Annotated in this window: 69 protein-coding genes (2 of these 69 cut by a window edge); 7 read left to right on the forward strand and 62 right to left on the reverse strand. The window is 38.2% G+C overall.

Annotated elements, in window-relative coordinates; genetic code table 11:
- The 4 genes from AC6UDF_RS05110 to AC6UDF_RS05125 all read left to right on the forward strand — a co-directional run.
- Positions 1-441 carry the 3' portion of a YueI family protein gene (locus AC6UDF_RS05110; RefSeq protein WP_500694368.1) on the forward strand. 18 nt of this gene lie to the left of the window's left edge, so the window shows 441 of its 459 coding nt (coding positions 19-459); its start codon lies off the left edge, out of view; its stop codon occupies positions 439-441.
- A 14-nt stretch (positions 442-455) separates the two neighbouring features.
- Positions 456-1,739: a replication-associated recombination protein A gene (locus AC6UDF_RS05115; protein ID WP_500701335.1), complete on the forward strand. Its 1,284-nt coding sequence runs from the start codon at positions 456-458 to the stop codon at positions 1,737-1,739.
- 6 nt (positions 1,740-1,745) lie between these two features.
- On the forward strand, positions 1,746-2,030 hold the full coding sequence (locus AC6UDF_RS05120; RefSeq protein ID WP_500696067.1) for a hypothetical protein: 285 nt from the start codon (positions 1,746-1,748) through the stop codon (positions 2,028-2,030).
- Positions 2,031-2,098: 68 nt separating this feature from the next.
- Complete coding sequence (locus AC6UDF_RS05125) at positions 2,099-2,590, forward strand: universal stress protein (protein WP_500694366.1); 492 nt, start codon at positions 2,099-2,101, stop codon at positions 2,588-2,590.
- Positions 2,591-2,610: 20 nt separating this feature from the next.
- Here the strand turns inward: AC6UDF_RS05125 and AC6UDF_RS05130 are convergent, their stop codons facing one another.
- The 23 genes from AC6UDF_RS05130 to AC6UDF_RS05240 form a co-directional block, all read right to left on the reverse strand.
- Positions 2,611-3,480 (reverse strand): helix-turn-helix domain-containing protein, encoded by an 870-nt coding sequence (locus AC6UDF_RS05130; RefSeq protein ID WP_500696065.1) that lies wholly within the window; start codon positions 3,478-3,480, stop codon positions 2,611-2,613.
- A 37-nt stretch (positions 3,481-3,517) separates the two neighbouring features.
- The gene (locus AC6UDF_RS05135) at positions 3,518-4,096 is read right to left on the reverse strand and encodes a DNA-3-methyladenine glycosylase I (RefSeq protein WP_500708201.1); all 579 of its coding nucleotides are present in this window, start codon (positions 4,094-4,096) and stop codon (positions 3,518-3,520) included.
- Positions 4,097-4,176: 80 nt separating this feature from the next.
- Positions 4,177-5,313, reverse strand: coding sequence for a D-alanine--D-alanine ligase family protein (locus tag AC6UDF_RS05140; RefSeq protein WP_500694363.1), 1,137 nt, complete (start codon positions 5,311-5,313; stop codon positions 4,177-4,179).
- 94 nt (positions 5,314-5,407) lie between these two features.
- Positions 5,408-6,604 carry an FtsW/RodA/SpoVE family cell cycle protein gene (locus AC6UDF_RS05145; RefSeq protein WP_500694362.1) on the reverse strand — a complete coding sequence of 399 codons (1,197 nt, stop codon included), beginning with the start codon at positions 6,602-6,604 and terminating at the stop codon, positions 5,408-5,410.
- A 31-nt stretch (positions 6,605-6,635) separates the two neighbouring features.
- Positions 6,636-6,851 carry a DUF2969 family protein gene (locus tag AC6UDF_RS05150; RefSeq protein WP_500723996.1) on the reverse strand — a complete coding sequence of 72 codons (216 nt, stop codon included), beginning with the start codon at positions 6,849-6,851 and terminating at the stop codon, positions 6,636-6,638.
- Between the two features lie 42 nt (positions 6,852-6,893).
- Positions 6,894-7,169, reverse strand: a complete 276-nt coding sequence (yidD, locus tag AC6UDF_RS05155) for a membrane protein insertion efficiency factor YidD (protein ID WP_500694360.1) — start codon at positions 7,167-7,169, stop codon at positions 6,894-6,896.
- Positions 7,170-7,182: 13 nt separating this feature from the next.
- On the reverse strand, positions 7,183-8,196 hold the full coding sequence (locus AC6UDF_RS05160; protein ID WP_500694359.1) for a rod shape-determining protein: 1,014 nt from the start codon (positions 8,194-8,196) through the stop codon (positions 7,183-7,185).
- A 106-nt stretch (positions 8,197-8,302) separates the two neighbouring features.
- Positions 8,303-9,595 (reverse strand): UDP-N-acetylglucosamine 1-carboxyvinyltransferase, encoded by a 1,293-nt coding sequence (gene murA / locus AC6UDF_RS05165; protein ID WP_500694358.1) that lies wholly within the window; start codon positions 9,593-9,595, stop codon positions 8,303-8,305.
- A 21-nt stretch (positions 9,596-9,616) separates the two neighbouring features.
- Entirely contained in the window at positions 9,617-9,847 is a 231-nt protein-coding gene (locus tag AC6UDF_RS05170; RefSeq protein WP_500694357.1) for a DUF1146 family protein, read from the reverse strand.
- Between the two features lie 125 nt (positions 9,848-9,972).
- Complete coding sequence (locus AC6UDF_RS05175; RefSeq protein WP_500694356.1) at positions 9,973-10,401, reverse strand: F0F1 ATP synthase subunit epsilon; 429 nt, start codon at positions 10,399-10,401, stop codon at positions 9,973-9,975.
- A 13-nt stretch (positions 10,402-10,414) separates the two neighbouring features.
- Positions 10,415-11,839 (reverse strand): F0F1 ATP synthase subunit beta, encoded by a 1,425-nt coding sequence (gene atpD, locus AC6UDF_RS05180; RefSeq protein WP_500694355.1) that lies wholly within the window; start codon positions 11,837-11,839, stop codon positions 10,415-10,417.
- 23 nt (positions 11,840-11,862) lie between these two features.
- Positions 11,863-12,789: a F0F1 ATP synthase subunit gamma gene (locus AC6UDF_RS05185; protein WP_500723998.1), complete on the reverse strand. Its 927-nt coding sequence runs from the start codon at positions 12,787-12,789 to the stop codon at positions 11,863-11,865.
- A 22-nt stretch (positions 12,790-12,811) separates the two neighbouring features.
- Positions 12,812-14,347, reverse strand: coding sequence for a F0F1 ATP synthase subunit alpha (gene atpA, locus AC6UDF_RS05190; protein ID WP_500694353.1), 1,536 nt, complete (start codon positions 14,345-14,347; stop codon positions 12,812-12,814).
- 36 nt (positions 14,348-14,383) lie between these two features.
- Positions 14,384-14,926, reverse strand: coding sequence for an ATP synthase F1 subunit delta (gene atpH / locus AC6UDF_RS05195; RefSeq protein WP_500708207.1), 543 nt, complete (start codon positions 14,924-14,926; stop codon positions 14,384-14,386).
- Positions 14,913-15,431 (reverse strand): F0F1 ATP synthase subunit B, encoded by a 519-nt coding sequence (gene atpF / locus AC6UDF_RS05200; protein WP_500724000.1) that lies wholly within the window; start codon positions 15,429-15,431, stop codon positions 14,913-14,915. Before atpF ends, atpH begins: the two co-directional genes overlap by 14 nt.
- Positions 15,432-15,472: 41 nt before the next feature.
- A complete protein-coding gene (gene atpE / locus AC6UDF_RS05205; RefSeq protein WP_010021947.1) occupies positions 15,473-15,685 on the reverse strand; it encodes a F0F1 ATP synthase subunit C in 213 nt (70 codons plus the stop codon).
- 20 nt (positions 15,686-15,705) lie between these two features.
- A complete protein-coding gene (gene atpB, locus AC6UDF_RS05210) occupies positions 15,706-16,416 on the reverse strand; it encodes a F0F1 ATP synthase subunit A (RefSeq protein WP_500694350.1) in 711 nt (236 codons plus the stop codon).
- Between the two features lie 298 nt (positions 16,417-16,714).
- Positions 16,715-17,347, reverse strand: coding sequence for a uracil phosphoribosyltransferase (gene upp / locus AC6UDF_RS05215; protein ID WP_500694349.1), 633 nt, complete (start codon positions 17,345-17,347; stop codon positions 16,715-16,717).
- 71 nt (positions 17,348-17,418) lie between these two features.
- Positions 17,419-18,663: a serine hydroxymethyltransferase gene (gene glyA, locus AC6UDF_RS05220; RefSeq protein ID WP_500708209.1), complete on the reverse strand. Its 1,245-nt coding sequence runs from the start codon at positions 18,661-18,663 to the stop codon at positions 17,419-17,421.
- A gap of 36 nt (positions 18,664-18,699) precedes the next feature.
- Positions 18,700-19,713, reverse strand: coding sequence for an L-threonylcarbamoyladenylate synthase (locus AC6UDF_RS05225; protein ID WP_500699806.1), 1,014 nt, complete (start codon positions 19,711-19,713; stop codon positions 18,700-18,702).
- Between the two features lie 15 nt (positions 19,714-19,728).
- Positions 19,729-20,580, reverse strand: coding sequence for a peptide chain release factor N(5)-glutamine methyltransferase (prmC, locus tag AC6UDF_RS05230; protein WP_500694346.1), 852 nt, complete (start codon positions 20,578-20,580; stop codon positions 19,729-19,731).
- Positions 20,564-21,652: a peptide chain release factor 1 gene (gene prfA, locus AC6UDF_RS05235; protein WP_500694425.1), complete on the reverse strand. Its 1,089-nt coding sequence runs from the start codon at positions 21,650-21,652 to the stop codon at positions 20,564-20,566. Before prfA ends, prmC begins: the two co-directional genes overlap by 17 nt.
- Positions 21,653-21,672: 20 nt before the next feature.
- Positions 21,673-22,245 (reverse strand): thymidine kinase, encoded by a 573-nt coding sequence (locus AC6UDF_RS05240; protein ID WP_500694424.1) that lies wholly within the window; start codon positions 22,243-22,245, stop codon positions 21,673-21,675.
- 230 nt (positions 22,246-22,475) lie between these two features.
- Here AC6UDF_RS05240 and AC6UDF_RS05245 point away from each other — a divergent pair, with 230 nt between their 5' ends.
- Positions 22,476-23,828: a MurT ligase domain-containing protein gene (locus AC6UDF_RS05245; RefSeq protein ID WP_500708212.1), complete on the forward strand. Its 1,353-nt coding sequence runs from the start codon at positions 22,476-22,478 to the stop codon at positions 23,826-23,828.
- The gene (locus AC6UDF_RS05250; protein WP_500694344.1) at positions 23,828-24,532 is read left to right on the forward strand and encodes a type 1 glutamine amidotransferase; all 705 of its coding nucleotides are present in this window, start codon (positions 23,828-23,830) and stop codon (positions 24,530-24,532) included. The genes AC6UDF_RS05245 and AC6UDF_RS05250 overlap by 1 nt, the downstream gene beginning before the upstream one ends.
- Positions 24,533-24,572: 40 nt before the next feature.
- Here the strand turns inward: AC6UDF_RS05250 and AC6UDF_RS05255 are convergent, their stop codons facing one another.
- Positions 24,573-24,929 carry a DUF1516 family protein gene (locus AC6UDF_RS05255; RefSeq protein ID WP_500694343.1) on the reverse strand — a complete coding sequence of 119 codons (357 nt, stop codon included), beginning with the start codon at positions 24,927-24,929 and terminating at the stop codon, positions 24,573-24,575.
- Between the two features lie 123 nt (positions 24,930-25,052).
- On the opposite strand from AC6UDF_RS05255, the gene AC6UDF_RS05260 reads away from it, so the two are divergent.
- Entirely contained in the window at positions 25,053-27,443 is a 2,391-nt protein-coding gene (locus AC6UDF_RS05260; protein WP_500694423.1) for a Xaa-Pro dipeptidyl-peptidase, read from the forward strand.
- A 43-nt stretch (positions 27,444-27,486) separates the two neighbouring features.
- Here AC6UDF_RS05260 and AC6UDF_RS05265 read toward each other — a convergent pair whose 3' ends face one another.
- From AC6UDF_RS05265 to AC6UDF_RS05450, 38 genes are all read right to left on the reverse strand, one after another.
- Entirely contained in the window at positions 27,487-28,491 is a 1,005-nt protein-coding gene (locus tag AC6UDF_RS05265; RefSeq protein ID WP_500694342.1) for a serine hydrolase domain-containing protein, read from the reverse strand.
- 74 nt (positions 28,492-28,565) lie between these two features.
- Positions 28,566-29,588, reverse strand: a complete 1,023-nt coding sequence (locus AC6UDF_RS05270; protein ID WP_500694341.1) for a linear amide C-N hydrolase — start codon at positions 29,586-29,588, stop codon at positions 28,566-28,568.
- Positions 29,589-29,901: 313 nt separating this feature from the next.
- Complete coding sequence (locus AC6UDF_RS05275) at positions 29,902-30,081, reverse strand: hypothetical protein (RefSeq protein ID WP_500706865.1); 180 nt, start codon at positions 30,079-30,081, stop codon at positions 29,902-29,904.
- The gene (locus tag AC6UDF_RS05280) at positions 30,062-30,253 is read right to left on the reverse strand and encodes a hypothetical protein (RefSeq protein ID WP_500706866.1); all 192 of its coding nucleotides are present in this window, start codon (positions 30,251-30,253) and stop codon (positions 30,062-30,064) included. The genes AC6UDF_RS05275 and AC6UDF_RS05280 overlap by 20 nt, the downstream gene beginning before the upstream one ends.
- Positions 30,254-30,876: 623 nt before the next feature.
- The gene (locus AC6UDF_RS05285; RefSeq protein WP_500706867.1) at positions 30,877-31,584 is read right to left on the reverse strand and encodes a Panacea domain-containing protein; all 708 of its coding nucleotides are present in this window, start codon (positions 31,582-31,584) and stop codon (positions 30,877-30,879) included.
- 60 nt (positions 31,585-31,644) lie between these two features.
- Complete coding sequence (locus tag AC6UDF_RS05290; protein WP_500706868.1) at positions 31,645-32,262, reverse strand: RelA/SpoT-related domain-containing protein; 618 nt, start codon at positions 32,260-32,262, stop codon at positions 31,645-31,647.
- A 113-nt stretch (positions 32,263-32,375) separates the two neighbouring features.
- Positions 32,376-33,317, reverse strand: a complete 942-nt coding sequence (locus AC6UDF_RS05295) for an N-acetylmuramoyl-L-alanine amidase (protein WP_500706869.1) — start codon at positions 33,315-33,317, stop codon at positions 32,376-32,378.
- The gene (locus AC6UDF_RS05300; RefSeq protein WP_500706870.1) at positions 33,304-33,606 is read right to left on the reverse strand and encodes a phage holin; all 303 of its coding nucleotides are present in this window, start codon (positions 33,604-33,606) and stop codon (positions 33,304-33,306) included. The genes AC6UDF_RS05295 and AC6UDF_RS05300 overlap by 14 nt, the downstream gene beginning before the upstream one ends.
- Positions 33,607-33,712: 106 nt before the next feature.
- Positions 33,713-34,054 carry a hypothetical protein gene (locus AC6UDF_RS05305; protein ID WP_500706871.1) on the reverse strand — a complete coding sequence of 114 codons (342 nt, stop codon included), beginning with the start codon at positions 34,052-34,054 and terminating at the stop codon, positions 33,713-33,715.
- Positions 34,054-34,443, reverse strand: coding sequence for a hypothetical protein (locus tag AC6UDF_RS05310; protein WP_500706872.1), 390 nt, complete (start codon positions 34,441-34,443; stop codon positions 34,054-34,056). The genes AC6UDF_RS05305 and AC6UDF_RS05310 overlap by 1 nt, the downstream gene beginning before the upstream one ends.
- Before the next feature lie 37 nt (positions 34,444-34,480).
- The gene (locus AC6UDF_RS05315) at positions 34,481-34,639 is read right to left on the reverse strand and encodes an XkdX family protein (protein WP_500706873.1); all 159 of its coding nucleotides are present in this window, start codon (positions 34,637-34,639) and stop codon (positions 34,481-34,483) included.
- Positions 34,636-34,980: a hypothetical protein gene (locus tag AC6UDF_RS05320; RefSeq protein WP_500706874.1), complete on the reverse strand. Its 345-nt coding sequence runs from the start codon at positions 34,978-34,980 to the stop codon at positions 34,636-34,638. Before AC6UDF_RS05320 ends, AC6UDF_RS05315 begins: the two co-directional genes overlap by 4 nt.
- A gap of 11 nt (positions 34,981-34,991) precedes the next feature.
- Positions 34,992-35,405 (reverse strand): hypothetical protein, encoded by a 414-nt coding sequence (locus AC6UDF_RS05325; protein WP_500724002.1) that lies wholly within the window; start codon positions 35,403-35,405, stop codon positions 34,992-34,994.
- Positions 35,350-36,189 (reverse strand): hypothetical protein, encoded by an 840-nt coding sequence (locus AC6UDF_RS05330; RefSeq protein WP_500724005.1) that lies wholly within the window; start codon positions 36,187-36,189, stop codon positions 35,350-35,352. The genes AC6UDF_RS05325 and AC6UDF_RS05330 overlap by 56 nt, the downstream gene beginning before the upstream one ends.
- A 3-nt stretch (positions 36,190-36,192) precedes the next feature.
- Positions 36,193-36,867 (reverse strand): hypothetical protein, encoded by a 675-nt coding sequence (locus AC6UDF_RS05335; RefSeq protein WP_500706877.1) that lies wholly within the window; start codon positions 36,865-36,867, stop codon positions 36,193-36,195.
- A 3-nt stretch (positions 36,868-36,870) separates the two neighbouring features.
- Positions 36,871-38,106 carry a baseplate J/gp47 family protein gene (locus AC6UDF_RS05340; protein WP_500706878.1) on the reverse strand — a complete coding sequence of 412 codons (1,236 nt, stop codon included), beginning with the start codon at positions 38,104-38,106 and terminating at the stop codon, positions 36,871-36,873.
- Complete coding sequence (locus AC6UDF_RS05345; RefSeq protein WP_500706879.1) at positions 38,106-38,480, reverse strand: contractile injection system sheath initiator; 375 nt, start codon at positions 38,478-38,480, stop codon at positions 38,106-38,108. Before AC6UDF_RS05345 ends, AC6UDF_RS05340 begins: the two co-directional genes overlap by 1 nt.
- On the reverse strand, positions 38,477-38,872 hold the full coding sequence (locus AC6UDF_RS05350; protein WP_500706880.1) for a hypothetical protein: 396 nt from the start codon (positions 38,870-38,872) through the stop codon (positions 38,477-38,479). The genes AC6UDF_RS05345 and AC6UDF_RS05350 overlap by 4 nt, the downstream gene beginning before the upstream one ends.
- Entirely contained in the window at positions 38,865-39,779 is a 915-nt protein-coding gene (locus AC6UDF_RS05355) for a hypothetical protein (RefSeq protein WP_500706881.1), read from the reverse strand. The genes AC6UDF_RS05350 and AC6UDF_RS05355 overlap by 8 nt, the downstream gene beginning before the upstream one ends.
- The gene (locus AC6UDF_RS05360) at positions 39,776-40,111 is read right to left on the reverse strand and encodes a phage baseplate plug family protein (protein ID WP_500694557.1); all 336 of its coding nucleotides are present in this window, start codon (positions 40,109-40,111) and stop codon (positions 39,776-39,778) included. Before AC6UDF_RS05360 ends, AC6UDF_RS05355 begins: the two co-directional genes overlap by 4 nt.
- Positions 40,111-41,064 carry a hypothetical protein gene (locus AC6UDF_RS05365; protein ID WP_500706882.1) on the reverse strand — a complete coding sequence of 318 codons (954 nt, stop codon included), beginning with the start codon at positions 41,062-41,064 and terminating at the stop codon, positions 40,111-40,113. The genes AC6UDF_RS05360 and AC6UDF_RS05365 overlap by 1 nt, the downstream gene beginning before the upstream one ends.
- Positions 41,064-45,371 carry a tape measure protein gene (locus tag AC6UDF_RS05370; protein WP_500706883.1) on the reverse strand — a complete coding sequence of 1,436 codons (4,308 nt, stop codon included), beginning with the start codon at positions 45,369-45,371 and terminating at the stop codon, positions 41,064-41,066. Before AC6UDF_RS05370 ends, AC6UDF_RS05365 begins: the two co-directional genes overlap by 1 nt.
- 17 nt (positions 45,372-45,388) lie before the next feature.
- On the reverse strand, positions 45,389-45,604 hold the full coding sequence (locus tag AC6UDF_RS05375; RefSeq protein WP_500706884.1) for a hypothetical protein: 216 nt from the start codon (positions 45,602-45,604) through the stop codon (positions 45,389-45,391).
- 46 nt (positions 45,605-45,650) lie between these two features.
- Complete coding sequence (locus tag AC6UDF_RS05380) at positions 45,651-46,289, reverse strand: hypothetical protein (protein WP_500706885.1); 639 nt, start codon at positions 46,287-46,289, stop codon at positions 45,651-45,653.
- A 76-nt stretch (positions 46,290-46,365) separates the two neighbouring features.
- On the reverse strand, positions 46,366-46,851 hold the full coding sequence (locus tag AC6UDF_RS05385; RefSeq protein ID WP_500694552.1) for a hypothetical protein: 486 nt from the start codon (positions 46,849-46,851) through the stop codon (positions 46,366-46,368).
- A 19-nt stretch (positions 46,852-46,870) separates the two neighbouring features.
- Positions 46,871-47,989 carry a hypothetical protein gene (locus AC6UDF_RS05390; RefSeq protein WP_500706886.1) on the reverse strand — a complete coding sequence of 373 codons (1,119 nt, stop codon included), beginning with the start codon at positions 47,987-47,989 and terminating at the stop codon, positions 46,871-46,873.
- A gap of 21 nt (positions 47,990-48,010) precedes the next feature.
- Positions 48,011-48,454: a phage neck terminator protein gene (locus AC6UDF_RS05395; protein ID WP_500706887.1), complete on the reverse strand. Its 444-nt coding sequence runs from the start codon at positions 48,452-48,454 to the stop codon at positions 48,011-48,013.
- Entirely contained in the window at positions 48,438-48,782 is a 345-nt protein-coding gene (locus tag AC6UDF_RS05400) for a hypothetical protein (RefSeq protein WP_500694549.1), read from the reverse strand. Before AC6UDF_RS05400 ends, AC6UDF_RS05395 begins: the two co-directional genes overlap by 17 nt.
- Positions 48,783-49,406, reverse strand: a complete 624-nt coding sequence (locus tag AC6UDF_RS05405) for a hypothetical protein (protein WP_500706888.1) — start codon at positions 49,404-49,406, stop codon at positions 48,783-48,785.
- Positions 49,407-49,410: 4 nt separating this feature from the next.
- Positions 49,411-49,752 (reverse strand): hypothetical protein, encoded by a 342-nt coding sequence (locus AC6UDF_RS05410; RefSeq protein ID WP_500706889.1) that lies wholly within the window; start codon positions 49,750-49,752, stop codon positions 49,411-49,413.
- Positions 49,753-49,765: 13 nt separating this feature from the next.
- Complete coding sequence (locus AC6UDF_RS05415) at positions 49,766-50,839, reverse strand: phage major capsid protein (RefSeq protein ID WP_500706890.1); 1,074 nt, start codon at positions 50,837-50,839, stop codon at positions 49,766-49,768.
- Between the two features lie 3 nt (positions 50,840-50,842).
- Positions 50,843-51,433, reverse strand: a complete 591-nt coding sequence (locus AC6UDF_RS05420) for a capsid assembly scaffolding protein Gp46 family protein (protein WP_500706891.1) — start codon at positions 51,431-51,433, stop codon at positions 50,843-50,845.
- A 150-nt stretch (positions 51,434-51,583) separates the two neighbouring features.
- Positions 51,584-51,799 carry a hypothetical protein gene (locus AC6UDF_RS05425; protein WP_500694543.1) on the reverse strand — a complete coding sequence of 72 codons (216 nt, stop codon included), beginning with the start codon at positions 51,797-51,799 and terminating at the stop codon, positions 51,584-51,586.
- 13 nt (positions 51,800-51,812) lie between these two features.
- Positions 51,813-52,733: a structural protein gene (locus AC6UDF_RS05430; protein WP_500706892.1), complete on the reverse strand. Its 921-nt coding sequence runs from the start codon at positions 52,731-52,733 to the stop codon at positions 51,813-51,815.
- 13 nt (positions 52,734-52,746) lie between these two features.
- Complete coding sequence (locus AC6UDF_RS05435; RefSeq protein WP_500706893.1) at positions 52,747-54,489, reverse strand: phage portal protein; 1,743 nt, start codon at positions 54,487-54,489, stop codon at positions 52,747-52,749.
- 3 nt (positions 54,490-54,492) lie between these two features.
- Positions 54,493-55,845: a PBSX family phage terminase large subunit gene (locus AC6UDF_RS05440; protein WP_500706894.1), complete on the reverse strand. Its 1,353-nt coding sequence runs from the start codon at positions 55,843-55,845 to the stop codon at positions 54,493-54,495.
- Positions 55,823-56,629: a terminase small subunit gene (locus AC6UDF_RS05445; RefSeq protein ID WP_500706895.1), complete on the reverse strand. Its 807-nt coding sequence runs from the start codon at positions 56,627-56,629 to the stop codon at positions 55,823-55,825. The genes AC6UDF_RS05440 and AC6UDF_RS05445 overlap by 23 nt, the downstream gene beginning before the upstream one ends.
- Positions 56,630-57,157: 528 nt before the next feature.
- Positions 57,158-57,503 carry the 3' portion of an ArpU family phage packaging/lysis transcriptional regulator gene (locus tag AC6UDF_RS05450; RefSeq protein ID WP_500694538.1) on the reverse strand. It continues 98 nt past the right edge of the window, so 346 of the gene's 444 nt are visible here — the last part of the coding sequence; its start codon lies beyond the right edge, outside the window; it ends in the stop codon at positions 57,158-57,160.

The following is a 57,503-nucleotide window of genomic DNA, read 5'->3' on the forward strand; positions in this document are numbered from 1 at the left end:
TCAGTTCAAAATCGACTTGATCAAGCAATGAGTGGAAACTCCCCTCAAATTAACCCAGATGAGCAACGAAAATACTTGGGAACTTTTCGAGAACGGGTCGACTTCGCCATTACGGTTTCTGAAGATAAAAACCAGGATGCAATCGATCAGTTAAGTAAAGAAATGAAACAACATCCCACTTATCAACTCTTCATTAACGGCAATATAGCTGAAGAACAGCAACAACCGTACATGAAGTTGGCTAGCCAAAATAACACTAAGTTCACTTTAAAAAATAACAGCGCTTATGGTACGATGCCTAATCAATACGCTGTGGTCTTAGTTGCACCTGACGCAATTAATAAAGACCATATTGATTTTGATCCTAGTAAGGTTAACGCCAAACATGATGACGATCAACCTAAAAAACATCAATCATGGTTCTCACGGTTATTTAAGTAGAAAGAAGCTATAAAATGCAAAAGCCCCTCGCCTACAGAATGAGGCCCACTAAAATTGAAGATATTGTTGGCCAACAGGATTTGGTTGGCAAGGGCAAGATTATTGATCGCATGGTAAAAGCTAAAATGCTTTCATCAATGATTTTATATGGGCCACCTGGCACCGGAAAAACCAGCATTGCAAGTGCAATTGCGGGTTCGACTAAATATGCTTTTCGGATGTTAAATGCAGCAACTGATACCAAAAAGGACCTCCAGGCGGTAGCTGAAGAAGCTAAAATGAGTGGAACGGTAGTGTTATTACTAGATGAAATCCATCGGTTAGATAAGACCAAGCAGGATTTTTTGTTACCACTACTAGAAAGTGGGCAAATTATCTTAATCGGGGCAACGACAGAAAATCCTTATATCAATATCAGTCCGGCCATTCGTTCTAGAACAGAAATATTTCAAGTTCATCCATTAACCAGTGATGACATAACCAAAGCCGTTAAGCGAGCACTAGCGGACAAGCAAAATGGCTTAGGTAATCTAAAGATCAAACTTGACCATAACGCCATGAGCTTTTTAGTTCACAGTACCAATGGCGATTTGAGAAGTGCTTTAAACGCCCTAGAATTATCCGCCAAGTCCACTAAGCCTGACCAAGATGGCGTCATTCACATTACTCTGGCTGATATTGAAGCTTGTTTACAAAAGAAAGCACTAAGTCAAGATAAAAATGGCGACGCTCACTACAACGTGATGTCAGCACTTCAAAAATCAATTCGTGGCTCCGATGTTAACGCGGCCCTACACTATGCCTCGAGGTTAATTGAATCAGGGGATTTAAACTCCCTAACAAGAAGATTAATGGTAATTGCGTATGAAGACATTGGGTTAGCTAATCCGGCTGCTGCTTCCAGAACAGTATCGGCAGTGCAAGCTGCTGATAAACTCGGTCTCCCTGAAGGACGGATTCCGCTATCTGATGCCATCATTGATCTTTGTCTTTCACCAAAATCAAATTCAGGAATTACAGCGATTGATAAGGCTTTATCTGACGTAAAAACTGGCAATTACGGAGACATTCCTGATCACTTAAAAGATGCCCATTTCAAGGGTGCCAAAAAACTAGGACACGTCGGTTATAAATACCCACATAATTATCCCAATGATTGGGTTAAACAGCAGTATCTTCCTGACAAAATTAAGAATGCCAAGTACTACCAACCAAAGCTGAACGGTAAATACGAAAGAGCTCTAGCTGATCAATATGAAAAAATCAACGAGGCTGAAAGGCATGTCGGAAAGGAATAATTGTCGATGCTCATAAAAGTTTTAATGTTATTTTTCTCCGTAATTTTAATTATTAACGGAATTTATTTTTTGACTCATGCTCATAAAAGTTTCCTACTGTTTCATCCCGAAAAGTTTACCTCATTAAGCATCATCTTACTCATTAGTGGTGTCATTCTAATTGTGGTAGCAATTTTAGGAATTATTTCAATATTTTTCGATAACACTGTTTTTACTCTGTTAGTCTTATGTGCGGGGTGTTTGTGTGCTGTGATTCCAGAACTATTCATCATTCAATACATGGATAAATAGCCTTTATATCTGACTTTTCAATTAAAAAATACTAGAATTAAGTTAAATAAAACATCGAGGTGGTTTTTATGCTACAAGAATACAATAATATTTTAGTTCCCGTTGATGGTTCATACGAATCCGAGTTGGCTTTTAAAAAGGCCGTTGCCGTTGCCAAACGTAATGATGCTCATTTACACATTGTCCACGTTGTAGACACACGAGCATTTCAAAATATCTCTAGTTTTGATACATCAGTAGTTGAAGAAGTAACTCAAAACGCTAAAAAAACACTCGAACAGTACGCCAGAGAGGCTAAGGATGATGGCGTTAACAAAGTCGATTATTCAATCGAATATGGCGCACCGAAAACAATCATCTCAAAGGAAATTCCAGACAAACTCGATATTGATTTAATCATGATCGGTGCAACCGGGTTAAATGGTGTTGAACGGTTACTAATTGGTTCAGTAACTGAATATGTCACTAGGATGGCGGTCTGTGATGTATTAGTTGTAAGAACAAATCTAAATAATCAAAAAGTTGATCCTAAAAAAGGAAAACAAAAAGTTTCTAAGTAAAACAAAAAATCATTCGATGATTATTTCGAATGATTTTTTGTTTTGGCAATTTTTAATAATTTATCAATCCGCCCGCTATCTCTTACTCCTTTCAAAAGATTGATTTTAATTTGGGTGCTTTCTGCCTTTTCAAACAGTTTTTCTCGTTTATAACTCAAATATTTCAAATTATAAAATGATTTCAAACAATAGAAGGAATACTTGCGTTTTAGGTAAGATATCATAACATTGGATTCAGAAATCACTAGTTGATTATCGTTAGCTACAAATGCGAAAGTGACAATGGCAAGTCCTAACTTAATGACAACATATCGATCAATTGTATTCATTTCTCTTCGATGTAGCAATTGCCCCATCCTCACCAAAGCATCATCCAAATACTTACGAGCCAATTTTTGACATCCCAATCTCCGATATGAGATTGCAATGCCCAAATAACTCCATGCAGTACAAATAAAATTTGTTTTGACGGAACACGAGTCAATCATAGTATGAAAGCATAGGATTACTTCATCTAAAGAAAAACCACAAAATAGTTCCGCAAAACCACGTTCACAATAATATCTTCCTTTGATTTCTCTTGAATCAATATTCTCAACTTTAATTGTTTCAATAATCGTATTAGCTTTCTTGAAATGATAATGAAGTAGAATGCATTCAACTTTCTTCAGTATTTTTTTAGCATAGCAATACTTTTCATCAGAACAAACTTCGTCTAAGTTCAATCCCAATCGGGACACAATTTCTGGAATAATCACCCATTGATTAAAACACCCATCATTTTCAAGCGCACTGATGGTTGACTGAGTACATAGTCCTTTGGCAAGCTCCGACTGCGTCATATGAATATCAATTCGGCGTTTTTTAATTCTCGCTCCAATCTTTTTCAATAGCGCTTTTGAGGGCATTATGACTTCCAATTGCACGTCATCTCCCTTGACGATTCAAAATTTCATCGTGTCTAAAACAATTAACGTTATGATCATTAATAATCCCCGAAGCTTGTAAAAACGAATAGAGTGTTGTGGGCCCAACTCTTTTAAAATGATACATTTGAAAAACCGGATTAAATTTTTTAATCATTGGTCTCATTTCCGAAATATCGATTTGATCATCAATAATTAAATGGTCAACGGGAGTATAATTCACCTGCTGCCATAATTGGTCAAAAAAATGAATCCCCTTTCCCTCTAACTCAAAAACAATCTTGGCATTGGTTAAAATGGCATCAAGTTTCGATCGATTTCTAATTCCACGTTTGTCACTCATTGCAGTGTCTTTGATGGTTTCTGCGTGAGTAGACAAATAGTTAAAATCAAAATTATGATAAATGCTATCCAGTCCGTCTAACTTCTTCAAAATTAAATTCCACTGAAGTCCTGCCTGCATTATTTCTAGTGACAGTTCTCTAAATAATGCTTTTTCGTCATAATCTGGAACACCCCACACCGTATCATGGTAATTCATTAATCGTGGACTCCTAGTTGCCCAGTTACATCTTTCCATTATTATCACCTCTTATAAGTATATACGAAGAACAATCTTCAAATAAAAAAAGATTATGACTATGTCATAATCTTTTTTTATTATTTATCCTTATATACTTTTTTCTGATCGCCCTTTTGAAGCGGCTTAAAGTCATGCAAAATTTTAGATTGACGGTCAAATTCAGCATAAGCTAGTTCAATCAATTTATCGATTAATTCGGTATAACTAATTCCAGAAGCTTCCCAAAGTTGCGGATACAAAGAAATATTGGTAAAGCCCGGTAATGTGTTAACTTCACTCAAATACGGCTTAAAATCCTTTGAAACAAGAAAATCAATTCGTGCCATTCCCTTTAATCCAAGGGCCTTATAAGCGTCTAATGCCATGTTCGTGATTTGATCATCGACACCATCTGGCAATTCAACTGGAATGGTAAATTGGACCTGACTGGCATCCACGAACTTGTTGTCATAGGTATAGAATTTGTCATCTGCTGGAACTTTAATTGCCCCTAGTTTTGATGCCTTGGGATTTTCATTTCCTAAAATAGAAATTTCGACTTCTTCTGGTCCCTCAATTGCTTCCTCAATCAAAATTTTGTTGTCATAACGAAAAGCATCTTCTAGTCCGCTATCCAATTCCTCTTGATTATGCACCTGATGAATACCGATGGAAGAACCTTGATTGGCTGGTTTGATAAACATTAATGAACCAAGCTTTTTAGATAATTTAGCATAATTCCAATCTTTACGATTATCTGGAGTCAATAAGACGTATTTGGTATTGTTAATGCCTGCTTCATCTAGGATTTTCTTAGTAATATCCTTATCATAAGACATTGCAGAAGCTAAGATTCCACTTCCAACGTAGGGCTTATTCATTAGACGTAATAGCCCCTGAATGGTTCCATCTTCCCCTAAGTTTCCGTGAATAATGGGAAAGAAAACGTCAATATCTTTAGCGCTATCGAAATTAATAATGGGAGCTAGCGGATTATTCATGTCGAGATTTAAAATCTCATCTTTTTCCACATCCGTTTCATCTTCACCATCAAATACACGATGTGAAGCATCATCGCTCAAGACGATTCCATCCTTAGTAATTAGGAATAAGCTGACTTCATACTTATCCTTGTCCATCGCATCATAAATATTATGCGCGGATCTTTTTGAGACGTCGTGTTCTGATGAATTACCACCAAATAATAACGCGACGTGCTTCTTATTTTTAGTCATATTCGCACCTCTGTCGTTCATAATAGAACCTTAATTATAACACAAAAATTAACCGGTAAATAATCCCAAATAAAAAAGCATGAATGAACATGCTTTATGAGAAATTCTTATCTGTACTAAACATTGAACTCTTGTTATGGTATTGCATTGACATTATCAACCCAATCCCTATCATGTTACCAATTAAGGCAGAACCTCCCTGGCTCACAAATGGGAGCGGAATTCCAGTCATTGGCAGCAACCCAATGCTCATTCCAATGTTTTCAAAAACATGGAATAAAATCATCATAATAACTCCACTAGAAATATAGGCATAGAAAACATTCTTAGTTTCAAAAGTAACCTTGATCATTTCATAAATCAATAAGAAATAAAGAAGAATCAATAATACCCCACCAATGAATCCAAAGTTCTCTCCCATCACGGAAAAGATCATATCAGACTCACGAACAGGAACGTAAACTTTGGAAACATTGAATCCCGTTCCAGTAAGACCTCCTGATCCAACTGCTTTCATACTTTGCCATAGTTGAAATCCTTGGTTACTCGTATCTGACTCAGGATGCAACCAAGTATCAATTCGAGCGAATTGATAAGACTTAAAGCCAAAATGACCAAGTAACATCCGACCCTCTTTAGTAATGGCAAGTGTCAGTGCAATGGCACCAAGACCACCTGTAACACCAAAGATTGGCGCCAGTATTTTCCACGTAACCCCGGATACAATCATCATCCCGGCCAGGATGGCAATGAACACAATGGTAGTTCCAAAGTCATTTTGCAACTTTAGTAAAATCACAATTGGAATCGTCCATAGAATCATTTTACCAAGTAACGCCCAATCACTTCGAGTTTCATGAATTGGATGTTCATTATTGTGAGAAGCAATGACTTTAGCCAACATCAAAATATACGCAGGTTTCATGATTTCAGATGGTTGAAATGTCAGTGGCCCTAACTGAAACCAACTTTTAGCACCAGTTTGTGCCGCATAGGAACGACTATACAAGAACAAAACAGCAACTAAAAGAAAGATCCCAAACCAATACGCATAAGGTGCTAATTTCCATAACTGTTCGGAATCAAATTGCATAATCACAACGATGGCAATTGCACCAATTGCGTACCACACTAATTGCGAAACAACCGCCTTTACGACACTTGTTTGACTTGTATCATGACTGGCAGCTACAAAGATCGACCCTATGCCCACCAAAGCAAGCATCAGTACACAAAAAATGATTCCCCAATCGATTCGATTCTCGTCTGTACTTTCCGACCTATTAAACACGATTAGAACTCCTTTTTTTCATAAATCATACTTATCTTTGGTGCAAATTATACTCTCTTATTACCTCAGCAACAGCATCTTCTTCGCTGTTTTCATGGAAAGTTTTGTCACCAACCACACAAATTGACTTCCCGTTCTTTTCTTCAATGGTGCCCACGGTATGACCGCCAATTTGCACCAATTTCAACGCGTTTTCTTCTGGATCATCAATAATATTAATACCGATTCGTTTTTCCTTTCGATTCACGCTTAAAAACCTCCTAGAATAAAAAATAGTTGATAAAATCAACTATTTTAGCTTCATCGAGCGACGATAATCTTCCTCAGCTTTTTTATTTCTTCCCAATGAAAACTTCTTGGGAACTGGATCGTATCCACCCTTAACCAGTGGATTACACCTCAAAATTCGTGTAAACCCCATCAGTGTCCCTTTCAATGCTCCAAAGCGATTGATCGCTTCGAGCGTATAATGCGAACAGGTTGGTGAGTACCGACAACTAGGCGGAAACAATGGTGAAATAAAGCGCTGGTAAAACTTAATTAAAGATATAAATACTCGTTTCAATTTTTTCTCTCAATTATTTTCTACTGAAAAATCCACGACTCTTTTTATTGCTACTCATGTGCTCAAGCATTTCACCAGCACCCTTTGCAACGTTATCTAAAGGATCTTCAGAAATATAAACCGGAACCGTTAATGCATTTGAAATTACAGTATCAATGTCTTTAAGAAGTGCACCACCACCGGTTAACATTACTCCTCGATCAATAATATCAGCTGAAATTTCTGGTGGAATTGTCTCTAAGACTGCCTTTGCACCTGACACAATGGAGTTAATTGAACCACTAATAGCTCTCGCAACTTCTTGACTAGTAATGGTTACCGATTTAGGCATCCCACTAACCGAGTCACGACCTCTAACCTCCATCTCTTTAACATCTTGAGTGGAAACGTCTGCCGTTCCAATCTGCATTTTAATTCGTTCAGCGGTGTGTTCACCGATAATAAGGTTATGTTCTTGTTTCAAGAAGTTAACGATATCAACGTTCATCACATCTCCAGCAATTTTAAGTGATTTACTGGCTACGATATCACCAAGTGAAAGAACCGCAATGTCTGAGGTTCCACCACCCATATCGATTACCATGCTACCATGAGGCTGGTAGATATCCATACCAGCACCTACGGCAGCTACTTTAGGCTCTTCTTCAATGAAAACTTCGCCACCAGCTGCGCGTTCCGCTGCTTGGATAATTGCTTTTCGTTCAATGTTAGTGATGTTTGTAGGAGCACAGATCATCGTCTGTGGTTTAGAAACAACGCCCTTAACGCTTAATTTACTGATAAAATACGAAAGCATTTCTTGAGTAATATCAAAATCAGAAATAACTCCGTCTTTTAAAGGTCTAATGGCTTTAATGTTTCCAGGAGTTCTACCTACCATTTGGTAAGCTTCAGAACCGACCGCCAATACCTTATTTGTTTTAGTATCAACGGCAACTACAGATGGTTCATTAAGAACAATACCCTTCCCCGTAACGTATATAAGAACGTTAGCAGTTCCTAAGTCAATCCCAATATCTTGTGCCATAAAAATACTTCCTTCCGTAACATCGTTTAACTAAATTATAGCATATCCAGAATAGCAAAAGAGAATTATCACATACGAAATTATCTAAATTTTTCTAACGATCAAGTTAGTCATTAGCAATTGCGTCGCTTTCTTTAATTGGGATTCGCTCAACTTCTGCGCCAAGTTTTTGCAGTTTCTTGTGAAATTCGTAGTAGCCACGATCAAGATACTTCAGATTAGTAACTTCCGTATAACCATCAGCAACTAGACCAGCTAAAATCAAGGCAGCTGCGGCTCTAAGATCAGTCGCAGCAACTTTAGCGCCCTCAAAATGGGTTGGTCCATACATGGTGACTGTTTCGCCATTAATGTCGAACTTAGCACCCATTCTGCGTAATTCTTCCATGTGCATAAACCGATTTTCAAAAACAGTTTCCGTTAGCTTGCTGACACCATCGGCCCTTAACTGCAATACTGTCATTTGAGGCTGCATGTCAGTAGGAAAGCCTGGATATGGGGCAGTCTTAACGTTAACTGGTTTTAATTTTGCGGGTCCAATGACACGAACACCATCGCGTTCTTGTTCAACTTTAACCCCCATCTGTTTCATTTTGGAAATTAATGGTAAGTTATGTTCGGTAATCCCGTTTTCAATTAAAAGATTTCCTTCAGTAAGCGCTGCGGCAACCATAAAAGTCCCAGCTTCAATTCGATCTTGAACCACTTCATGACTAGCACCATGAACACTTGGTACTCCGGTAATTGTAATCGTATCAGTGCCTGCTCCAGAAACTTTTGCTCCCATTTTGTTCAATACTTTTTGTAAGTCAACAATCTCAGGTTCACGGGCAACGTTTTGAATCTTGGTAGTTCCCTTTGCAAGGGTAGCGGCCATCATTACATTTTGAGTAGCACCAACACTTGGAAAATCGAAATAAATATCGGTTCCAGTAAGTCCGTTAGGAGCAGATGCTTCTACGTAACCATCATGTTGTTCAATGTGAGCACCTAAGGCTTCAAAGCCACGCAAATGTAAGTCAATGGGACGACTTCCAATTGCACATCCTCCTGGTAAAGCAACTTTTGCTTGACCTAAGCGAGCTAAAAGTGGACCCATCACAACAATTGAGGCTCTCATTTTTGAAACATATTCGTACGGAGCTTCTGGTGAAATTTTTCCAGAAGCATCCACTGTAATTTTATTCTTACTTTTATCAAAATCAACTTGAATACCCAAATGTTTTAAAACTTCATTCATAGTAAACACATCGGACAACATGGGACAGTTGGTTAAAACAGTCTCGCCATCACTTGCAAGAATAGTAGCAGCTAGAATCGGTAAAACGGCATTTTTTGCACCCTCAATGTGAACTCGACCATTAAGTTTGTTTCCGCCATGCACAACAATTTTTTCCATGGTACTCTCTCCTATTACGTATTATTTAAATAGTACTGTTAAATTTTTTAAGTTATCAATGAATGACATAAAGAACGAACTGCATATAAAACCAATTACGATCGAAAGGAGGACAATCAAGACCTTCCCTTGTCGTTCTTGAATTGGTAAAAACCGTTCAAAGTGAATTCCTTGTATAGACCAAAAAGCTAATGCAATAAAGAATAGCTGGCTAATTATTGTTATTAAAGATTCAACTCCAAATGGATTCATTACGCGATACTCCTAATATTCATTCTTACTATATACTATCATAAAATCATTCAATTGTCGTAAATCGGAGGTCCATGTAAAAAATTGTAACAAAAAAGAGGAACTAAAAAGTTCCTCTTTTTTAATTAATGTTGTGCAACATTAATTCTATTAACAGCTCTTTGTAAAGCAACTTGTGCACGTTTCAATGCATCCGTATCGTTCTTAGATTGAGCATCTTTAATCTTCTGTTCTGCACGCTCTCGGGCATGAGTAGCTCTCGATACATCAATGTCACCTTTACGTTCAGCACTATCAGCAACGATGGTTAAAGTATTATTGGAAAATTCGGCAAATCCACCATTGACCGCAACGGTATCCATGTCATTTCCGTTAAACTTAAACCTCGTTTCACCAATTTTTAAAGAAGCAATCACTGGAACATGGTTAGCTAAAATTCCAAGGTCACCCATCATGGTTTCAATGATAGCCATGGTGACTTGATCATTGGAATAAACCTCGCCATCAGGAGTAACGATACTAACGGTTAATACTGACGATTTATTATCAGCCAATTAGATCAGCCTCCTATTTGCTTTGACTTGCTTTTTGTTCTTTCAGTTTGTTGTAGTTTGCAACGACATCATCAATTCCACCACAGTTTCTGAAACAGTCTTCAGGAATATCATCGTACTTACCTTCAAGAATTCCCTTGAAGCCGGCGATAGTATCCTTAACGGATACATACTTACCTGGAAGACCCGTAAACTGTTCGGCAACGGTGAAACTTTGTGATAAGAAGAATTGAATACGACGAGCACGACCAACAATCGTCTTTTCTTCGTCGGATAATTCATCCATTCCTAGAATTGAAATGATATCTTGTAATTCACGATATCGCTGAAGAACGTGTTGAACTTGACTTGCAACGTCAAAGTGTTCTTGTCCAACGATTTCTGGAGAAAGGGCAGATGATGTTGATGCCAATGGATCAACGGCAGGATAAATACCTTGTTGCGTTAATGAACGCTCAAGGTTAGTGGTAGCATCCAAATGGGCAAACGTTGTTGCAGGAGCAGGATCGGTATAATCATCAGCTGGAACGTAAACAGCTTGAATTGAAGTGATCGCACCCTTTTTAGTTGATGTGATTCGTTCTTGAAGTTGTCCCATTTCAGTAGCTAGAGTAGGCTGATAACCTACGGCTGATGGAATACGTCCTAACAGAGCTGAAACTTCCGTACCAGCTTGGGTAAATCTAAAGATGTTATCAATGAATAAAAGAACATCATCACCTTCAGCATCTCTAAAGTACTCAGCAAGTGTAAGACCCGTCAATGCCACACGCATACGAGCACCAGGTGGCTCATTCATCTGACCATACACCATGGCAGTATGCTTTAACACACCCGATCCTTTCATTTCAAAGTACATATCATTACCTTCACGGGTTCTTTCACCAACACCAGTGAAAACGGAAATACCGTTATGACCCTGAGCAATGTTATGAATTAATTCTTGAATCAAAACGGTCTTACCAACACCGGCACCACCGAATAATCCAACTTTACCTCCACGAATATATGGAGCTAATAAATCAATAACTTTAATTCCAGTTTCAAGAACTTCAGTCGATGGGTTTAACTCATCGTACTTAGGTGGTTGTCTGTGAATGGCCCATCTCGTTTGATCAGGACCAAATTCTGGTCCACCATCAATTGGCTGACCTAAAACATTAAATACTCGACCTAGAGTATCATTACCTACTGGCACTTCAATTGGAGCACCAGTATTTTCAACATCCATCCCACGACGTAAACCATCGGTTCCGTCCATAGCGATGGTACGTACCACTCCGTCACCTAACTCAAGAGCAACTTCAACAACTAATTGCTTGTTGTCACCCTTTTTAACGTTCAAAGCAGTATTAATTTCTGGTAAATCACCGTCTAGGGGAAATTTAACATCAACAACTGGCCCGATAACTTGTTGTACTTTACCAGTAGTATTCATTATGCTTTAATTCCTCCCATCTATTAATGGTTCAATGCTTCTTGACCACCAGTAATTTCTGTAATTTCAGTAGTGATAGCTGCCTGTCGTGCCCGGTTATACTTGAGTTCAAGTGATGAAATCAAATCATCGGCATTATCAGTGGCTGATTTCATTGCGGTTGAACTGGAAGCATGTTCAGCTGTCTTGGCATCCAAGATCGCTCCATACATTAAACTTTCAGCATATTGAGGAATTACAACACCAAGCACAGCCTTAGCAGATGGCTCAATATCATAATCTTCAATCAAGTTTTTAACTTTGACATCAGATCCAGCTTGACCACTATTCTTATCATCCATAGATGATTGAATTGACTCTTTATCCATGGGAAGAAGCTTTTCAGCCCTAAAATCAGAGGAAATTCGGTTAACGAAGTGATTATAACAAATGTACAAATCAGTATAAATTCCATCATTGTACATGGAGGTAATGGTCTTAACGATCCCTTGAGCTTCGGTATAAGTAGGAACATCTGAAACGGTGCGATTTTCGTATGCAACGTTTGCTCCACGCTTCTTATAGAAGTCTGCACCATTACCACCAATTGCTAAAATCATATAATCATCAGTATTTGGAGTGTGCTTTTCAATAAACTCATTGGCACCTCTGATTACATTACTATTGTAGCTTCCAACCATTCCACGATCAGATGAAATTACAATATAGGCGGTCTTTTTCTTAGCATTTTTTGAATCTTGACTTGAAGGTTTATTATCCTCTAACAAATCGGACTGAGCCAGATGAGCGATTACAGACTTAACCTTAGATACATACTGATTATAGTTCTCTGTATGTGCCTGAATTCTGTTCAACTTAACCGTTGAAACCATCTGCATCGCCTCGGTAATCTGACGTGTACTCTTGGTCGATGCGATTCTGTGCTTTACATCATTCATCGATTCAGCCATTAGTTGTTATCCTCCCTTCAAGTTAATTACTATTAACTATACTGTCACCTTTAGCTGAAGGCTTAAAGGTGCTTGCAAATTCTTGGATTGCACTGTTTAGCTTCTTTTCATCTGGAAGATCACCAGTTTTCTTAATGCTTTCAAGTAGGTCAGGATAATTTGTATCAAAGAATTTGAAGATCTCATCCTGGAATCTTAAAACATCATCAACGGCAATTTTATCTAGGTAGCCATGAGTTAAGCAATACAAGATCAAAACTTGTTTTTCAACTGGTAGTGGCGAATGAAGTGGTTGCTTTAAGACTTCCACCGTTCTAGATCCACGATCCAGCTTAGCTTTAGTAGCTTCATCAAGATCAGAACCGAATTGAGCAAACGATTCAAGTTCATGATATGAAGCAAGATCCAAACGTAATGTACCAGCAACCTTTTTCATTGCCTTAATTTGGGCATCTCCACCAACACGAGAAACTGAAGTACCAGCATCAACGGCTGGACGGTCTCCAGAATAGAACATGTCAGAGTTTAAGAAGATCTGACCATCAGTAATCGAAATTACGTTGGTTGGAATATAAGCGGAGACATCCCCTGCTTGCGTCTCAACAATTGGAAGAGCGGTCATCGAACCGCCACCCATCTTGTCACTCAACTTAGCAGCACGTTCAAGTAAACGTGAGTGGGTGTAGAAAATATCACCAGGATAAGCTTCACGGCCAGGTGGACGTCTCAAAATTAAGGAAAGTTCACGATAAGCATTAGCTTGTTTCGTTAAGTCATCGAAAACAATCAAAACATCTTTACCCTTATCCATGAAATACTCACCCATGGTTGCACCAGCATATGGTGCAATGTAAAGCAAGGGAGCAGGCTCAGATGGACCAGCTGACATGACGATTGTGTAATCCATCGCACCGTACTTTTGGAGGGTGTTTACTTGTTGTCTAACAGTTGAATCTTTTTGTCCAATTGAAACGTAGATACAAATCATATCTTGATCTTTTTGGTTCAAGATTGTATCAATTGCAATTGAAGTCTTACCAGTCTTTCGATCACCAATGATCAACTCACGTTGACCTCTACCAATCGGAACCAAAGCATCAATTGATTTGATACCAGTTTGTAGTGGTTGTTTAACACTTTGACGTTGCATGATTCCAGGTGCTTTTTTCTCAATTGGAGCAGTTTGATCGGTCTTGATCTCACCTTTACCATCAATTGGTTGGCCTAATGAGTTCACAACTCGTCCAACCATATTATCTCCAACAGGAACTTCCATGATTCTTCCGGTTCTTTTAACACTGTCACCTTCACGAATACCTGTAAAGTCACCTAAAACAACGATACCAACTTCGTTGCTTTCGAGGTTTTGCACCATTCCATAAACACCATTTTGGAACTCCAGTAATTCACCGGATAAAGCATTATCTAGACCATATGCACGAGCAACACCGTCACCAACATAGGTAACGACACCAGTCTCGTCGACGTTAAGTTCGTCTTTGTAGCCATCTAATTGTTTTTTAATTAGGGCACTAATTTCTTCAGCCTTAATGCTCATAAAAGTTTCACCTCTTCAATATAGATATCTTATCGACTAAGAGAGCAAATTCCGTACTTCTTTAATTTTAGTACGAACACTTCCGTCGTAAACAACGTTATCTGACGATAAAATCGCACCGCCAATAATACTACTGTCTACTTTCGCAGATAAGTCAACTGTTTTAGCACCAACCCTTTTGGCAAATGTCTTGGTTAACTTGTCTTTCTCTTCGTCATTCATTGGAACTGCTGTAACTACGCTAGCACGCACGATTCCTTGCTTCTTATCATATAATTTGCCAAATTCATCAATAATCGCGACCATATCATTAATACGTCCATAGTCATAGACCATCTCTACAAAATTCTTGACGTACTGAGAAGTTGCGCCATCAATCAAAGAATTAATGATCGAATCTTTTTGCTTAAGATCAAGTACTGGTCCTGCTAATGCGATAGATAAACCAAGGTCACTTTGAAAAATGTCTTTAATCGCCATTAAATCAGCGTTCCCAGTTTCTAACTCATCATGTTCTTCTAGTACTTGAAAGAGCGCATTAGAATATCTTTTGGCAAGTGTAACCTTATCTAGACTCATTTGTATTACCTAGCCCTTCAATATAAGAATCGATTAATGCTTTTTGATCATCAGCATTTAAGTTCTTTTTAATGATTTTGGAAGCAATCTCAATAGATAAATCTGCCACATCATCTTTAGTACTTGCTAAAGCGTCTTCACGTTCTTGTTCGATATCTTTATGAGCTTTATCCTTTAAGGTTTTAGCATCATCTTGAGCATCGGAAATAATTGTGTCGCGACGTTTTTGACCAGCTTGTTCAGCATCACTAACGATTTTAGTTGCTTCGTCATGCGAGTTTTGTAATGCATCGGCACGTTCTTTGGCTAACTTAGCAGCATCGTTACGTGATTGTTCAGCAGAATCAATATCGTTGGCAATTTTAGTTGCACGATCTTGCATTATCTTTGTGACGGGTTTCCATGCGAAAATCTTAACAATCCACATCAAGAGTAAGAACAAGATGGCATAAAACAGCATATCACCAACATTGAATCCAGCCGCAATAACTAAATGTGTATACATCTATTGACACCTCCTTTTTCTAAACTAAGAAAATGTTTTCTCTATTTGTTCATAACCAAGAAGGCAACAACAAAGGCCAAGATGGGCATAACTTCAACTAAGGCAACACCAATGAACATATTAGTTCTAAGTGTTCCTGATAATTCTGGTTGGCGTGCCATACCTTCAAGCATCTTGGAAATAATTAAACCGTCACCAATTCCGGCACCAATAGCGGCACCACACATTGCGATTCCAGCAGCAATAGCTCCCATAATATAATCCTCCTATTTTCTTATTCCTCAATTGATAATTTTTGAGAAACATATACAGATGATAATGTTACAAATACATAGGCTTGAATACAGCCAATAAACACTGAGAATCCTTGCCATGCTAACTCAAGTGGGGCAGCGACTGGAATCAGCCACAATCCATTTGAAAATGCTAAATTAGCAATTATCCCGGCCAACAATTCACCAGCAAAGATATTCCCATAAACACGAATTCCAAGTGTTAAGAAGTTCGTAAGCTCCTCAAGCAGGTTGATCGGTAGGAACAAGAAGACAGGCTGTAAGAATCCCTTAAAGTGTCCCTTATAACCTAGTTTCTCAACACCACAATACATAGCAAATGTCAGAGACATTAATGAGAACGTCAAAGCGACGATTGGATCGGCCGTAGGACTCTTGACGTAGACAATATTACCTACCTGAATATGCAAGAACAAACCAAGTAAGTTAGCTATTAAGATGAAATAGAATAGCGTAAATGCCCATAGTCCATAATTCTTAGGCGCATCATTACCAATCGTTGACTTTATAATTCCATTTGTAAAATCAATCATGTACTCCAATAAATTCTGTTTCCCCTTTGGTTTCAACTGCAGGTTTCTCGAGCAGACGAATATAAAAGCGAACAAAACAACAGCCACAATCACACCAGAAATCATATTGCTGACGTTGAAAGTAAGACCTAAAAATTGAAAAGTACGAGTTGGCTCCACAGATATCACCTCTTTTCGCAACTATTATCACTCGCAATAAAAAACGTGCCATAAAAAGTAGTTGAATAATTGCGATTCTATATTCAAACAAGTCAAAAGCTCACTTATTCAAATCTGATGAAATAATACCACCATTTCAGGCAAATTTCAAAGCTATAAAGCACCAAAAATTCTAATTTTATAGTCTTTATAACAATTACTTCACAATCGAAATTGACAAAACTTAAACCCGGCCCTTACGTAAAGCAATCTAACAAAAAAGTGGGAGTTTACTAACTCTCACTTAAAATTATTATTTTTATTTTGTTCCAAACAAACGGTCACCAGCATCTCCTAACCCAGGAACGATGTAACCATGATCAAGATGATCGTCAAGTGCAGCGGCATAAATGTCAACTTCTGGTTCAGCTTTTTGAACCGCTTTAACTCCTTCAGGAGCAGCAACTAGACAAACAAACTTAATGTTTTTGGGATTAGCGCCGTGCTTCTTTAATGCATCGAGCGCCATGATTGCAGATCCACCAGTAGCAAGCATTGGATCAACAACGAAGATCTGCCTCTCACCAATATCACTTGGCAACTTTAAAAAGTATTCGTGAGGCTGAAAGGTTTTTTCATCACGATACATCCCGATATGACCAACTTTGGCTGTAGGAATTAGATCAAGTACCCCATCTACCATTCCAATTCCAGCCCTCAGAATCGGAACAACAGCAACTTTTTTACCAGCTAATTTCTTAGCGTGCGCAGTTCCTTCAGGTGTCTCAACTTCAACGTCTTTAAGTGGCATATCACGAGCAACTTCAAAAACCATCAAACTAGCAATTTCATTAACGACTTCTCTAAACTCACGTGTCCCACAATTCTTATCTCTAATAATGCTTAATTTATGTTGGATCAACGGATGATCCATTACGTGAAACTCGCCCATAACGCACTCTCCTCTTCGTATTATATTTATGCCTATTATAACACAAGGAATACCAAAAAATTTCTAGCTCCTTATCGTGTAATTGGGTTTTCTTTACACAATTTGGATACGTCACTCTTGATTTGAGCCAAAACATCGGGTTGATCGTAATTGTCAATGGCTTTAATAATTAAATCAGCAACTTTCTTTGAATCATTCTCATCAAACCCTCTTGAAGTGATCGCGGGAGTCCCAATTCGTAGTCCACTAGTTAAAGTTGGTTTCAACTTTTCATTTGGAATTGCTTCCTTGTTAGTGGTAATCATTAATGAATCCAACATATCTTGAACTTGTTTACCATTTAAACCGGTATCAGTCAGATCAACGGTCATTAAATGATTATCAGTTCCACCAGAAACTACTCGTAAATGTTCGGAATTATTGAACTCGTCAGCCATGGCATTCGCATTTTTAAGAATTTGCTTGGAATAAGTAACAAAATCGGGTTGTAAATCTTCATGAAAGGCAACCGCCTTAGCAGCAATTACTTGTTCTAAAGGACCACCTTGGGTCCCAGGAAAAACAGCTGATTTAATCTTTTTGGCGTACTTATCTTGGCTTAAAATCATTCCACCACGAGGACCACGCAAGGTTTTATGAGTCGTAGTTGTCACTACATCGGCAATTCCTACTGGACTAGGATGTAATCCGGTTGCAACCAGACCAGCAATGTGAGCCATATCTACCATTAAGTAGGCTCCCACACTATCAGCAATCTCTCTAAATTTCTGCCAATCAATGATTCGACTATAGGCAGATGCACCAGCTACGATAATTTGCGGTTTTACTTCCTCTGCAATTGTTTGAATATGATCGTAATCAAGTTGCTCAGTCTCTGGATTAACGCCATAAGTGAACGACTGATAAATCTTACCAGAAAAGTTGACCTTAGCACCATGTGACAAGTGTCCACCGGCATTTAGGTCCATTCCAAGGATCTTATCTCCCGGCTTTAAGAAAGCGGCATATGAAGCCTGATTAGCTTGAGAGCCGGAATGAGGTTGCACGTTTACATACTCAGCACCAAATAACTTTTTTGCTCGTTCAATGGCCAGCGTCTCCACTTTATCAACATACTCACAGCCACCGTAATAACGATGACCAGGATAGCCTTCCGCATATTTATTGGTTAAAACGGAGCCCTGGGCGGCTCGGACACCCTTTGAGGCAATGTTCTCGGATGCAATCAACTCAATTGTGTCCTCTTGACGCTTTTTTTCACCGTGAATGGCATCCCAAAGTTCAGGATCCATCTTTTCATACTCTTTGTCTGACATGATATCTACCTCATTTCACTATTTGAATTAAGTATACTATTCAAAGTGCTTTTGTCCTGCGGATTTGTTTAAGCGGTTCATGTAAGCCTCCCCTAATTCAATTGGGGTAAATCCCTGTGTCAAAATATTGTCAACGCCATCTTCTAAATCAAATTGACGAAGTCCGGCAAATAGTAAATGACTGGCCGTATTAATATCACTTCCAAGACTGTAAATTTCTGCATTGTTTGGCCAGTCAACTGCATCAATTACATCGTCAGTTGCCATAACTCCCACAGTCCCATCTTGTTTTTTAATCCAATCAGCCGCTCGCTTCCAGTCATCTTTATGGTCAACAATTTGAACCTGAGCATCTGGGGCATAATGACGGTACTTCATTCCAGGAGCCTTTGGAACCTGATCCGCACTAACATGATGAACGGCATCGTCAACTGGGCCTACGACTTTTTCAATCTGGTCAACGGTAACTGCACCAGGACGCAAGATTGCTGGCTTCCCTGTTGACATATCAATAACTGTCGATTCAACCCCAAAGTCAGTAGCACCGTCGTCTAAAATCCCCGCAATTTTACCATTTAAATCATGATAAACGTGCTTTGCAAGGGTAGGACTGGGTTTGCCAGACGTATTTGCTGATGGACCTACTAATGGAACACCAGCGGCCTTAATCAAATTTAGAGTTGACTGTTTATCAGGATTTCGAAAAGCAGCGGTATCAAGTCCACCAGTAACTTCTTTAGCAAGTGCACCCCTTTTTAACTTTAAGATGATTGTCAATGGACCTGGCCAAAACGTTTTCATTAATCTTTTTACTTCTTCGTCTAACGGTTGAGCATACTTCTCAACCGTCTCAACATCAGCAACGTGAACGATTAATGGGTTATCACTTGGACGTCCCTTAGCTTTATAAACCTTTTTAACCGCTGAGACATTAGTAGCATCGGCCCCTAGTCCGTAAACTGTTTCGGTGGGAAAAGAAACGAGGTTCCCCTTCTTAAGTTCTTCTGCGGCCGCATCAATCTGATCCGGCGTAAATATCTTTGTATCCATTTTAAAAATTCTCCTTTATTTCATTTTAATCATTCGATCACGCATTGCCATGTCCTTTCGGAGACGAACCGACCGTCTTTTATTATCATTCATCAAAATCTTTTGAACCGGATCTCCCTGTCTAAAGCCAATTTCTAAATAAAGAGAGCCATCTCCCTCTAAATGAGCATCAACATCACGCGAAATTCTCTGATAGATTGAAAGTCCATTATTATCAGCAAATAAAGCCTGACGTGGTTCATATTTTAAGACACTTTCATCCATATACTTAATCTCATTTTGACCCACATATGGTGGATTAGAGACAATCAGGTCAAATTTTTGTTCACTAAAAGCGCCAAATAGGTCACTCTGAACAAAATTAATTTCGGTGTGATTTGACGTTGCATTTTTTTGAGCAATTTTTAATGCATTAAGTGAAATATCAGAACCAGTTACTTTCCAACTTGGGCGTTGCTTTTTTAATGAAACCGCAATGGCACCACTACCAGTTCCAACATCCAATACGTTAATAGGATGATCATCGTAATCATTTAAGATCCATTCCACTAATTCTTCCGTTTCAGGCCTTGGAATCAAAACACTGGGATTAACTTGAAACGTGTATCCATAAAAATTAGCAGTTCCAATTACATATTGCAGTGGCTCATGATTTAGAACCCGTTCTATCATTTCAATAAATTTAGCTTCCTGATCATCAGACAAATTAAACCGATAATTCATCAGCAAATCCGTCAAATTCCATCCCATCAAAGACCTCATCACCTGGCGTCCTTGATCAGGATCCAAACTTTCTTGCTCCAGACGCAAAGAAGCCCATTTAAGGGCTTCAAAAACAGTTGCATTATTTCTAAGCTTCTGAGTCATTCAATTTCTCCAATTTTTTAGCTTGATCAGAAACAATTAATGCATCAATGATGTCATCTAAGTCACCATCCATGATTTTGTCTAGCTTGTTCAAGGTCAATCCAATTCGATGGTCAGTAACTCGATTTTGAGGATAGTTATAAGTCCGGATTCGTTCAGAACGGTCACCCGTTCCAATGGCATCTTTCCGTTTCTCATCGTACTCATTCTGTTCTTTTTGTTTGTAGTAGTCATAGACACGCGCTTTTAAAACCCGCATTGCCTTAGCACGGTTTTGTTGTTGAGAACGCTCATCTTGCATTGCAACCACAATCCCAGTTGGGAGGTGGGTCATTCGGACGGCTGATGAAGTTTTGTTAATATGTTGACCACCAGCACCAGAGGAGCGATAGACATCCGTTCGAATATCGCCTGGATCAATGTCAATGTCCACATCTTCTTCCTCAGGCATTACACCAACGGTAGCTGTGGAAGTGTGAACTCGTCCAGCCGATTCTGTCGAAGGAATTCGTTGTACTCGGTGAGCACCATTTTCGTACTTTAACTTGGAATAGACTTTATCACCAGTGATCATTAAAACAATCTCTTTAAAACCACCAACTTCAGTATCAGTTTCATCGATCACTTCAATCTTCCATCCCTGCCGTTCAGCATACTTGGTGTACATGTTATACAAGTCCGCTGCAAACAAACTGGCCTCATCTCCACCAGCTGCTCCACGAATTTCCATGATAATATTTTTCTCGTCATTAGGATCCTTAGGAATCAACAACAACTTCATTTGATCTTCAAGTTGCGTTTTCTGATCCTTTAAATCACTAATCTCGGATTTGACCATGTCTTCCATTTCGCTATCAAGTTTCTCTCTTAACATGGTCTCATCATCATCTAATTGTTTACTAATCTTTTTATACTTATTGTAAGTTTCAACCGTTTCTCTGAGACTGCCCTCTTCTTTTGAGAGTTTCATGAATTTCTGGGTGTCAGCAATCACTTCTGGATCACTGATTAGTTCGTTTAATTCATCATATCTGTCAGAAACGGATTGTAATTTATCAAAAATTTTATCCATATCGGCTTCAGCCATTCTTATTACTCCTTATTCTTTTGTGCTTCAATCGGAGGATTGAAATAATGATAACGACAAACAGGATAATATGACTCGTTACCACCCATAAAGATCTGCTCGCCCTCGTAAACGGGCTTCCCATCATGGACTCTTAGGTTCATAATGGCTTTCTTTTCACAAAACCAACAAATCGTTTTCATTTCTTCAATCTTATCCGCATACAATAGTAAATACTTCGATCCCTCAAACAATTTATTTTGAAAATCGTTTTTAAGTCCAAATGCCATGACCGGAATATGTAATTGATCAACCACTTCGGTTAATTCGAAGATGTGATGTTTATTTAAAAACTGGGCTTCATCAACTAACACACAACTAATGGGTTCATCGCGCTTTTCAATTTCATCTTTTACCATTTTAAATACGTTTGAATCGGAATTAATTGAAAGGGCCTTACGGGTGAACCCAATCCGAGAAGCAATGGTCCCCTTCTTTTCCCTGGTATCAACACCACTTGTCATCAAAATAACTGATTTACCCTGTTCCTCATAGTTATAAGCGACTTTAATAATTTCGATTGATTTTCCACTGTTCATTGCTCCGTAACGAAAGAATAGTTGTGCCAAGCTATCACCTTTTCTCTATTTTCACTAACTTTTTCATTATATCGAATTTACCACTTTTTCGCATCCAAATTCAAAATTTGTTCTACCATTTGAATAATTGCTTTTTCTTAAATTAGTTACTATTCTTACTTATAAGCGTAATTTTATGATAGAATTATTTTAATTGTGCAAAACTAATCATTTCTAAGGGAGAACTCATTATGTCATTTCAGAGTAGAATTGCCACCATGGCTGGTAAGTCATCTTACTGGTTCCTGCATAATTTTTTGCACCGTGGTAGCTCATTACCAGGAAAAATAACCACTGCAATTGATCCCAACATTTTAAAGACGCTGGGTAAAAATTACGATGTGATTATTGTGTCAGGAACGAACGGTAAAACTTTGACTACCGCACTGATCGTTCAAGTCTTAAAGGAAGAATATGATCAAATTCTGACTAATCCAACTGGATCTAACATGACTCAGGGAATTGTCTCAACCTTTTTACAAGCAAAGCATCCCAAATATGGTGAAAATCCAATTGCAGTCTTAGAAGTTGACGAAGCCAACGTAAAACCGGTTGTTCAAGCTATCAAACCAAAGATGTTTGTTTTGACCAATATTTTCCGTGACCAACTGGATCGTTATGGTGAGATTTACACTACCTACCAAAAAATCTTAAATGGGGTCTTACTAGCTCCAGATGCCTTAGTGGTTGCAAACGGTGATTCTGCCATTTTTAACTCTAAAAAAATGCCAAATCAACAAGTGTTCTATGGCTTTCAAGATCAACCAGCTGATAAAGACATCAAGGCAGCCCCTAACACAGATGGTGTTCTTTGTCCCGTTTGTTCACACATTATGCACTATCATTACATCACTTACGGAAATCTAGGTGACTATTTCTGCCCCAACTGCGGTTTCCATCGCCCAGAACTAGATTACAAAGTCACCAAAGTGGTGGACGAAACCCCTACTAGTTCGACCTTCGACATTGATGGAAATCAGTATTCGATTGACGTCGGTGGGACGTACAATATTTACAATGCCCTAGCTGCTTATGCGGCCGGTCGACAAATGGGAGTTCGTCCTGATCAAATTAAACACGCTTTTGAAACCAACAAACGACTCTTTGGAAGACAAGAAGAAATCAAAGTTGGTGACAAGGAAATAACCATTGTGTTAGTTAAAAATCCAGTTGGACTTAACCAAGTCATTGATATGATTTCTCATGAAAAAGAACCATTTTCGTTTGTCTTTCTTGAAAATGCTAACTATGCTGACGGAATTGACACGAGTTGGATCTGGGATGGCGACTTTGAACGTCTGCCAAAGATGAACATTAAAAAATTCATTTCCGGTGGTGAACGATACAAAGACATTACTTTCAGGCTAAAGGTTGCTGGGGTTCATGACGACAATCACATCATTGAACCAAACATTGAAAAAGTCTTGGAACAAATTAAGCAGCTTCCCACTAAAAAGGTTTACGTTCTGGCCACTTACACGGCTATGCTTCAATTCAGACATTTACTAGCACAAAAAGGATTCATTAAAGGAGGAATGGACTAATGACAAAAACCATTCGAGTGGCTCACTTATATGGTGACTTAATGAATACTTACGGTGATATCGGTAACATTTTGTCGTTACGATATTACGCTAAACAGATTGGCGTTGAGGTCACCTCAAACGTTGTTAGTTTAGAAGAAGGGTTCAACGCTGACGATTATGATTTCATGGTTTTCGGTGGTGGACAAGACTTTGAACAAACCATTGTTTCAAAAGACATTCAAACCAAAAAGGACGAAATTAAACGTTTCATTGAACAAGGCAAGCCTGTTATTGCAATTTGTGGTGGCTTCCAGTTACTTGGAAACTACTACGTTGCAGCTAATGGCGAAAAGCTTCCTGGCATTGGTGCCCTTGATCACTACACGGATGCAATGAAGGACAATCGTTTCATTGGAAACATTGAAATTCAAAACGAACAAACCAAGGAAAAATACCATGGCTTTGAAAACCACGCTGGAGTGACCTACTTAGGACCAAGTGAACGAGCACTGGGAAAAGTCATTAAGGGACATGGCAACAACGGCAAGGATGGTACAGAAGGTGCCATTTACAAAAACACCGTCTGTACCTACTTTCATGGCCCTATTTTAGCCCGAAACGGTAACTTGGCTAAGCGTATGATGTTTAATGCCCTTGAAAAGAAGTATCCCGATACTGATTTTTCGGGTGATACGAAAAAAGTAAAAGTTGAATCATTCTAAAATTAAAGCACTACCGATTAAATTGGTAGTGCTTCTTTTTTTACATAAAATGAATAAACGGTCGACCACCTGCTAGAAGCAATCCAAGAATTGCCACCACTATAATTGCAATCACGGTCATCCACAAAAACCATCCTGAAAGTTTCTGTTGTGATTTAAAGGCAAACGCCATCTCAATCAGACCAATCAATAGTAACGCGCAAACAACCTTGATAATCGTCAAGACTGGATCACGTCCCCATGCAAATGGGATCAGAAAAATTCCCGAAATAATTAAAATCACATAACAGAGTCTGGCAATCATCGTCATGACTTTAAAATGCCAGTTCGAAAAAAGAGCGATACAAACCACAATAAAAAGAACCAACCACGTTAATAAATGAATCCAAATTAGCATAATAACACTTCCCCATTTAGATTAACTCCATTATACACAATCCATAAGGACTTTTAGTCATAATTCGTTAACACCGTTCTTTGGTTATGGCATAATTACTGAAAAGAGGGAGTGGTGGATGACATGAAAAATAATCAGTTCGCACAAATACCAGTTAACCTTAACACCGCTAAACGGGAGTTAGCCCAAGTTGGCTTTAATCCAACCGAAATCGAAAATTCTAAAACCGTTCCAGAAGCATTTTTGAAATTACTTAGTAAAACGCTTATTAACGTAAACAATAAAAGTGGTCAAATGGAGCAATTGAATAATCGACTAGCGACTCCAGATAAACGACTTGGCGATTATTTGCAAAATAATGGTGAAGTCAACCAACGGGTTTTCTACCTAGTTGCCCTCCAACTGCTTGAATTTCAAGCAGACGTCGACTTTCATGTTGATGAACCACTGAAAGCAATGAAAAAAATTAACTTGAAGTACCTCAATAAACCTGATAAGTGGGACATAGACGACTTACTTCAAGCTTGGTACCTTCTACTAACCACCCATAACAAGACTGGTCAAACCTACCTTGATCACTTAGCAAACCAGGGATTCTTTAAGGGATTTCCAAAAGATAAGCCCCTCTTCTTTAATGGCAAAGCGCAGGCTATTTTTGAACCAGAAGACCTCATTTATGAGACAGTCTACGTTGAAACCGACACTGATTCTGATAAGGACGGAAAAGCTGATCTAATCAAAGCTGAGATCACCCGTCCCAAAACTAGTTTCAAGCTAGGAACTCTTTATACGGCTAGTCCGTACGACCAAGGGACAAACGATGCGTTTGGAGACCAAATCACTCATGATGTAAACAAACCAATTATTCGAAAAGAACCAGATGATACCATTTATTCTGACATTATGTATGAAGAACAACCCCAAAAGTTTAGTACTAGAACGCCAAAAGGTTTTTCCGATGAAGCCATTGAGAGACACGTTGCAAAGCCCGGTTATACTTTAAATGACTACTTCTTAATGCGGGGATATGCAGTGGTTTATTCAGCTGGTATTGGAACCAAAGATTCTGACGGAATTCAGACGTGCGGTTCTCCCGAACAAACCGATTCAACAGTTGCGGTGATTGAATGGCTCAATCATAAACGGCGGGCATTCACCAACCGCACGGACAACATCGAGATCAAAGCTGACTGGTCCAATGGTAATGTAGCAATGACCGGACGGTCCTACCTAGGAACCCTTGCCAATGCTGCAGCAACCACTGGAGTGAACGGCCTTAAAACCATTATTTCAGAAGCCGCCATCTCTTCTTGGTACGATTATTATCGTGAAAATGGCCTTGTAATGGCTCCCGGCGGATTTCAGGGAGAAGACGCTGACGTTTTAGCGGCTGAGACATTCAGTAGAAGTCTCAATCCTGGTGATAATTTCCAGATCCGGCCCTTCTTTGATCGCTACTTATCAATTATGCAAAAACAGATGGACCGTACTACCGGAAATTACAACGAATTTTGGGACGAAAGAAACTATCGAAACAATGTTAAAAACATTAAAGCCGATGTCTTGCTTGTGCAGGGCTTAAACGACTGGAATGTTAAACCAGTCAACGCAGCTAAACTATGGCAAGGAATCAGGTCTCTTCCAATCAATCAAAAGATTATCCTTCACCAAGGTCAACACATTTACATCAACGCCTTTCGTTCGTTTGATTTCAACGATATCGTCAACATGTGGATTTCACATGAGTTATATGGGATTGAGAATAACATAATGAACCAAATCCCAAATATGATTGTGCAAGACAACGTCAAGCCGGAAACGTGGAACAAAAAGAATAACTGGCTTGATAATCATAGTAAAAAATACTACTTAAATGATGAAAAACTAAGCAAAACTTCAAACAAAGGCCAACTTAAATACCAAGACCAGTTGGATTTGTCGCGATTTAAGGCATACTGTTCTCATCCAACACGGTGGGAAAAAGACTTACTTGATTCAAACAGTTCATTAAAAGGACACCGTTTGATCTTTAAGACAATATCTTTTAGTGAAGATCAAATCATTTCGGGATTTAGTACCCTTCATCTACGCATCGCCACGTCTAAGAACGTCGGACTCTTGTCAGCCCAATTGGTCGATTATGGGGACGCTAAAAGATTGAATGTTACCCCTACCATTCTTGAGCCCAAGGGAATTCTACTAGGACACAAATGGTACACGGATGATCTACGGGAATTCACTTTAAATAAGCATTCAACACCAAATAAAATGATTTCGTTTGGACATATGAACCTTCAGAATCGCCATTCTGCTTATCAAAACGATCAATTGGTCCCAAACCGATTTTATGATATTGACTTAACTTTACAACCAACCTTCTACCACCTTCCAGCTGGCAGAAAACTTGGACTAGTACTATACGGAACTGACTTTCAGATGACTCAGCGCGGGAATCAAGAGATTGAGTACACGATTGATTTGGAAAACAGTCATCTTAAAGTTCCTTATAAATAAGAAAAACACGTTTGTCTTAAATTAAAGCAAACGTGTTTTTAATCTAATTAAATAATTCATCAAGATAGGTGTTAATTAAGTCATTTCGATCTTCCATGAAATGATCACTTAAGTGAGGGTGAACCCGATTAGACAAAAAGACAAAGCCACTCTTTTGGTCCCGATTGAGTACGATTACCACCCCTGTGTAACCGGACTGCCAAATGTACGGATGACCTTCGTAATCAGCTAAAGCCCATCCAAATGACCGGGTGCCATCTTCCATCGGCGTCTGATCGGTATACAATTCATCAAACGTCTCATTATTAAAGATGCTACTACGACTATTAACCTGAAGCATCCACTGGGCAAAACGAGACAAGTCATTTAAAGTACTAAACATCCCAGCTGAACCACAATCATCGCCCAAGATTTGCGCCTTCGGGTCATGAACTTCACCCTGCAAATTAGTACGGGTTTCTTCATTGTATGTAGTGGGAACAGAACGTTGCACTTCTGGGTGAAAAGTCGTGTCATTTAAACCAAGTGGTTTTAGGACCATTTGCGTAATCAGTGGTTGAATAGGAATTCCCATTACCAACCCAGCAATCCATCCTAAGAAAATATAGTTCACGTCTTCGTATTTCATTTGCTTGTTAAAATCATCACCTACATGAAGGCCTAAGAGTGCCTCACGAAGCTGATTGATATTCATCTGATTTCGATTGGGAATGTACCCTTCAATTCCAGAAGTATGGGTCAACAAATGACGAATTGTAACCTCCGGATACTTCCATTCTGGTAAATAGTCAGAAACAGAATCATCTAGGTGAATCCGTCCATCTTGAAGTAATCGCATGATAACTGGCAGGGTCCCGACCACTTTGGTCAAAGAAGCAATGTCGTAAACGTCGTTTGGTCCAACGGCTTCTTTCGTTGGCTCCACTTGCTTTAATCCCATCTCATCGCTTTCAACGTTCATCCCAGTGATAAACGAAAATGCCGCACCTGGGATACTCTGGTTTTCAATCATTTGTTTAATCTTAGCTTTTGTCTTTGAAAAATTCATTTTTATTCTCCTAATAACCTCAATTATACCAATTTCTCTAAAAATTAAGAGAGCAAATTGCCTCCAGATTGAATTTACTGAGGCTCATTAACTTTCCACGTCTGATCAACGTCAAATTTCTCAATTTCAGTGCGGTTAGGATCAAGAGTAGCACGGGTCATCGTCGGACAGCTTGGTGTTTGTAAATATAAGGTCCTGTTTTTAACATCATAACCAACCCAATACTGAGTAGAATCACATTGTTGCGGCAAATCAGGATTTCGACTGATACCCTTTGGAACGATGAATGGCTTAAAGCAATTGTATAAAGTGCTTATTCCTTCAGCATCGGAAAATTCATCAATGTTTTTCGAGATAAAAGTTGCCCGAATAAACCGCGATGGTGAAGAATAATCTCCTGGAATCCCAAACATTCCATATCCAGTACCACCTTCAATTGGATTAACCGGAAATTTTCCACCAATCTTAGTCGGCTTCTGATTATAAGCATTTAACGAAACGTAATTTCTAAGGTTAGTAGTATGAAATGAATATTGTGGACTATTGGTCATCACTCCAATACTATCGTATATTTTAAATCTACCATTGTCCGTCGCTTCAAGCACAATGGAATTCCCGTTTTCATCAGAAAAGGTGTAATGAAGATGAAGCTTACCAGCTTTTCCATGAAAAACATAAGGTTTATCAATCAATCCAGTGGCCTTAGCGAGTTTTCTGATGTCATCAAGCGTTGCACATTGAGTTAAAACATATGTCCCAAATTCCTCACCAAAAACTGGTGTTAGATTACGAGCTTTTAAATCTGTTTCACTTCCATGAGTGGTTTCCAGAAGAACCTGAAGATCTCCGGTGATTCCTTTTTCGTTGATACCATCAAACAGAAGACTTCCTTCGTCAGGGCCAATCCCCATAACCGCATACTTGCTACGCCAGTTTTTTAATTCTGACTGAATTATCTGATTTGCGGGAATATTTACGATTTTAGTTGAGACAGCTGCTTTTTCGTTAGGGGAATCAAAAAGTGGAACCATAAAGTCCATCGTACGGCCCCAAAACGGATGACCATCTGTAGATTTAATAATAATTGAAGTGCACATATCCAAATCCTCCTCATATTTATTTATAAAAAATTTTATTTATAAAAAATGCCCTCAAACATAATTATGTTTGAGGGCATTATCATATTTGAATTACCCGTATGGGCATAAATACCATATTTATTCACTGTTTATAACTATTCAAACGCTAATTATCTAAATAAAAGTAGTATTAAAATGAATAAAAGTAAAACTCATGAGACCAAATGTGAGACCAAAACTATTTAGCATCCCAATTTTTAGTAATAGGTTCTTCACTTTGTGCGAACGCTTTATTTAGCTTTTCATGTTGTGAAACTTTTTTCTTGATCAGTCATGTTATTTTAATGCTTTTAAGATTGCCAGGAATAACTATATTCTTACCGTTCTTTTCAGTTACATCAAAATCAATGTAATTATTTAAATCTTTCTCATAGTCTTCCATTCTTTTGTTAGCAACATTTTGTGCCATTACTTTTTCATATTTAGTTAATTCATTTAGAGTTTTGATCATTTTCAAGTTCCTCTTTCCTTGTCTTTAGTAACTTTTCGAGTTCTGCTATATCTTCCAATGTTGCCCTATTCTTTATAAATGTTCTGGCAGTCGAACGATATCGCAAATACCTCGCTCGTTCTTTGTTCTTATTTTGCCATTGTTTATTTAATTCTGTTTGACTTTTTGCCATTAATTTTGATTCTCCTTTATTCCTAAAAGAGTAATGAATAAAGCTAATGCTGTACTTAAAAGCTGAATCATAATATCACCTGATAAGAATCCAACTATTACTAATAATATTGATATAATGTATTTTATCATAACTTGTGTTAGAATTTTGTATACGAAAGAGAGGGACTTTCGTCCCAATCCTTCACTTTTTGAAGAAGTCGTTATAGATTTTTCTTATCAACTCATACACAGCCAGTGAACCAGTTGATAAACTTGCAAAGTCTGTAAGGGCTTCTTTTATTATGTGTCCTAACACTTTTTCACCTCCTCACTTACAAATACTATAATACTACCTGTAGTATTATGTATCAACCTTTTTTATGTAAAAATCGAAAGAAATTCAAACAATAATGACGTCTAAATATCGTTGATATATCAACGTTTTGTGTATTTTTCAAACGCAAATCAAACGCAAATCGAAAGACTTTTCTGCATATTTGCTGCAGGTTTTCTGCAGGTAAATTAAATAGAATGTTGATATATCAGCATTTATAGTTATTTATTCTGCAGATTATCTGCAGGTTCAAAATAGTTGATATTGAATACAAAAAAAGCCCACCAAATTAATTGGTGAGCTTTTTACTATTCTGTTTCAACATAATGATACTTAATAATATCATCGTCAGAAATATGAATATTTTGCCCTTCTATATAATTTCTAGACCAAGGGCTTCCACTTTTATGAGTAAGATTAATTAGTAACTTTTCGTCCATATTACCATAATTTTCAATTATCTTATTAGCACTATTCAATATAAAATCCATATCTTTTGAAGCGTATATCTTATCCGTGGACTCATCTGCAGCAGGCAAATTGTCTCTTAAATATTTAATTCTTGAAAATGGTTCAACCGGTCCATAATCCCATGCACCAAATTTCTGAGGAAATAACTCCTTTCTTGTTGTAACAAGAAAGTCAGCATAAGTTAGATATAATAACTTCTCTAATTTCTTAGGAGAAATCCACCAAATATTTAGCTTATCGTGAAGGCATCTTAAAATGTAACTACAAATATCAACGGAAGAGAGTTCAACTTGACTATTTAATAATTCACCAAAATCTTCAAAATTATCAACACATGACACATCGCAAAAGTATGGATCCATTTTATAGACAGAATCCCATGATGGATTACTAGTCTGTAAAACATGTGTGCTTATTTCGTAATTTGGATATTTCTTAAAAAGTAGTTCATGCTGCTTTTTAATTTCCATAATGTTTTTTGAAGAAAAGTGATAAGCAAATGCTTGTTGTCCCTTTAATCTTACCAATTCTATTAAATGAAACATTTTAAACACCTCCCCCTTCTTTGTTAAATGGTAACATATTATATAAATAAAATAATACAATTAGTACTTATTTCTATTGACTTCATGTTTTTTATGTTCGGCATAATTATCAGCAACTGATTTTGGATCCCACAGTTGTATTTCCCATGAAAAATGGTTATTCTCGTCTCTTAAGTAGACATGTACGGCTCTATATTTACTAGTGGACTTGTTCTTTTTATATGGTCTATAAATATCAATAATCGTTTCACTGTCTCTTAACTCTTTTAAATAATCAACATACTCATCAACATTTTCATTTAAATCACTTACTAAAAGTCTAACCCCGACTAAATCATTGACAGATTTATTAATAATAATTTTGCCTTGTGTTTTAGTGTTCGCAAGATATTGATCCATTTTGTCATGAAGTGATTTTAATGTCTTAACTCTAGCATCAATTCCTAATGTATATAATTCAACCATGCCATCACAAAAAAGATTACTAGACATAAATTTTATATAATTTACTGCAGTTACTAAAAATGTGTTTGAAGATATTGCATCGCTGAGGTACATTTTATTAAAATTTAAATTGCATTTATATTCATTAAAGAATTTCAATGTTAACGAAGAATATGAATTGTCGATTGTTTCAATTGTTTCTTTCAGTTCTTGTTTTCCACTAATCGTTAACATTAGTTCGCACCTCTAAATTTGATTTATAAATTGTATCACAAAATTTAAAAAACAAAAAGCCCACTATCCTAGGATAGTGGGCTTTGTTGATTTACGTTGTATGTGAAAAGATATTATCTAAATGTTCCCCAAGCGGCCTGGCCAACAGGTCGAACTGGACAATAAAGAGTCTTACCGTTGAATCCAGTATAAACAACCCATACGTAGCCATTTTGTACTACATAACCGTAGTATCTAATGCTTGCGTAAGCTGGTAGTCTACCTGATCTAGTTGCACTCGCAGATGGTGCATAGTGAACGTTGATTGGCTGATTACCATTGGTAAACGTTGCATTTTCTGAATGGAAATCAGAGTTATTTGCTCGTGGTTTTTGAATTGGTTTGTTTTGATGTTGAGGCTGTGGAGTCGGTGTGTAAGTTGGAGTATTTACATTGCCAACGCCGTACTTAACGTCATGAGCAAACTGTGCTGGTGTAATGCCCATTTGAGACAAGTAACCGTACGGGTCAGTGTGATCGCCCCAAATGTGATTACTAATCCAGTTATGTGACTTAACGCCAACGTAACCATCAGAATCAGTATCTAATGGGATGCCATACTTTTGTGCACTTTCTCGAAGTAAATTAATGTATGTTGCATAGTTTACTTTGAAATCTTGTGCGTTGTAAGTTCGCGCTAATTCAATTTGGACTGGTGCATTAGCATTTGCCCATGAACCAGCTCCCCATGCTTGATAGCCAGGTTGGCCAATTTGATAAATGTTACCAGGTTGATCAGCATTGTTGTTTCCGACGATGTATTGAACATAAGCACCGTTAGAATACCATGTTCTCTTTTCAAAAGCAGCATTGTTTTGTGCAGTAGCCTCACCACCGGTTTCATGCGCAACAATAATCTTATTGTTAGTGCGATAAGGTGAACCCTCACTGCCTGTCAGTTGATACTGATAATTGATGTTAGCGGCATGAGCATTTGGCAAATTGACTGCAAATAAAAAGCTCGCTGACAAAGCAGCAAGCCCGGTAGCAATAACTTTAATTTTATTTTTTCTCATTAGCATCTTGAGTCTCCTTTTCTTTATTTTCTGTTCCTGGAGCATTAACTTTCGTTACGTTGCTAACAACCCCCAACATTCCAAAAATAGTAAGTAAAGTAGTAATCAAATCTGCAATGCTTTGATAATCAATTGGAAAGTTAATTCCAAATATACCAAAGATTTGTTTAATTGCTACTAGACCTAGTGAGAACAGACTGGATAACAAAACCCCGTTGTACGTGCCATCGGGGTTTTTGATATTGATATGAATGTTGTGTTTCTTGAAAAATGCTTCTAGTTTATCCATGATTTCCTCCCATAATTAACATTTCTTTCCGCCGCCTTTTCCTGATTTGCTTGAACTCTTTGATTTTCCTTTAGCCATAGTGAACACCTCCTTTCAATATTTGTAGCTATCTCTTTTGTTGCGTATGTGAGATTTTTTTATTCGAAATCCTGTTAATCTTGTCGTTAAGGTCTTTGATGTCTTGCTCAAATTTTGCAATCTGCGCGTCTTTATTTTGAATAACTAGTCTCAATTCGTTGTTCTCCCTTTCTAACTTATTTGCCCGTTTTTCGGCATTGTTAGCACGCTCCCATAACTGTGGAGTATTTTTCATATAGCTCATTTCTAAGTTGGCATTGATTTTATTATTATTGCTTTTACTGGATTGCTTGCTAGCCCAGTAAGCTAAGACTCCAGAAGCAATGCCAGAAACAAGCCCAATTATGCTAACGATGATTTTTTCGCTCATTAGTCACCACCGCCAATCAGTTCGACGAATAAATTGGCGATTAAAAATAAAATAAGAATAGACGAAAGGTGCAACGGAATTCCTGGAGCATTCATGTCATGCCAGAAAAAGATGATGAAATACGCTACCCAGATTCCCAACATTGAAGATAGACAAAGTCGATGCCAGTTTCTCGCACGATTACCAGTAATTCCCACGGCAAAAGCAAAACTGCCAATGATAACAAGCAGTACAGAAATCAGAGGATCCTGTGCGTGAGCTAAGACGTGAGCAAAGATATCCTGCTCATCTTCAAAGATTCCTTTAATAACCAATAAATAGATTCCAAGTGACATCGTTTCTAGCCCTGCCATCGTTACAAATCTATTTTCTTTAACTTGCTTCCACATCTTCCCATCTCCTTTCTTTCCAAAATAAAAACGCCAACTAATTTGTTGACGTCTTTTTATATGTGGCAAAATCTTTGCCAGTTATATCTTTAAACTCATCTGCAGTGATTTTTCCATCCACTGCTGCTTGATAGATTGAATCATCAGGCAAATAACCCCAAGAATAGACCATTTTTAAGTAAGCATAAGTACTCATTGCTTTTTACCTCCTTGCATGATTTGAACCGTTAATTCACTAATGGCCATTTGAACTTGGCTGTTTAGCTTTTCTTGTTTTAAATCATTTTGATTGTCGTTAGTATTAGATACTTCTAGGGCTTTTACTTTATTAGAAATGTCTTCTAAGCTCATGATTGGCAAATTATCAGGTGACAAAAGTGCATTATCAACAACACGATAGGAAAAGAAAAAGCTACCAAAATTTGATAGCTCATTTTGCGGTATTAATATTTTTTGCCAATCTTGATGGTCTCGTGGTTGAGTTTTAGAAACCTGTGTAACAAATCCATCTTTATCTGTTAGTACAAAATAGTACATATGATCATCTCCTATTCATCTTGTGCTGGAATAGTAATTTGTTGTAGCTCAATATTATAATTTTTTGATGTTCCATTATCACTTCTAACATCAGTAATCCATTCACAAATCATGTTATCTCCCTTGATATCCAAATGTGCTATTCCCTGATATCCATTGTCTCCTCGAACGTTCACATCAAAACTTGTGTTGAAATGATTGAAAGCGTCAATTCCAGAATAAAAAACGGGCTGCTTCGTAACAAAGTCTCCCCAGTTTAATCCGTAAATTGATTTAAAATAGAGAACACCATTTTGAATTTTATAATCCATATTAAGAGTTGCATCACCAAATCTCGTATGTTTGTTAATCCAACCAAATGTTTCTAGGTTAGCTAATGCCCCCCCCCAATTTATACCAATTTTCCCATTTTCCAGTAGCTTCATCAAAATTAATAACACTCTCATTGTATCCAAAATACAACTGCTTTCTGGTTTGTCTTCCATCCAACACAACTAGAAAGCCAAATGGTGCATTATCATAAGGTGGCATACCACCACAAGAATTTCCAATTCCTAAAGCTACGGTATGAATTCCCAGACTAGTGTAATTTTGAAAATTATCGTTTTTACTGGTGATGTCAGATAACATACTTAATGAGGTACTCTTGCTAGCATAATCTTTCTTAACTGAATTTAAGGCAGTTTCTAACGTTTGGCTTGAAGAAGTATCAATCTCTGCTTCAACACGTTTGATATCTGATTGTGTTGCGTAAATATCAGAAGATGAAGTAAACGTGACGTTATCAGTGGCACTGATACTGATTTTGAATGTGTATAGCAATCCAGAGGGATGTTTACCATCACTATTTGGAATCAAATAGTCTGGGTGGTCAGCACATTCGACCGCAAATAGAATCTCTTTGCCATCTTTATTTTTGGCATAAATTCCATAAGTCTTAACGTACAGACCATTACTCATACCTGAGTTATTTACATATCCACGAACATTAGTTTCGTCACTTCCATTGTTTTGATAGGTGCTAGCGTTTGAAACTAATTCTTTCGGTGAAATGTCAGTTAAGGCTTTAATTTGATCGTCTTTTTGGTTGGAATTATCCATTGAGGAAAAAACAATTCGTGAGTAAGTAATGCTATCTTGACCGCCGTTCACTTTACCTAATAATTCAGTACCAGTGTTTGTTAAAATACTTTGATTAAAAGTTGGCATTTTTTATTCTCCTTTAAATTTGTATTTGCTTGAAATTGACTTAACAAAGACGTGTGCGTTTGTGCTTTCGTTGTACTCAAAGTTCGGTTCACGCTCATTAAATGCATCGTGTGATGAACTCGTCGCGTAGTAAATCGTTTGACTAGCCGACTTGGTATAACGAACATCTGATAACTTGTATTCAGGTGGCAACATATTTTGAATTGATTCAACCAAAATACGTCGCTTAGTTTCTTCTTTATTTCCAGAAACAAAATCGAATGGAATGTCAGTGATTTCAAGTTCTTCAGGATTTTCAGTTGGTAAGAAGTCAAACATATTTATTGGAATATCAAGTACGAAAGAAATCATTTTCTTCAATTCATTGGTTGTTGAACCAGTAATGTTTTGCATAATTTGAATACGAATTTCAAAGCGCAAAAACTCGTCGTCATCATCAATTCGTTGTATTCCATATTCTTTAGCAATCAAGTCCAACTGTTTACCTTGCGCATACGAAAGTTGACGGCATTTATAAACGTCTAATAATCCATTCTTGCTATAAACAGCTAAATCTCCAATGATATTTAATAATCGTTGATTGTTGCTATCTGGCCGTTGTTCAAGGACAGACGGAAACGCATGAAGAACCTCACTTTTGATGGTTTTGTCTGATAAGTCTGTATCAGTGTTAAACATAGGCTATGCCTCCTTTGTACTAATCGTGATTAAGTCACGACTACATACCGGAAGCTCAAACTCATCAACTGAAATATCTTTCTGTTGGTAATTGTCGTCAGTCAAACTAATGCCAATGGAAACGTTGTTAATTCCTGGAACAGACCAAGCGGGTGCAAATAATCTAGAGTATAAAACTTCAGAACCCATCGTTAATCCGTTAAAGTAAGCTAAAATATTACTCTTAATGGTGTCTAACGAAGTGTTTGGATTGAACTGTGTATCGTCAACTTCAAGGTCAATCTTGACGTGAATATTAACTGCTTTTGCACGGTCGAATTTAATCTCAACTGGTTTGTTGGCTACGTCTTTAACAATCTCACTACGTTTTCCAATCGTTGTAGCGACTGGTGTTAAATGGTCAAAATAAGTCTCAGCAATCTCTCCATCATCTCCACCAATCACATATAAATGGCAGGACTTAGCCGGATTTCCATAACTATCAGTCGACATCGTATTATTAGCAATTAACCTAGCGTCAGAAACACCAGCAATGTTTTTGATGGCCGTTTCAATACCATTCTTAGTCTCACTAGGTCGATGCATGTTATTAATCAATAATCTATTTCTTAATTGATCATCAGTCTCTGCATCTGTCCCACCATAAGCGGCTTCTGGATTAGTCACATTGAAGAAACCGGCAACAATGTTTTCTGCGTGAGTAATCGTGTTAGCAACCACATTTTCGTTGTACCCAGCATGTACTGATTTTGCTGGCACAATACCACGACTAAGCGCATTTCCATACTCATCAACTAACGGTTTCTCTTGACCCGTAGAATCTTTATAATTACTAGGTTCGTTTAATTCCAAATCGTTGATAGTTAGAAAGACGTGGCCGTCTGCCGTTCCAAATTGTGTTCCGGCAGGAATAATGGTTGGATTATTTTGGTCAACGTATCCATCAATTTGTAAATCAACATCAGCTTCAGTTGGTAGTTTTCGATAAATACCTAAATCAGTTCCATGGTCTTCCAGGTTTTTACCACTAGCTGATTGAATAAATGTATTTTTATAAATTGCTTGGCCAAGTTGTTCATTACGACTTTGAATGATTGACAGAATACCAGACAACAAGCCCTCAATCTGTCCGTCAGACAAGTCAATGTCATCACCAAAGTATTTGATGAATAGATTATTGATATCTTGTCTGATTTCTTTTAATCCTGGAACTTGATATCCATTTTCGTTAAGTGGCATTACTGATCACCTCCAATAACTTGTAAATTAACTGAACTTTCATTGTGTAAGTTCACAGTGATTTGTAGGTTAGTTACTCGATTTTTCTTATCAAAATCTAGAGTAGTAACCTTGCAAGTCACAAATTTGTTCAATGCTCGTTTCAAATATTCAGTAACCACTGTTTCAATAACATCAGGACGTTTTCCATTCAAAATAATACTGTTTTGGTCAACTCCCTCGGTTCGGTCCCAAATAATTTCGCCAAGATTGGTACCAAGTAATATCTTGATTTTTTGTGCTAGAGCGTCATTATCTTTTACATAATCAAAGGTCCCATTACTGTGACTGAACACAATATCGTTAGTATTTGGATCCACCTTAATGCTTTTCATGAAATCACACTTTCTATTACCGGGTCTTGGATACTATGCAAACGTTGTGACGCCAGCTTAAAGTTAGTCGCTCCATGCCAGTTATCATTGTCTCGGTCTAAAAATCCGACCAAAACAATAGCCCCAATCCGCATAAGATTAAGGCTTTCTTTTTCATCTATCACATAAATAGATGCTGGAACAATGCAATTGATTAATAATGCTCTGGTTTGGCCATTAGATTTTAATGGTAACGGCTGAACATTTGCACGACGGTGGGCAGTATCATAACCGACCACTCTGCCAATAGTGTGACAGTTAATTTGAGTTCCCATAAACTGAGTTAGATCGTTCTTAATTAATCCAATCAACTTATTATTAGGGTCTGGCTCTTGTCTAAATGGTTTAGGCATATACTTCCACCTCCATCGTAAATGTCGTATAAGTGTGACTGTGCGTGATTGATTTTATTCGCTTAAGTCCCCAGCAACTGTTGGTTTTAATGTAAACAGGACAGCCGGCGTACAAACGCGGATCATCAAAACCGTCCATCGTGTACGTATTTCCACCGTTATCAGCAGCATTAGCGTTTAACTGAGCGTCTTTTTCAAGTGGTCCATAATCAACGGTCCCAATTACGATAGCCGCTGTATAAGGGTCAGGCGCATTAATACTGTCGATGCATAATCCTGTCGGACGGTAATACATCCGTGAGTTGCAATCAATCGCAATATTATTAATCACGTCAATAGGCTTGTCATCAGCGGAATAACCGTTTGGATAAGTTTTGTTATTACCAAGATTGCAAGAAACAATGTTAATTCCAGCATTATTTTTAATAGTATTAATAATCGTCCACGCTGAAGTTCCTGGAGAAAAACTAATATTTTCTTGGACTTCTTTTTCTTTACTACCATTTTTTCCATAAGTCTTGGTTTCTGTGACTTTGAGCTTATCAATGTCAGCATAACTTTGTCCCTCTAAGAAAGTAATTTGCAAAGCATCATCAGCATTACCAGTTTGTGGGACAATCTGGCTAATATTACCTACCGCAATCATTCCATAAATGTTTTGTGGACCAGTGTCAATTTGAACTCGATCGCCAAGAGAAATTGTGTTAACTGCCGTCTTAGTTGGATTGTAGATGGTCACTGTGTTTTGACTGGGTGTATTCTCATCATTGCTAACAACTGAGTAGTCGAACGCAATGTCATGTGCTCCAAAATTAAAATGGGTAACTGAGTCGCCGTTATCATGGTCAATCATGACGTGTGCATCATAGTTAAAATATTCGCCTTGCTGTTTTTCAATTTGTGTCATGACTGGTCCTCCTCTCCGTCAACAACGCACAAGAATACAGTTTCATTTAGATTAGCTGGATTAATGTTAGTCTCTTTGCCACTATCATCTAGTGGAATTAATGGCTCCATTGGTAAAGATGAATTCCAAATTCCACGCCACAATGGTTGGTTCAACACCAATCTTTCTCCGGCATAGATTACATTATTCTGGTCATCTAACAAATCAACTGTATAAAAACGCCCTATCGCATTCCAATTAAATCGAAAGTTATAATTTCCATCTCCCAATTTGATTGTCTGTATATAGGGCATCGAATTTTTATCAATATCAATATATTTTCTTCGTGGCATTATTTAACCCTCACTCTCACACCAATGGGAATAAAGCGATCAGGATAATGGTTCCAATTTCTAAGTGTCTGAATAGCAGTTCCCCACTTTGTCCACATCCACCAATATGTCATACCTCTCGTAACTGTGATGTAAACACCAGGTGACGGTTTATAAGGTGGTTTTGGTGGCTGAGGTGGCTTTTGAGTTACCGTTGTTCGTTCGATAGCATGTTTAGCACTTAAAAATGAAATCTGAAGCTCCATTGATTTAACCGTTGGATTATTCATAGACCGACCAACAGAAGTGAAGTAAACGTTTGGTAAATAGCTAAATCCATCAAGTGTTAGTTCAACTCCCATTTGTTGCCAAGTCAACAGCTGTTGGTATTTGTGTACCATCGTTTCGTACGTGTCTCCATAAATAATGTAACTGGCTGTTGTCGTTTTATCAGAATTAATACTGTAATTAATCCTTGGTTCTAAGCCGGGTGTTGGATATGTTGCATTGGACGAGTTAACCGTTTCAGACGGTGAAGCCTCAACTAGCATAATTACAGCAGTTTCCGACATGTCAGAACGATAAATAGCAGTCAGTCCACGGTTAGCATGATTCTTTCGTGCGTCATCAATGAACGCATGGATGTTATCAGAATTACTACGATTGGATTGAACCTCGTACTGTCTTTTATGAATGACTGTATCGTACAATTCTTGCTTTTCTTTAGCTTCGTCCTTACGATTGGCCAGACTCTTTTCAAGCTTTTGTGCGTTATTCAATTCAGCTTCTAGCTTTGCTTGTTTCAGCAATGCTTTAGTATCGTCATCAGAAGTATCTGGCTTTGGCTCACGCTTCAATTCAGCAATTCTATTTTTAATTTCAGCTTCACGTTCGGCATAATACTTAAGCTGGTCATTTGCTGACTGCTCCTTTTCAGCAATCTCTTTATTACTAAAAGCATCAGTTATTGCCATTAGATAGCACCTCCAATCACGTTTCTAAACTTCTTGGCCAAATCATCGTCTCGTTGATCAAGAATTTGTTGTAGCTTAGAAAGCCCCTTTTCATCGGCATTTTGAACGTTAATGGTTGTACGATTATCAATCTTAACGTTGTCATTTTTCTTACTATTTCTAACAAGTGACTTACTTGATTCATGGTCAATAACAGTCCCACCAGTATCCGGCTTAAACAGTTCTGGACCACGTTCACCAACAACCGATAACTCATCTTTGCTAACGTGACCACCATTTGCATAACCATGGCCATTTCCTAATGCTCCAAGTCCACTACCGTAACGGCTCTTTGCATAGTTCAATCCAGCTAAAATGTTATCGAAACCGTTCATGATATTACCGTGTCCTGGTAATTTGAATGCATTAAATGTTGGTGGAATAACTTGCATTAGTCCACGAGCCAAGTTACCAGTTCTATTATTAATATCTCCAATAGCACCTTGAACTGCATTTGGATTTCCAGAAGATTCAGTTGCAATCTGACGTAAAACTTTGTTAACCATTCCATCGTCGCTAGATAAATGAAGAATCTTCAACGCTTGTTTTACATAGTCTCTCCAACGTTGTACGCCAGAGCCACCTGGATTACCTTTGCTTCCGCCGGCGTCACCATAATCACTGAATAATCCTTTAATCCATTTCATTGCACCTTTAGCGATTGTTCCTGGAAAATGACTAACTGATTCTTTTACTAAATTGACGTTAGACTTGATACCAAGACCACCAACAAATTTATCAAAGACTACATTCATAAAACCTGCTGGGTCTTTCATAATCTTTTCAGACATATCAACCAAGTCGGCACCTTTGTCCCAAATACCTTTAAATGCGCCAGTTACAACTTTCGTAGCTTTACCGGCCACATTTTCAGCACCTTTAACAACATTTCCAACTACTTTACCAATACCACCTTTATAAGATGGAATATTGAGTCTTGATAGCATCTTAGCAGTCTTATTTCCATCAAGAACGCTGGTTCCCTTTGGCAAAAGAACATGTAGATTACGTTGTGCTGGGAAAATACCAACCTTTCCATTTGGAAGTTGATACATTTCTCGATAGTTGGATCCGGAGCCATCGTTTACCTTTGCAGGTCCGCCTGGATGTGTGTCATTAGTACCAGTTGCATAAGATGGCTCAGGAATCTTCCATTGGCCTTTAATCTTATCAGCACCAACTTTATCAAGAACCCAGTTAATACCGTCGTGCAATCCACCTAACATTTTGTTAAATGGATCGATAACTCCTCGAGCAATACCAACAACTGCATGATGAATACCACCAACTGCATTTTTAACAGTGGTCTCAATTCCTCTCCACATGTTGTTCCACTTATCAGAAACCCAGCCAGTGGCTTTACCCCAAACACCTTTAATGTCGTCCCAAAGTTCACGGACACCATTTTTAACGTTGTTCCAGGCATTTTTAAATAAGCCAACAATTTTTCCAAGTCGTCCGCCGGTTAAATCGTTGACCCAGTCAAATCCCAATCTGAAAAGGTCTTTAATACCATTCCACATGTTAGATACAATGTTTTTAACATCTCCACCAAGTTTATTCCAGTGTCCATGAATCAAATCGGCACCAGCCTTAGTAATTGAGGAATTTAGTTTAACGCCATCTTGAGAAATCTTATTAGCGTCATTCCACATGTTTTGGAATTGTTTAGGCGTGTTTTTACGTAACCAACCAACGGCTTTATTAACACCATCATTTAGTTCATTCATATATTTTTGCGCAGTTTTTGGTGCGTCTTTAAATGAATTACCAATGTCTGATCCAATATTCTTGGCACCTTTTTTAAGGCCATTCCAAAGATTATTGAACCATTTTGTTAATCCATTCCATCCCTTTTGAATTAAGTTAACTCCAACATTAAAGCCTTTGCTAACTAGTTGACCCTCTAATTTGGCTGGTTTAGTTAGGTTTTTCCAAAACTTACTAAAGAATTTTGTTAAACCGTTCCAACCTTTTTTAATTAGGTCAACTCCAACATTGAATGCCTTACTAATAATTTTTCCTTCAAGCTTGGCAGGTAAAGAAATTACTTTCCAAAATTTACCAAACCATTTAGAAAGACCATTCCAAGAGTTTTGAATTAATTTAATTCCACTGTTAAATCCCTTAGCAATATCTTTACCAACATTACCTACAGATTTACCGATATTTCCAAACCATTTGCCAAGTCCTTTAAAGAACTCTCCAACACTTTTGGTTGCTTGACCAATCCATTTACCAAGACTACCAAAGAACTTTCCAAGGTCTTTACCAATTGTGTTCACAAAATCTCTGAACGGCTTACAGTGCTTATAAAGTTCAATCAATCCAAAGGTAATTGCAGAAACAGCTAAGACGATTAACCCAATTGGGTTCATATCCATAGCAATATTTAAGGCTATTTGAGCTCCTTGAACTATTTTAAGAGCAGCACTCCATGCCATTAAAGCTCCTTTAACAGCAACAATTGGCATTACAATTCCACCAATAGCAGCTCCGATTGCCTTTATGGCATTCTTATGTCCTGCCATTGTCTTAAGAGCATCAGCAACCATTTTAATTGGATCAATAGACTTCTTAGAGTTTCCAAATAAATCTCTAAATCCTTTGCTAATAACATCAAGAACCATTTTGAATGAATCCCAAACACCATTAGCAAGTAATCCCACAATTTTAGTCAAACTACCAATAATGGAAATGATTGAACCCATACTGCCAGACATCACTTTAATTAATGCAGCAGTTGCATTAGCAATTTTGCCAATTGCAGCACCTAATTGTGCTGCAGCATTTTGTGTAGCCTTATTATCCAAAACTTTGCTTAGATTACTTAAACCAGTACTTGAAACTTCAACAAGTGGTTTCATAAGTGCTTTACGCGTATCAGCAAAAGATGTTTGGATGTGATGCATCGAACCCTCAGTCGTACTATTAAATTCTTTAGAGCTTTTACCAAACTGTCCGGAAGCCTTAGCAAGTATGTCGTTAAATTGACTACTGGTCATCTTGCCAGAATCAAGTAACTTCTTAAATGAATCCTGGCTCATTCCACTTGCTCTTTGCAAAGCAGAACTCATGCCTGGTGCAGCTTTTTCAACACGTCCTAACGATTGACTAGTGACTTTCCCACTACTTTCAATACGGTTTAATCCACCAGCAAACGCATCTGATTGTTGACCACTTAAATGCAACTGATTAGATAATGTAGCAACTCCCTTAGTTAATGCTTGTGTCTGCTTAACATTGCCAGTCATTCCATAGAACTTTTGTGTTAATGCAGTAACTGCTCCACCAGACAAATTAGAATTCTCTTTAATTTGTTTGATAGAGTTTCCTAATTCATCAACACCTTTTTTGTTAACTCCCATGTTCCGGAACTTAGCACCAAAGCTTTCTGCTGCTAGTGCGTCTTCATAACCAGCCTTAGCTTGATTAGTAATACTTCCAGTAATTGCATTAATTCCATTAGTGACCACACCACCAACAAATCCACCGACTAAAGCGTCTTTTAGCTTTCCAACTTTGCCATTAGACTCTTCACTGGCATCTCCCATTTTTCTAGCAGATTCATTAAATTTATTCATGTTAGGACCAGAACCAGATGCAGCTCTTCCAAGTTGTTCTGTAGATTCTTTAATCTTATTAATTTTAGGGCTAGCTTCATCTTTAGCCGTGAAATTAATTGGATTTGGTTTCTTTAACTTCTCAATCTCCGTTGAAACATAGTGCACTTTTGGTGATACCTGATCATTGGCTGTGAATTCGATTGGATTAGGTTTTCTCATCTTGCTCATTTCGCTTGAAACATAGTGAACCTTAGGGCTTACTTCATCGTGTGCTGTTAGATTAATTGGTTTTGGTGTCTCGACTTTTTTCAATGATTCGTAAACACCATTGACCTTTCCCTTAACTTCAGATAAAGCAGAGTCGTTTTTGTGTAGTTCACTAGAGAAGTTAGCCGTCTTACTAAATGCCAATGATTTTTCACGTAGTCCGGAATAGTCAACACCAAGCGCTTTGATGCCGTTACCAGCTTCACTATTGGCGTTCTTTAACGATTCCATTGAGCCCTTAATCTCGTTCACACTGTTTTTTCCGGAACTTCCAAATGAATTGAAATTAGTATCTAAGCCGGTAATCTGATGAGAAACAGCTTCAAAATCACTCTTAATGTTTTGGATCATCTGAGTAACTTTTTCAAGTTGCTCAAAACCATTCATATGCAGATTAAAATTAAAGCCGGCACTTTGACTTGAAGAGTTTGCCATAGTTTAACCTCCTTTCCTTAGTGTTGTTCGTTGCGAGCTTTCGCAATTTCATTCATTCCTTTTAACATTCCATTTTCAGTAGCGTCGCTTATTAATTCGAAATAGTCCTTTTTAATAGCGTTCGCTTTATGAATGCTATCGACTAACTTACCTGGTGTCTGATTGAGTAATTCTTCCTCACTCATCCCTAACCAATAACTGGCGATTAATGCTCCACGAGTTTTGTCGAGCATTTTGTCAACCTTTTTCTGGTCAACTTCGTCGTCGTTATTGAGGTATTTAGTTATTGCCGAATTGTATTGAGTCCGTAAGAAACGTCGTAGCGGTGTTTAATTTTTCCATCAAACCGTTGTAGTTGGTTAGGTCTGCTAAAAAGTTCATAGCTTCCTGATAGACTTGGAAAACTAAACCATCGTATTGTTCGCCTGGGTCAAAGTCAGTTTCTTTAACGTAGTGACGGTCAGGAGTACGTACGACTTGATCAAGTAACACTGGCAAAGTATTAGCTAAGTTCATTCCACCACGGTTATTAGAAGTTCCGGACAAGATACCAAAAGTCTTTTCATATCCAGGGAATCGCAATAAGAATTTAATTTCTTTTCCGTCACGATTCTTAACCGTGATAGTCTTTTGCTTCTTAGCTTCTGGTAAATCTTCATCTAGAGTTTCATAGGTCATCTTAGGAGAAACAATGACATTGTTCATAACCAAGAAAAACGCTTTAGCTAAGTCAGAAAAGTCATCGTTACGTTGCAAAGCATCCATAACTTGCATAGTTACCAAGGTTGAGGGACGTTCAAGCGTGATTGACTCAGTTTTGTCCTTACCTTTTTCATCTTTGAAAGTTACTTGCTTCTTAATTTGAGCGTCAAATAATGCGGTAAGTTCTGTGTTGTTAGTCTTTTTGCTGGTAGTCATAAATAAAAATCTCCTTTATATAAAAAAAGGGCTATGCACTTCTGCATAGCTCTTTAAAGTGTTTGAGTTGAATTTTTTAGTTAAACATTTGGTCTGGCAAAGCACTGTTATCAACTAAGTTACCAGAGTGAATAGAAACAGCCATAGTACTGTCAGTATTCTGAATAGGAATAGTTGGTCTAGTGTCAATGTTTGAACCCTCAAGTGTAACTGACACATGGTTTGAATTGTCCTCATAGATTAAATCAAAGGTAGTGTCGTCATCTGGACCACTTTCTAATTGTGACAAGAACAATGCGTTAAAGAACTTAGCGTCATCAGAACCAGTGATTAAGTTTAAAGTGGTTTTATATGAATTATCAGCACTTTCCATCATGTGCATATCGCCATGAAATCCAGAAGTATAAGTATACTTGGCAGCATTTGGTGCGATTGAACCAGCAGTACCATTTTTCATATCGGTGATTTCTCGAATCTTACCGTTTTTTCTTACATAAACATGTTGAAAACGGCTAGATAGAATATTAATCTCTCCGCCGTTACTCATAGTTGTTTTAGGCATTTTCTATTTCCTCCTTTTCCTAAACGATTACGTTGACGTTGGCATTAATGTCTTGAACGTCGTTGGCCACTTCAAAATCAAAACCAAACTTACTGAATGTTCTTTCGTTAACTAACTTCGTTGGAACTTGTGAGATTGGAGTTGAAGTAACAGTGATTGGTGCAACCAAAATGCCACTTGCCACATAATCTTTGCTGACACCGTCAATTAACTTGATGATCATTGAAACTGTGTCTTCGTCGTACTTAGGCCACTTTTGACCGTTTAAGTACTGTTGAATGACAAACTTAATTGAGTCGGTCACCATATTTACGTGAACAAACTGGTCAATATAGTTTCCGGCAAGTGCTTTACCAGAATTAGACATGTCCCAGTCAGCTTTATTAACAACAACTGAACCGTTAGCTTTCTCAATGGCTTCGTAGTCAGCTTCAGTGAAGTCAGCGTCTGGTTCCATTTGAGTTAAATTGCCAATGTGGCCAAAGTCAGTTGGAGCATTAATTGAGGCATAAGCAATCATTTGGACAGCTGGGTGCCGGTCAGAAGTTTCGACAATGGCACCAGTATTCCCTTGCTTTTCTTTTGAGTCAGATTGATAACCTTGAACGTGTGAACTCAACTTTTGTAAGTCAGAAATACTCTTAACTTGTGCATAGAGAGCAACACGTTGGTTGTCATACAAGAAGTCAGATAGAGTTTCTAAGTCACTTTCTGGGACAGTATTGTCTGCAGTAATGTAGTAGAAACCGTCAAAGATGTGTTGGCCAACTGCTTGCACGATTGGTGCAGAGGTATCAACTGTCTTTGATTCATCAGAACTACCGCTTCCACTAGTGGTTACATCTGATTGAATTAGTTGAGTGTTTGAATTTGGAACATAAGTTGAACCGTATTCAATAACTTCAATTGTTTCGTTGAAGTTTGGAACTTCCATAGCCGCCTTAGCGTTGGCATAGACTTCTGTGTTTTCTGGGTAGTCTTCTGCAAGGTCATCAATCGTGGCATAAGTTTTAGCTTTGTTAGTTGAACCTTTAGTCAGAATTGCGATTGCAGGCTTACCAGTTCCCTTAACCAGTTGCTGAATAGAAACGGTCAAGTGAACATTTGATGGGCGTTTGATAATATCGTTTACTGCCATCTTTAAAATCTCCTTTTTAATTTAGTTATTTGTGTCATCTTGAAAATCAGGTTGGATCATAAAAGTCATGGTTAAGCCATTCGAATATTGCCAGTCGATATTGAAGTAGACATCTGTATTGACCATGTCTTCGACTGTTTCGAGCGCTACGCCATGACTTAATAATTCATTTGCTGGTTTTTCCAAATAAAAAAGACGCCTGATCCAATCAGCCATCCCTAATGATTCTGTCTTTGTGTCAGACACACATTTAAGCTGGTAGACCAGTTCAAACGGTTTTGACATGTAATCGTTAAAGTACATCTGTTTATGTGCCACAACAGGGCTAAATGTGATGTATGGATAGCTGGGTTGGTCACCCGTCCTTTCTTCTGGAACAAAAGGGACGTCAGGTTCATATTTATGAATGACGTCTCCTAATAACTCTTCAAATTGTTGATAAATATTTTTAGAAATGAGAGTCACCGCCTCTCCTACGTTCGTTGTTAAACTTCAGCGAATAGATGTTGAGCCCGCCGGCTAAGTCCTGAGCAATACCTATCACTGTGTAGCGTTTTCCGCTATCAATCGTGACGTGGTCGCCTTTTTGAACGTCATTTAACTTGCTTACCCAGTACATGCTTCCAACTTCTAGCTCTCCACCAGTGATGGATTGAAAGTTGATGTTTGGATTACTTTGGTTAACTAAAGGTTCATTCACTTCAATGTCTGAACCATTTGCTCGTTCAACTTTAAGATGTTGAGCCAACATGTTCATGTTGAAAGCAAAGTTATTAAAGTTATGAAATTTCATCTACATCTCTCCTTTACTTCCAACTACATAAGTGATTGACCGGTAGAGTTTCCCTGAACTCATTAACGGATCATCGAAACCTTTGTTAGCTTGTGTTAATGGTGCGTTTTTTGGCGATTTGAAATCCAAGATAGTTTTTTGTAAGTCTTTAACCACTTGAACTCCAAGTCGGCGAAAGACTTCGTGTGGGTCAATCTCATCTTGATACATGAGATAGATAAGGTCTCGTAAGTCTTCATTCCACTTATCAATGTTCAAAGTGAAACAGTTTCTTAAAAATGGTCGAGCTGGAATCGTCACAGACTTCCTGAGAATGAACATCACACGAATTCCATTCGATTGACTCTTATCTTTAATGGCCAGAACGTTCTTGCCTTTTGGCTTGAACAGACCATCAATGTCTCGTGGCGACTTGCCAACCGTTTCTTTAGTTGGAATGCATAACCACTTGCCACCTTTAGGACTGATTGTCTTACCTTGCTCATTGACTAAAGCAATCATGGTCAAGTAACCATCATCACGTGGAACACCAACATACAGCTGATAGCCATTTAGCTTATCTGCATTCTCACGAAACTTATTGAGTTGATTGATTGCTTCTTGTGGTGTTACTTCATCTGCCATAGCATCACTCCGTTGTCACAGAGCCAAGACTGCCACCTGATCCAAACTGATTAACAATTTGTTCATAATGTTGTAAATAAGGATCGTTTTGTGTGTGGTCAGCAATTGTCTGTGAGTTGCCGAGTGTTGCGGCAGATGTCACGCCTCCAGAGCCCATGAACATATTGATGTAGATTAAATGACGAGTTAGCCAAGTAGTAGCAGTCTTTAACATGTCATCACTGACACCATCAGAAATAGCTATCTTATTAGCTTCACCAACCAGCTCATTGAACACAGCTTCAGAGATGTCATCTGCACAATCCATCAACCCAGTTACTTCTTCTTTGCTTGGCAGGTCTGCCATTTAAATCACATCCTTACTTACCTGAGCCTGAAGTTGATTTTGAGTCAGGAGTTGAAGTTGACTTTGAACTGTCTTTCTTAGTGTTAATCCCTTTAACAACGAAATCCGAGTCAACTTTGAATCCATACTCAACAAGTTGGATATTGCGTGGGTCACTAGCAACTTTGTAAAGCTTCTTATTTCCTGCAAGTAAATCATCTCTAAATCCTGTGAAACCATTTGACAACTGTGTCATATCTAAAGTGGTTCCTGAAATATGCATGGTTGCTAAGCGTTTTTGAATGATTGCTTGTTCTCCACCATTCTTGAATTCATCACGAGTAATCACGTTTCCATTTGCTGGAGTTGCTGTTGAGTATTGAACTGCACCATTTCCAAAGATGTAAGCAACAGTAGTGCCATTGCTTGGATCAACTGGAATAGAATCATCAAGAACAATCTTCATACCGTTGTAGCCCTCAAATGGAGCCCCACCATTACTTGGCTGGATAGTTTCAATCAAGTTTTGCTTTCTCATCTGACCATAAGCAGCTGAGTTAACCACGATTTGAGATAAGTTGTTTTGAATAACATCTCCCATGCGTGAAATAGCTGCAATAAAGTCGCCAGGGTTCAGATCTTTTTCACTACCGACGTTGTATGATTTAGCAGTCTTAATGTCATCGTTGTTGAAAGCAGTTTGAACTAACTTAATCAAACGTTTTTCATCGAGACGAGCCCACCAGTTTCCAAATTGCCCAGCGTATTGTTCCATTACTGGAGCTCCAGAAATAAGTTGTGAGTAGTCAGTTACGGCGTAAGCTTTAGCGTCAGCAAACTTAACTTCTTGTTCTTGGTCAGAACTAATACCCTCAGTAGTAATGTCAGTAGTATCATTCCAAACTTGTGCATCTCCACCTAAATCGCCAAGAGTCGGAATTGTGATCCCTAATCCAGGTTGTAATAGGCGACTACCTAAGTATTGGTCCGGTGTTAAAATACCGCTTCTTAAGAAACGGTCTGTTTCAGTTGATGAACGTTTTACCCAGTCTGCAAAGACAGTTGGATTCATCAAATCTGATAGTTGTGTAACTTTCTCAATTGCCATGAGTTAAATCTCCTTTGATAATTTTTTGTATAGTTCAGGGTCTTGGTCAGCTAAATCAGATTGTTCTTTCATGCTCATTCGTCTAAACTGGTCGGCTGTAATTCCCTGTGTTTCAATGTGGCCTCCGCCTTGTGGATTGGATTTCCCAGAAGTCTTGTGCTTGATTCCCTCATCAATGCCGATTTGGAAAGTTTTAGCGAACTCTTCCACGTTCTTTTGTCTAGTTGCTTCATCCGTCGATGAAAGGTATCCGGCAAAACTCTCTGGAATGTTCTTCTCTTTCAAAAGTGCACGGGTCTTAGTCAAAGCGTCTGCTTTATCAATCTCAGCCTGCTTTTTAGCGATGCTTTCTTTTTCAGCTTTTAAAGCATCTAGTTTGTCTTGATAATCAGCTTTAGCTTTGTCTTCAGCGCTCATTTGAGCTCGTTCCTCACCCTTTTTAAGAGCTTCTTTCCGTGCTTCATCAATCTTGGATTCAAGATCAGATTTCTGTTCTTCCAACTGCTTCGAATACTTGTCTTCATACTCTTTAGCTTTGTTGGACATTGCTTTGTCCATATCAGCTTGTGTGTACTTCTTTTCTTCGTCTGCCATAAGGTTTCCTCCTACTTTTTAAGTCCGTAGACTAGTAAGGTTTTAAGTTTCTCAACTCAGCAAAAAAGCCAGTTCTTTTAGGCCTGCTGACTAAAAAAGGCCATAAAAATAGCACTCAACAAAGTTAAGTGCTAATGATATTTATTTAATTTAATAAGCTACTTCAATTGCAATCAAAGTTAAACATATGGATCCTATTCCAGTACCAATAAACATAGATATGATTAATAATAAATTGCTACGTAGTATGGGCAAAATTCCAACTAAAAGCATTGGCATAAAGCTCATAACCATCGAAACAATAAATGTAACAAAAATTGTATCTACTAATTTTTGCTTACTGATTAATTTACGAATTGTTTTCATATTTAATTACCTCTTAATCAATTGATGTATCACTGGTTAGGTTACCGTCTTTATCACATGGTATTAACTGACACCGGCAATTAGGATGGCTATCACCTGGTATGTCAGGTGCCTGTTCAATTGGATACGGGTTGTCATCTGCCAATCCCTCACAAATCTCACAGACCTTTTCATCCTTTTGTGTTAGCAAATAAACATAGTCAACATCATTGTCTTTGAACGCTGCCATTGCTCCATCAGCATTGTTACTTGATGCTTCTGTACGAAATAACGTTTGAATTCCAGATACTTCTGTGTTGACAGCACTATTAATGTTTCCTGATTTCCTATCATCATTTTCACTCATGGTCTTAGTTAGATGTCTCATCTCTGACAAATTCAAACCAGTTTGCAAACTTGAATAAAGAACCTGTGTGGCTTTCGACATCATGGTTTGCGCATGGTTATTAAGTGAATTGAGGAAGTCTTGTTGCGTATGGTCGTTTGGATTCATAGTGTATTCGCTGCCACTGTTCCTCCAACGATAACCCTCAACGTACTCTTTGTTGAGCTTATCAACTGAATAATCAGCAACATTGTTCGTTGCAACTACAATTCCAGCACCAACTAATGCTCCCATCATGTCACGTTTAGACACTTGCGATTGTGCATACAATGCTCGTAATTGCTTGGTCAGATTATCGTTGTCTGACGAATTAGCCATGAGCGAATTGATAGCGTCATGGAATTGTTGAACATCCCATGTTGAAACGTCTTTGGATACCTGACCAACTGACAAATGATTGTCTTCGGCATAGTGGAAAAAGAACTCATTCAAATTACTGGCAACGATTGTCATTGCCTGGGAATAGAACCCAGCAATCTTATCAGCATTGTTGTTATCTTGTTGAACTAACTTCTCAATTCTTTTCTGTTCTTGTTTGATTGTTGCCAATGATCACACCACCTTAGTTGCTTTCTCCGCCACTTTGTCCAGTTTTATCTGGGTCTTCTTCTTTTAGTGGCTTAGGATTATTCCCCATGTTCTGTTGGAAGAGATTGTTATTGATGCTAGCCATTGGATTGTTCTTAGCTTGGTCAGCTTTCTGTTGGTCCATTCGTTCTTGCTCTTGTGATTGAGGAACACCAGTAACTGGATAAGCCATCTCTTGAAGTGTCTGTGTTGAGACAACACCTTGAGAAGCCAACGACTGCATTACATTTACAATTGCTTGGTTATTCTTAGGATTGTTTGGAGTGAACGTGATGGTAACGTCGTTAGCGTCCTCATCTTCATTGACTCCAGAGCTCGGTTGCATACCTAAATAGTTAATCAGTAAACGCAACCGGCGATGAATTCCACGAGCAAATAGTGAATCGGTAACTTCCATTTCCTGGTCCATTCCAAATAGCTTGTACGACATCGCTACACCAGAAGCATTACCAGCGAAGTTAGCGTCAGTTACATTTGGTGTGTTAGTGAACTGCATGATTTCATTAGCAATGTCCGTCCTGTGTTTGTCCCAGTCAGTCACATTCAAGTTCTTAGTGAGATACGTTGCAGTTGTTGGAACCGTCTGTGTGTTACCTGAAGCATCATGGAATTGGTAAGGCTTCATATACATCACGTTTGAGTGAGTATCCAATACCTGTTTTTCCATAATTGGTGTGTTCTTGTTGCCGAGTTTATCTTGAGATCGATTAGTATAGTTACCATTGTTGTCAATATAGACTTGATTACCATTCTCATCCAACATCGGCTCAGCTTTGCCACCTTGATTGCTGATAATACCTGAAATTAATAACTGGGCATTGTTGAAGTCTTCTTGGTTGTTGGCCATTCCTGACTCTGATTGGTCGTACTCGTCTATCTTATCCAGGACACGTTCATAAACTCCCATACGCTCTGGGTTGTTATCAAACTCAGTGATAGGAACTTGATGGAAGTATGTGTCTTCCACTTTAGTAAGAGTTAGGTCACCAGTGATATCTTGGCCAGCGTCATAATAGTAAACCTTGTTGTCGGTATAAACTTCAACCTGGAAGTTAATTTGTCCGGCAATTTGAATTTTGTAGTAACGAACGGCAAAGAGTTCAGTTGGTTCAACATCGGTCGACCAAACCACGAAACAACTGTTAGGGTCAATCGTTGTCAGATGAACTTCATTAGTTCCTTCTTTGATAAACATTAGCTCATAGGCTCTACCAGTCGTAAACATGTTAATGGCCATCAATCTGTTGTGATAAGGCTCGTTAATCTGTCTATTGAATTGAGCTACCGTGTTTAGTAATTCTTCGCCCTCGTCTTCATCAGCATTATCATCGTTGCTATCAAATCCATATTTGATTGGATTACCAAACTGATGTCCGATTCGTAGGTTAGTAATGTATGTGGCCCACGGATTAGCAATGCGATTGTCTGATTGGTTCTTATTACGCAACTCGCCTTGCCAGTGATGAATGTTGTTGTCGCCGTAGTAATATCGTTGCAACTCAAGGATACGATCCAACTGATTTGAGTAATGATCATTGACGTAGTAACGAACTAATGCCGAGAAGTTCTCAGAGTTTGGAGCGTCTTTGATTGCATCCCAGGTTGGTTCAGGAATTGAATATTGCACATTGGCATTCTGACCAAATCGTGTCCCGTCTAAACTGTGATTCTTTCCAAACACATCTGGTTGTCGCATGGTTCCATTAATATTTGACACGTTCTATACCCCCATTCTTGGCCGTCCGCCAATAAGTCCTTTGCTTTGTAGTAGTTCGTTTTGTTGTGTGATTGAGCCGTTGTCACGCTTGGATAGTTCTTGTTCACGCTTGTACCAGTTCTTGGTTGCAACTGCATAACGTAACGCGTCCATGCAATCGTCCATCCCATCTTTCTTGATTGGTTCGCCGGTTTTTTCATTCCAGGTGTATTGATAAATCTCCGTCTCAAAGTCCATTAGATTGTCTTTAACAGCCATAAACTTATTGTTATGGATAATGTCAGCTATCTCTTCTGTCCCAGTCATGCGTGCTTTATAAGCATTGATTGCTTTGATGTTAGCGTCTTGGAAACGTGCAACGTATTCTGGTCTAGCAGAATCACAATAGAATGGAATTGCTAAACCATATTGCTGTTGGATTTGTTTGGCCACTTCCATCCAGTATTCAATTTGCCGATGTTGATACGTCCATTCTTTAACGAGATAAGTGTTGCCATCTTCATCATCAGCCATTAATACGATTGAGCCTTTATGTTCAAAACCCCAGTCAAGGCCACAGTAATAACTCAACGTATGTTCTTGCTTAATCTTGTTGAACTGTTGAGCAGTAATCGTGTTGTCCTTTTCGTTGTAGTCTTGATAAACCAGACCCTCACCAGATACCCATAAGCCTTTAATTGCTCGGTCATAGAACATCCCACTTGGTGTCGTCTCTTTTAACGATTCAACATACTGTGGCGACAAGTTAGCGATGTTGTCGTCCAACGTGAACTTATTTGCGATGATAAACTTGCTGTCCGCTGCCTTATCAATGTAGTTAATTTTCAACCAATGCGTAGGAATATCAGGGTTTGTATCGCACACAATCCTGGCACCATCTGCTGAACAACGCTTCTGGATTTCATCAAACACTTCCTGATTAGCTTTGGAAGCTTCATTGATGTACGCACCGTATGAAGTCATACCTCTAATACTTCCAAGACCACGAATACTTCCTGTGTATGCTTGTCGTACTTGAACTGGTGGTAATCCAGGAAACTTAACATCAAATCCGTTAAACCGATTGAACTTAAACACCAAGCCAAATGTGTTAAACATTTCCATAATGATATTGGAATTAATCGACTTGGCGTCCACACCAGCTAGTATGTATTGAGGATGCGCAACCCCTTTGGATTGTGCAACCTCGGCTGCATGTCGCAACTCAAATAAAAACACAAAGTTGTCAACAAACGTTTTACCAGCACGAACCGCACCGTAATTAATCATCAACGTCCAATAAGGATTGTTGATTTCCTGATCAATAACTTCCTGCTGCTTTGGAGTGAATAGATTATTCAGATTTACCTTTGTCATCTTCTTCAGCTCCTTTAGCTATTGTGTTAAGCAGTTTGTCTAGTACACTTGTCTCATTATCTTTACCGTCATTGCTGTTAGCAAAGAACTTGTACAAACGTTCTCGTGCTTTCTCTGGGTCTTTGAGTTCAACCTTGAGTCCGTCACGACCCTTAGTAATTGATTTAACCAAGGACATGTCGACCTTATCTTTATCAGTTAAATAGAAGTCTGTAGTGTGATAGTAGATAGGATTATCGTCAGCATCTAATACAGGTGAATCTGCTGCATCAGTTGCCAACATCTTGGTTGTCTTCCAATTAATGTAGTCATCAAGGTTTCCAAATGCTTGTTTAGCGTCGGCTTTGATCAAGTCAGTGATTTCGAGTTGCAATTCATTTGATGTTTGCTTCTTTAATCTTGTGATATAAGCCTTAACGTTAGCATTCGTAAGCAGTCTCGAACCATTTACAACAGCAGTATCACGATTAGTGTTATATGCTTTCATGTACGCCCACGTTGCGTTAAATCTTTGAAGATAGTACATGCAAAATAATTCTTGCTTGTCATTCAGTCCATCAGATTTCACAGGTTCACGAGTTGCAACCTTTTCTGTTCTGGTTGCACCTTTTTTGGTTGCGTTGCGTTTATTTTGCAACGGTTGCGTTAGCCGTTTGTCCTCGTCCCAGTGTTCACGTGACTTCCACGACTTTACAGTCCCATATGCAACCCCATATTTGGTTGCAATTTTCTTTAATGAAATACCAGCTAAGTAATCAGCTTTGGCATCGTCTCTCTTAGACACTTACATCAACCGTCCCTCCTATCGTTGGATTTATGTTGCTTTTGTTTTCTTTGTTTCCCTTTAGCTTCGCGGTCCAGACGTTGAATTAACTCAAACTCAGTCTTGCACGAATATGTAATTCCCTTATGTGTATACAAATAATTCACTCCATAAAAAAAGAGTTGGAAACTCCATGTTCCAACTCTTTGCGATTTCGCTACTGCTAATTATGAAATAAGCTCTTGGATCAACAAGTACGTAAGTAAATAAACAAATTAATTATTCGAAAGGAGAATTAGCAGTAACGCAGTAGATGCAGATTTCTCTGCAAAGGCAAGTGTCCGGATTCGAACCAGACTATTCTTTGAGGTTTTCCATGTCGCCCATACTTGCCCGAGGTAAAAAACAATTTGAAAGCCATATCCAATTTCTGGACAATACCAATATATAACGTTTAGCTCCGCTTATGGTTCACTTTTTGTCCCCTCTTTGTACACATTTAGTTCACATTTCCTCCGCTTTTAGTTCACAAATAGTTCACTCTGAAATTTATTTGTAGGAAATCAGAGAATAAACTTCATCATCATTTCTAAATGGTAATGGCGGACAGACTTGAGCAAACGCTAGTAACGCTTCATTTTTAACCTGGTAAAATCTTGTCTTACTCAAACATAACTGTGACATTAAAAATTCATCTGGATACTGTCTTGTTATGTAAGAGTTGTTTAGAATATCTCGGTATCGTTCATCTGTTAGAAATTCAATTGCTTTCCGGCAATACTCACAATACAAACTAGCGTCGATATGTTCTAATATGCGATTTTCTTGCGAATTAGTAGTTGATTGTGCTTTTGGCATGTCTGAAATGATTGGTGAGCCAAGGGATGCGACCTTT

Source organism: Fructilactobacillus sp. X2R6C1 (assembly GCF_059901295.1).

Coding starts and splice junctions, on each gene's coding strand:
- AC6UDF_RS05115 (WP_500701335.1), top strand. CDS start 456: ATGCAAAAGCCCCTCGCCTACAGAATGAGGCCCACTAAAATTGAAGAT.
- AC6UDF_RS05120 (WP_500696067.1), top strand. CDS start 1,746: ATGCTCATAAAAGTTTTAATGTTATTTTTCTCCGTAATTTTAATTATT.
- AC6UDF_RS05125 (WP_500694366.1), top strand. CDS start 2,099: ATGCTACAAGAATACAATAATATTTTAGTTCCCGTTGATGGTTCATAC.
- AC6UDF_RS05135 (WP_500708201.1), bottom strand. CDS start 4,096: ATGGAAAGATGTAACTGGGCAACTAGGAGTCCACGATTAATGAATTAC.
- AC6UDF_RS05140 (WP_500694363.1), bottom strand. CDS start 5,313: ATGACTAAAAATAAGAAGCACGTCGCGTTATTATTTGGTGGTAATTCA.
- AC6UDF_RS05160 (WP_500694359.1), bottom strand. CDS start 8,196: ATGGCACAAGATATTGGGATTGACTTAGGAACTGCTAACGTTCTTATA.
- murA (WP_500694358.1), bottom strand. CDS start 9,595: ATGGAAAAAATTGTTGTGCATGGCGGAAACAAACTTAATGGTCGAGTT.
- AC6UDF_RS05170 (WP_500694357.1), bottom strand. CDS start 9,847: ATGAATCCATTTGGAGTTGAATCTTTAATAACAATAATTAGCCAGCTA.
- atpD (WP_500694355.1), bottom strand. CDS start 11,839: ATGAATACTACTGGTAAAGTACAACAAGTTATCGGGCCAGTTGTTGAT.
- AC6UDF_RS05185 (WP_500723998.1), bottom strand. CDS start 12,789: ATGGCTGAATCGATGAATGATGTAAAGCACAGAATCGCATCGACCAAG.
- atpA (WP_500694353.1), bottom strand. CDS start 14,347: ATGAGCATTAAGGCTGAAGAAATTAGTGCCCTAATTAAAAAACAATTA.
- atpH (WP_500708207.1), bottom strand. CDS start 14,926: ATGAGTCTAGATAAGGTTACACTTGCCAAAAGATATTCTAATGCGCTC.
- atpF (WP_500724000.1), bottom strand. CDS start 15,431: ATGTATACACATTTAGTTATTGCGGCTGGATTCAATGTTGGTGATATG.
- atpE (WP_010021947.1), bottom strand. CDS start 15,685: ATGGGAGCTATTGCTGCTGGAATCGCAATGTGTGGTGCCGCTATTGGT.
- upp (WP_500694349.1), bottom strand. CDS start 17,347: ATGGGCGAGTTTCACGTAATGGATCATCCGTTGATCCAACATAAATTA.
- glyA (WP_500708209.1), bottom strand. CDS start 18,663: ATGTCAGACAAAGAGTATGAAAAGATGGATCCTGAACTTTGGGATGCC.
- AC6UDF_RS05225 (WP_500699806.1), bottom strand. CDS start 19,713: ATGGATACAAAGATATTTACGCCGGATCAGATTGATGCGGCCGCAGAA.
- prmC (WP_500694346.1), bottom strand. CDS start 20,580: ATGACTCAGAAGCTTAGAAATAATGCAACTGTTTTTGAAGCCCTTAAA.
- prfA (WP_500694425.1), bottom strand. CDS start 21,652: ATGGATAAAATTTTTGATAAATTACAATCCGTTTCTGACAGATATGAT.
- AC6UDF_RS05240 (WP_500694424.1), bottom strand. CDS start 22,245: ATGAACAGTGGAAAATCAATCGAAATTATTAAAGTCGCTTATAACTAT.
- AC6UDF_RS05245 (WP_500708212.1), top strand. CDS start 22,476: ATGTCATTTCAGAGTAGAATTGCCACCATGGCTGGTAAGTCATCTTAC.
- AC6UDF_RS05250 (WP_500694344.1), top strand. CDS start 23,828: ATGACAAAAACCATTCGAGTGGCTCACTTATATGGTGACTTAATGAAT.
- AC6UDF_RS05255 (WP_500694343.1), bottom strand. CDS start 24,929: ATGCTAATTTGGATTCATTTATTAACGTGGTTGGTTCTTTTTATTGTG.
- AC6UDF_RS05260 (WP_500694423.1), top strand. CDS start 25,053: ATGAAAAATAATCAGTTCGCACAAATACCAGTTAACCTTAACACCGCT.
- AC6UDF_RS05265 (WP_500694342.1), bottom strand. CDS start 28,491: ATGAATTTTTCAAAGACAAAAGCTAAGATTAAACAAATGATTGAAAAC.
- AC6UDF_RS05270 (WP_500694341.1), bottom strand. CDS start 29,588: ATGTGCACTTCAATTATTATTAAATCTACAGATGGTCATCCGTTTTGG.
- AC6UDF_RS05275 (WP_500706865.1), bottom strand. CDS start 30,081: ATGATCAAAACTCTAAATGAATTAACTAAATATGAAAAAGTAATGGCA.
- AC6UDF_RS05280 (WP_500706866.1), bottom strand. CDS start 30,253: ATGGCAAAAAGTCAAACAGAATTAAATAAACAATGGCAAAATAAGAAC.
- AC6UDF_RS05285 (WP_500706867.1), bottom strand. CDS start 31,584: ATGTTTCATTTAATAGAATTGGTAAGATTAAAGGGACAACAAGCATTT.
- AC6UDF_RS05290 (WP_500706868.1), bottom strand. CDS start 32,262: ATGTTAACGATTAGTGGAAAACAAGAACTGAAAGAAACAATTGAAACA.
- AC6UDF_RS05295 (WP_500706869.1), bottom strand. CDS start 33,317: ATGAGAAAAAATAAAATTAAAGTTATTGCTACCGGGCTTGCTGCTTTG.
- AC6UDF_RS05300 (WP_500706870.1), bottom strand. CDS start 33,606: ATGGATAAACTAGAAGCATTTTTCAAGAAACACAACATTCATATCAAT.
- AC6UDF_RS05305 (WP_500706871.1), bottom strand. CDS start 34,054: ATGAGCGAAAAAATCATCGTTAGCATAATTGGGCTTGTTTCTGGCATT.
- AC6UDF_RS05310 (WP_500706872.1), bottom strand. CDS start 34,443: ATGTGGAAGCAAGTTAAAGAAAATAGATTTGTAACGATGGCAGGGCTA.
- AC6UDF_RS05315 (WP_500706873.1), bottom strand. CDS start 34,639: ATGAGTACTTATGCTTACTTAAAAATGGTCTATTCTTGGGGTTATTTG.
- AC6UDF_RS05320 (WP_500706874.1), bottom strand. CDS start 34,980: ATGTACTATTTTGTACTAACAGATAAAGATGGATTTGTTACACAGGTT.
- AC6UDF_RS05325 (WP_500724002.1), bottom strand. CDS start 35,405: ATGAAGCTACTGGAAAATGGGAAAATTGGTATAAATTGGGGGGGGGCA.
- AC6UDF_RS05330 (WP_500724005.1), bottom strand. CDS start 36,189: ATGCCAACTTTTAATCAAAGTATTTTAACAAACACTGGTACTGAATTA.
- AC6UDF_RS05335 (WP_500706877.1), bottom strand. CDS start 36,867: ATGTTTAACACTGATACAGACTTATCAGACAAAACCATCAAAAGTGAG.
- AC6UDF_RS05340 (WP_500706878.1), bottom strand. CDS start 38,106: ATGCCACTTAACGAAAATGGATATCAAGTTCCAGGATTAAAAGAAATC.
- AC6UDF_RS05345 (WP_500706879.1), bottom strand. CDS start 38,480: ATGAAAAGCATTAAGGTGGATCCAAATACTAACGATATTGTGTTCAGT.
- AC6UDF_RS05350 (WP_500706880.1), bottom strand. CDS start 38,872: ATGCCTAAACCATTTAGACAAGAGCCAGACCCTAATAATAAGTTGATT.
- AC6UDF_RS05355 (WP_500706881.1), bottom strand. CDS start 39,779: ATGACACAAATTGAAAAACAGCAAGGCGAATATTTTAACTATGATGCA.
- AC6UDF_RS05360 (WP_500694557.1), bottom strand. CDS start 40,111: ATGCCACGAAGAAAATATATTGATATTGATAAAAATTCGATGCCCTAT.
- AC6UDF_RS05365 (WP_500706882.1), bottom strand. CDS start 41,064: ATGGCAATAACTGATGCTTTTAGTAATAAAGAGATTGCTGAAAAGGAG.
- AC6UDF_RS05370 (WP_500706883.1), bottom strand. CDS start 45,371: ATGGCAAACTCTTCAAGTCAAAGTGCCGGCTTTAATTTTAATCTGCAT.
- AC6UDF_RS05375 (WP_500706884.1), bottom strand. CDS start 45,604: ATGCTCGACAAAACTCGTGGAGCATTAATCGCCAGTTATTGGTTAGGG.
- AC6UDF_RS05380 (WP_500706885.1), bottom strand. CDS start 46,289: ATGACTACCAGCAAAAAGACTAACAACACAGAACTTACCGCATTATTT.
- AC6UDF_RS05385 (WP_500694552.1), bottom strand. CDS start 46,851: ATGCCTAAAACAACTATGAGTAACGGCGGAGAGATTAATATTCTATCT.
- AC6UDF_RS05390 (WP_500706886.1), bottom strand. CDS start 47,989: ATGGCAGTAAACGATATTATCAAACGCCCATCAAATGTTCACTTGACC.
- AC6UDF_RS05400 (WP_500694549.1), bottom strand. CDS start 48,782: ATGAAATTTCATAACTTTAATAACTTTGCTTTCAACATGAACATGTTG.
- AC6UDF_RS05405 (WP_500706888.1), bottom strand. CDS start 49,406: ATGGCAGATGAAGTAACACCACAAGAAGCAATCAATCAACTCAATAAG.
- AC6UDF_RS05410 (WP_500706889.1), bottom strand. CDS start 49,752: ATGGCAGACCTGCCAAGCAAAGAAGAAGTAACTGGGTTGATGGATTGT.
- AC6UDF_RS05415 (WP_500706890.1), bottom strand. CDS start 50,839: ATGGCAATTGAGAAAGTTACACAACTATCAGATTTGATGAATCCAACT.
- AC6UDF_RS05420 (WP_500706891.1), bottom strand. CDS start 51,433: ATGGCAGACGAAGAAAAGAAGTACACACAAGCTGATATGGACAAAGCA.
- AC6UDF_RS05425 (WP_500694543.1), bottom strand. CDS start 51,799: ATGAAAACAATTCGTAAATTAATCAGTAAGCAAAAATTAGTAGATACA.
- AC6UDF_RS05440 (WP_500706894.1), bottom strand. CDS start 55,845: ATGACAAAGGTAAATCTGAATAATCTATTCACTCCAAAGCAGCAGGAA.